Source organism: Streptomyces sp. NPDC091371, from assembly GCF_040684275.1.
Classification (GTDB): Bacteria; Actinomycetota; Actinomycetes; order Streptomycetales; family Streptomycetaceae; genus Streptomyces.
On the sequence record NZ_JBFBFP010000013.1, the window covers coordinates 1 to 53,269 of the forward strand.

The window sequence follows — 53,269 nt, forward strand, 5'->3', positions numbered from 1 at the left end:
CTGCCCAGGTTGCGGAGCATGTCCTCAAGGATCTCCGGCGGGCACTCGAAGCCGAAGGCCGCGGGGTTGCCGGTGTTGAGCTTGAGGATGCGATGACCTGCCGCTTCGAGCCGCATCGCCTCTTCGAGGACGGGTCCGCGGATCTCGTAGCAGACATTGGCGAGTTTCGTTGACTGGATCACCTGCATGACGGGAGCTTACGGGGCCGCGGCGTAGTTCCGCTGGGCCAATTCGGCGGAAGTGGACGGGGCGATATGTCCCGTTTCGCGCGATGGGCGGGTGGCGATGCCGCACGTCCTTGGAATCCGGGGCGCGCCCGCGTCCAGGCCTGCGGAATGGGTGCGGGCGGGCGGGGAGCAGGGTGGTGGTGTTGCGCTCGTCACCCCGGGTGGGATCGGGGCGGGTCTGAGTACGCGTGCTCATGCGCCCCGCCCCGGCCGGCGGGGAGGGTGGGGCCATGAACCAGCGTGAATGGAAGCCGGCGGACCACGGCAGGACCGCCGAGCGCGTGGGCACAGTGATCATGGTCGTGGCCGGGGGTCTTCTGCTGGCGGGAGCGCTGTGGATGGCCCTCATGCTCTGGGCCTACTCCTCGTGAGGTCGGCCGGAGGGGTGAGGGCGGTCAGAGGGTGTACGTGGCCTGAGTGAAGCCTGCCCCCAGGGGCTTGGTGGAGGCGAGGGTGAGCTTCACGTCCTGGCCGGCCAGCTCGCCGAACAGGGGGATGCCCGTGCCGAGGAGCACCGGCGCGGTGGTGATCGTCAGCTCGTCCAGCAGGCCCTCGCGGAGGAAGGTCTGCACGACCTTGCCGCCGTCCGCGTACACGCTCTTCGCCCCCGCGGCGGTCAGGCCGGCCAGGAGCTCGTCGAAGGAGCGGTAGACGGTGATCCGCTCGTCGTCCGTGACCAGGGTGGTGCTCAGGACCGCCACGCGCTTGCCCTCGTACGGCCAGAAGCCGAAGGTCAGCACCTTCTCGTAGGTGGCCCGGCCCATGGCGAGGGTGTCGATCCCGGCCATGAACTCCGTGTAACCGGTGTCCCCGACCTCCTCCGGGGAGTACGAGGTCAGCCACTCGATGTCACCGTCGGTACGGGCGATGAACCCGTCGAGGCTGACCCCGATGGTCACGGCGGTACGGAAGGCCCGCTCGCGCGGGGCCGGCGTCTGCGTGCTGCTGTTGCTGCTGCTCACTGGGGCTCCTTCTGTCGGCCGGGGGCCGTTCGATAGGGGTGCAGGGCGGCTTCGAGCGCGTCGAGCCCGCGCCCGGCGAGGGTGCCCTCCCGGTCCACCGCCCACAGCACCCCGGCCCCGATCGCGGCCTGCCGGACCGAACGGGCGAGCGAGGCGGTGTCGGTGTCCGCGCGCAGCTCCCCGGCCGCGACGGCCTCGTCGAGCAGGGCGCGTGCGGCGGCCTGCTGCGCCTGCTCGGCGGCGAGGGCGAGGCGGTGGAGCTCCGGGTCGGCGAGGTCGGCGCACAGGAACGCCAGGTGGTTGGCCAGCTCCTCCGGCGTCACCACCGCGCTCCAGGCCCCGGTCGTCAGCGCGGCGAGCGCGTCCAGCGGGGACGGGTGCTCCGCCCGGACGCGCGCATGGAGCCGCCCGACCTCCGCCACCCCCCGCTCGGCGACGGCCACCAGCATCCCCCGCTTCGACCCGAACCGCTGCGACAGGGTGGCCGGCACGAGCCCGACCTCCTCGGCGACGGCGGCCAGCGTCAGCCGCGCGGGGCCGGTGCGGCCCATGACGCCGACGAGGGCGTCCAGGATCGCGGCGTCGTCGACACCGCGGGGACGACCGGGCATGGGGTGCACCCCCTCTCTCCGCTTAATGAATGACTGTTCATTTATTAAAGCGGGCGCGCGCGGCGAGCGCAACAGGCGGGGGCGGGCCGGGACCCCGCGGGCTGCCGCGCGTCCCGTAAGGCCGCCGCGCCCCCAAGATCACGACTACCCTGCGCCTGTGCCGGCCTCCGCACACACGATCACCCGTAAAGACCTCCGCATGGGAGAACACATGGCTCGTCGCGTCCTGGAGGACGAGATCGCGCAGGCAGCTGTGAGCACCGCACTCGTGTCCTGGCGGCACGAGTCGGGGCGCGATGCCGTCTGCCTGGCACGGCTCATGCGGCCCTGCACCGGCACCGCGGCTGCCCTCGTGCTGTCGGAGATCGCCAAGAACCCCGACGACGCCGGTATCGCCTCCGACTTCCCCGGAGCCGCGTCGGCGGCCTGGAGCGCCCTGGGCCGGGCCGCCGACGCCGACCCCTCCCGCCTGTCCTGGTTCGCCCACCACGGACCGTTCTCCTCCCACGGCCCGACCGGACTGGATACCCTCACCGAAGTCACCCTCGTCTTCGACGGCGCGCGCTTCGAGGGCGACCTGGCCGGGCACACCCCGCTGGAGCCGAAAGCGGCCGCCGGGCTGCTCGACGGATGGCAGCTGGAGCCCGTCGAAGGCGCCCTCGTCCGGCTCGGCCGGGCATGAACCTCGACGATCACCTGTACATGTCGCTGTCCGCCGCCGGTGTCGCCGACCTGGTCAACCGGGGCGAGGCCACGGCCGTAGAAGTCGTCGACACCGCGCTGGCCGTGTGCGCCGAGCGCGATGGCGCCCTGCGGGCCTTCACCGCCCTGTGGGCGGAGTCGGCCCGGGCGCGGGCCGTCGAGGTCGACGCCGCGGTGGCCCGCGGGGTGCTCCTGCCCCTGGCCGGGGTGCCGGTCGCCGTCAAGGCGAGCGAAGGCGCCCAGTCCGTACAGAACCGGCGCCTGGTCGCCGCCGGGTGCGTGCCGATCGGAGCGACCTCCGTACCGCGCGCCGGCACCGGCTGGCAGACCTACGGCTCCACCGACCGCGGCCCCACCCTCAACCCGCTCAATCCGGCCTGGTCCCCGGGCGGATCATCGGCCGGGGCCGCGGCCGCGGTCGCGGCCGGGCTCGTTCCGCTCGCCACCGGATCCGATGGCGCCGGCTCGGTCCGGATCCCCGCCGCCTGGTGCGGCATCATCGGCTTCAAACCCACCAACGGCCTGCTGCCCGCGCGGGACCGAGCCGGTCTCAACAGTCCGGGCGTGCTGACCCGCACCCCGGCAGATGCCGCGACCTACCTTCGCGCAGTCGCCCCCGCCGGCGTCCCGGCCCCGGTGGCCGGGACGCCGAGGGTGGCCTGGACGCCGACGCTGGGGTACGCCGCCACCGACCCGGACGTCGCCGGTACAGCCCGGCACGCCTTGCACCGGATCGCAGATGCCGGGCTGTGCCGCCTCGTCGAGCGGCCCGTGGAGCTGCGCGATCCGGCTCCGGCCTGGACCGCTCTGCGGGCCGGTACCCCCGACCGGAACACCGAGGCGCTGATCGCGGCCAACGCGGAGGTCCTTCACGGGGCCTTCGAGGAGGTCGACGTCATCGCCACCCCCACCACGCCGCACCCCCCGCACGGCCACGACGGCCCCGGAGCCCGCATGAGCGTGGCGCTCACCTGGTCCTTCAACCTCTCCGGCCACCCGGCCCTCACCCTGCCCGCGGGAAGGACACCGAACGGCGAGCCCGTCGGCCTCCAGCTGGTCGCCCGCCACCACGCCGACACCACGCTCCTCACCGCCGCCGAAAGCTGGTACCGAACGGCAGCTCCATGAGGCTGCGGCTGAGATGGGGAGGGCCCGTTGTCAGTGGTCGCGCCTACCGTGGGGGCATGAAGCCGCTCAGGATCATCGCCGGGGACGCGACCAGTCCGCAGGCCGAAGGGCCCAAGGTCATCGCCCATGTGTGCAACGACCTCGGGGGGTGGGGGAAGGGCTTCGTGCTGGCCGTCTCGAAGCGGTGGCCCGAGCCCGAGGCGGCCTTCCGGGCGTGGCACCGGGGGCGCAGTGGGAACGACTTCGGGCTGGGGGCCGTGCAGGTGGTGCGGGTCAAGCCCGATGTGTGGGTCGCCAACATGGTCGGCCAGCGCGGGATACGGACCGGCAGCGGCGGCCCGCCGATACGTTACGAGGCCGTGGAGCGGTGCCTCGCCGCACTGGCCGGGCAGGCCGCCGAGCTGGGGGCCAGCGTGCACATGCCGCGCATCGGATGCGGGCTCGCCGGCGGCACCTGGTCGCGCATCGAGCCGCTGATCAGCGCCCAGTTGTGCGCGCGCGACATCGAGGTCACGGTCTACGACCACGGCCGGCGCGGCTAGGAAATCCGCTGCGGGCGGGGGCGTTCGCGGGTTTCATGGGGTTCATGGTGTCTACCTCTGATCTTGGCCAGTGCTCCGCCCTTCAGGGCGGGCGTGAGGGCCATCTTTGGCCCGGAGGCGCGGAGCGCCGGAGTGCTCTGCGTCTTCGGGGTGACTGTCAGACGGGACGCTGCTGGTTTTCGATGTACTGCTTGACGACGGTCAGGGGTGCGCCGCCGCATGAGCCGGCGAAATAGGAGCCGGACCAGAAGTGTCCGCGCCACAGGTGCCGGCGGACGTGACTGTCGTACTCCTGGCGCAGCCTGCGGGAGCTGACGCCCTTGAGGGAGTTGACCAGTTTGGAGAGCTGGACCTTGGGCGGGTAGTGCACGAGCAGGTGCACGTGGTCCTGTTCGCCGTTGAACTGTTTCAGCTCGGCTTCGAAGTCGGCGCAGACCTCCCGCATGATCTCTTCGGTGCGGGTCAGCATGACGTCGGTGAACGCATTCCGCCGGTACTTCGTGACAAAAACCAAATGAACATGCAGGTTGTGGACAACATGGCGGCCAGTTCTGACGTCGGGATTCGGGTCCCATCGGGGTGACATAAACCAATGCTATGGTCGGGATCGTGAGCGAACAGGCGTCAGTGAAGCGGCAGTTCGGGCATCGAGCCCGGCTCGCGCTGTCGCCTGCCGGGGTTCGCAAGGCGGATGATCAGGCGCACGCGGCCCGCACGATGTGGAATCTCCTGCATGCGTGGTGGCAGATGATGCCGAAGGAGAAGCGGACTCTCAAACACGCGGATGCCGCCATCCGACAGGCCCGCGAGGACATCGACTTTCTCGCTGTCCTTCCCGCGCAGGCCGCGCAAGCGGTGCTCAAGACGTACTTCCAGGCGTGGAGGAACTGCTGGGACAACCGCGCCGACGCGCCGAACTTCAAGGGCCGCATCCGCACCGTGATGTCCGTGGACATCCCGCAGGGCCGCGACCTGAACATCACCCGCGTGCACCGCCGCTGGGGCATGGCCAACCTGCCGAAGATCGGCCGGGTCCGCTTCCGGTGGACGAAAGACCTGCCCATCGGCAAGCGCGGCAACGAGGAGAACCGGATCACCGGCGCCCGGCTGATCAAGGACGCGCTCGGCTGGCACATCGCCTTCCGCGTCCAGACCCTGGAGACCGAGCCCGCACCCCATCAGGGGCCGCAGGTCGGCATCGACGTGGGCGTCACCGTGCCCATCGCCCTCTCGGACGGTGAGACGTACGAGCACGGCGAATGGCTGACGGAGAAGGAGCAGGCCAAACTCCTGCATCTGGAGCAGCGCGCCGCCCAGCGCAAGGCACACCGCAAGCCCGGCGAGCGCACCAGCCGCCGACTGCACCACACCTACGACCAGATCGCAGGACTTCGCGCGAAAGCCAAGCGCCGGGCACTCGACTGGCAGCACCAGACCACCACCGCCATCGCCGGCACATACGGCACGATCGTGGTCGAAGCACTCAGCATCACGAACATGGTCAAGTCCGCCAGGGGAACCATCGAGAAACCAGGGAAGAACGTCGCCCAGAAGTCCGGGCTGAACCGCTCCATCAGCGGGGAAGCGTGGGGCCGGACCGTCACCATGCTGACGTACAAGACCGCCCGGAACGGCGGCACCCTGCACAAGGTCCCCGCCCCCGGCACCTCCCAACGCTGCTCCGCGTGCGGCTTCACCACACCCGGCAGCAGGGAGTCCCAGGCCGTGTTCGTGTGCAAGAACCCGGACTGCGGCTGGTCGGGCAACGCCGACCACAACGCAGCCCGGAATGTCTTGCACCTGTACCGGATGGGCCTCTCGCTCATCCCGGCTGCCGGGAGGGCAGTCGTCAGGCGCGCGAAGCGCGTCAAGCCCGCTGCCGCAAGGTAAGCAGGAATCTCCCGGCTTCAGCCGGGAGAGCACTTCAAAGACCGGTTAGTGGCCTTCGCGGCCATGTCCTTCCTGCTGATCGTGATCCCCGGCCCCAGCGTGCTGTTCGTGATCGGACGCGCGCTGGCGCAAGGGCGCCGGGCCGCGCTGACCACCGTCGTGGGGAACACGCTCGGGGCCTACGTGCTCGTCGTGGCCGTGGCGCTCGGGGTCGGAGCCGTCGTGGAGCGCTCGGTGCTCGTCTTCACGGCGCTGAAGCTCGTGGGGGCCGCGTACCTCGTGTACCTCGGGGTCAAGGCCGTACGGCAGCGCGGCTCGCTGCATGCCGCGTTCGCCGGTGACGGGCCCGAGCACGGCACTCTGCGCACGTTGTGGGAGGGGTTCGCGGTCGGCGTGGCCAACCCGAAGACGATCGTGTTCTTCGCCGCCGTACTGCCCCAGTTCGTCGACCGCGCCCAGGGCCGCGTCGTACTGCAAATGCTGGTGCTCGGCCTGGTCTTCAACGTCATCGCGGTGGCGTCCGACAGCGTCTGGGGACTGGTCGCCGCCACCACGCGGAGCTGGTTCGCCCGCTCGCCGCGGCGACTCTCCCTGGTCGGCGGGGCCGGAGGGCTCGCGATGATCGGTCTCGGCGTCACCGTCGCCGTGACCGGCCGCAAGGAGTAGGCCGGGCCGGGCCGGGCAGGGCCGGGTCGGGCAGGGCCGGGTCGGGCAGGGCCTACCGCGGCGCCGTGTCGTCGGCCGGGAAGGCGGGGCCGTGGCCGGGGACGATCACGTCCGTCGCGGCCAGTACCCGCAGGCGGGAGGCGCGCAGGACGTCGTGGTCCGGGGCCACGGGGTCCTCGACCGGGCCGTTGGGCCGCCACCACAGGTCGCCCACGAAGGCGACGGTGCCCTCCTCCGTCCCGGCGAGGAGGGTGATGTCCTCGGGGCTGTGGCCCGGGGTGCGGATCAGGCGCAGGGAGGGGGTGAGTTCGTACCCCTCCGCGTCGCGGTCGGTCCACTGGTCGGCCTCGTAGATCGCCTTGTGGTCGTGGACCCGGGCCCGGCCGAAGAGGCCCACGTTCATGGTGTTGTCCGGGTGGTGGTGGCTGAGGACGACGTCCGTGATGTCGTCGGGGCCGAGGCCGAGTTCGGCGAGCGGGCCGAGGATGCGGTCGCGGCTCGCCACCATGCCCGGGTCGACGATCACGTGCCGGTCGCCGTCGGAGACGTACGAGACGGTGGCGGCGACCCCGGGGCCGGTGGACAGGGTGTAGCCGGTGGTCAGGACCGTGTACGTCGCGGTGCGGCCGGCAGGTGCGTCTGCCTGTGCGTTCATCTGCGTGTTCGTCATGCCCCAATCCTGGCCGTGGGGTTCGGGGTACACGAGTGGCACTGCTGCCAGTGATCGCGGGAATCGTGCCAGACTGCGATGCTTCCCCCATGGCCCCTTTCACCACCGTCGCCGCCTACGCCCCGCCCGGGGTCGGCATGCTCGCCGTCGGGATCGTCGCCGAGGTGTTCGGGGTGCGCGGGGCGGGGCTGCCGCGGTTCGACTTCGCCCTGTGCACCGAGCGGCCCGGCGCGGTGGCCACCGATGTCGGGGTGCCGGTCGCCGTCGGGCACGGGCTGGAGCGGCTGGCCGACGCCGAGCTGGTGATCGCGCTGCCGTGGGCCGGCTTCCGTACGCCGCCCCCGCCCGCCGTCCTCGACGCGCTGTCGGCCGCGCACGCGCGCGGCGCGCTGGTCGCCGCGCACTGCGTCGGGGCCTTCGCGCTCGCCGCCGCCGGGCTGCTCGACGGGCGGCGGGCCACCACCCACTGGCGGTTCGCCGGGCTGCTCGCCGACCGCCATCCGGAGGTGGCCGTGGAGGCCGACGCCCTCTACGTCGACGAGGGGCGCATCGCCACCGGCGCGGGCGCTGCCGCCGGCTTCGACCTGTGCCTGCACCTGCTGCGGCGCGAGCACGGGGCCGCGACGGCCAACGCCATCGCGCGGGACCTCGTACTGCCCTCGCACCGCGACGGCGGGCAGGCCCAGTACCTGGCCGCCCCCGTCCCCGCGGACTGCCAGGACGAGCGGCTGTCCGAGGTGCTGGCCTGGGCCCGCGAGCACCTCGACGAGCCGCTGCCCGTCGCGGAGCTGGCCCGGCGGGCCATGATGAGCAAGCGGTCCTTCGCCCGGCGCTTCGCCGCCGCGACGGGCACCACCCCGCACGCCTGGCTGCTGAACCTGCGCCTCAGCGGTGCCGAGGAGCTGCTGGAGACCACGGAGCTGCCGGTCGAGGAGATCGCCCGCCGGGTCGGCTTCGGCAGCGCGGCCGTGCTGCGGGAGCAGTTCGTCCGCCGCCGGGGCGTGCCGCCCCGCGCCTACCGCCGCTCCTTCACGCGCATCCCGTAGCCGCGTGCGACGATCGCGCCATGGAGTACGCCGTGGAGTACCGGTACGCCACCGCGGCCGACGCGCCCGCCATGGCCGCGCTCTTCGCCGCCAACCACCACGACGCCCTGACGGAGCTGGAGCGGGAGCGGCAGGGCTTCGTGCAGGGCGACTTCGGCGAGGACGCGCTGAGGGCATTGTCCGGGGCGGGCGGCCTCCTCGTCGCGGACGACGGGGGGCGGGTGGCCGGGCTCCTGGCCGTCTCCGCGCCCGAAACCCTCGCGGACCCGTCGCCACCGGTGCGCGCGCTGCTCGACGCGCAGGGCGCGCTGCGCTGGGAGGGACGGCCGCTCCGCGAGGTGCGCTGGCTGCTCTACGGCCCGGTGGTGGTCGACGCGGCCCACCGGGGCCACGGCGTGGCCCGCGGCCTGTTCGCCTTCGCGGCGGCGGAGGCCGCGGGGCGGGCGGAGGCGCTGGTGGCGTTCATCGAGGCCGCCAACCGGCCGTCCTGGCGGGTGCACGTCGACGGCTTCGGGATGCGGCCGCTGGGGGAGGTCACCGCGGGCGGCCGCACCTACGCGGTGGTCGCCGCCGCGGTCTGACGGGCCCCGGTCGGAGTTACGGCCTAGCGCTCCAGGATCACCAGCGGGATCTCGCGGGCCGTGCGCGCCTGGTCCTCCTCGTACGCGGGCCACAGGCCGGTCATCATCTCCCAGTACGTCTCCCGCTCCACCGGCGTGGCCGTGCGCGCCGTGGCGGTGGAGAGCGTCGCGCCCACCTGGAGGCGGACCTCCGGGTGGGCGGTGAGGTTGCGGTACCAGGCGGGGTGCTCCGGGGCTCCGTAGCCGGCGGCCAGCACGATCAGCCGGTCCTCGTCCCGGGCGTAGATCAGCGGGGTCCGCGCGGTGCGGCCGGTGGCGCGGTCGAGGGTGGTGAGCAGGAGTGTGGGGACCCCGTGCCAGAGGTGTCCGTCGGCGCCAGCCGTGGTCACGTACGCGCGGACGTGGTCGAGCCGCGGGCCGGGCGGCGGGTCCGAGGGGTGGTCCCAGTCGACGTCGATTGTCTGCATTTACCTGTCCTTAGGGTTTCGGCCCCCGGGCGGCTAACGAGCATTCATCGATTCTGGATGCGGCCGAAACGTTCCGCACGTCCGGGGGATCCCGCCCGAAGTGCGTTCATGGGGACCTGGCCGGAGTATGGGGCCAGGGGAAACCGTAGGAGGTACACGATGGTCAGTGAACCCGACGAGCAGCCCACACGGTCGGACCGGCTCCACACGGGCGGGGACCGGCCGTACGACCCCGAAGACCTCGTGATGGCGACAGGCCACGACCCGACTCCGGAGCGGGTCGAGATGGCGCGCCGGCTCATCGAGAAGGAGGGCCCGCAGGTCATCGAGCGGTACCTGCCGTAGCCGCAGCCGCTGCCGACAGCCCCGTCCCGGACCCCCGGGCACGGGGCCGCTGGGCGTGCGGCGCGGTGCCCCGGCTCAGCCCGTCAGCGTGGCCGCCGTGCCGAGGGCGATCAGCAGCCCGCAGATCCCCAGGTTCACGGCCTTGTGCTCCCAGAACACCGCGACGAACTCCCGGATGGTCGCGCTCGGCCAGTAGTACTTCGCCGTGGGGGAGCCCAGGACCTGCCCGTTCACCCCGGCCTTGCGGGCCATCATCGCGGCCCGGAAGGCGTGGAAGTTGTTGGTGACCACCACGCACCGGTAGTGCGGGTCGTCCGCCGCCATGATCGCCTGGCTGAACCGCATGTTCTCCTCGGTCGTCGTGGACCGGTCCTCCAGCGTGATGTGCTCCGCCGGCACGCCCTGCGCGATCAGCCAGTCCGCCATGGCCCGCGCCTCCGCGACCTTCTCGTCCGACCCCTTGCCGCCCGACGGCAGGAGGACCGGCGGCCGGCCGCCCCGGGCCAGCTGGGCCTCGTAGATGTCCTGGCCCTTGCGCAGCCGCGAGGCGAGCAGGGGCGGCACGCGGTCCCCGCCGATCAGGCCGGAGCCGAGCATGACCACGTGGTCGACGTCGCCGCGCACCTTGATCCGCCCGTAGAGGAAGGCGTACCCGAGGAAGCAGAGGAAGAGGAAGGAGACGTACGCGACGATCACCGCGAGCGTGGCCACGATGCCGTCGAGGACGCGCGAGCCGGCCATGCGGACGAACAGCAGCAGCGCGATCATCCCGAAGATCCCGAGCCCCGCGAGCATCGACAGCAGGTTGGCCGGGCGGCGTCCCTCCTTGCGGACCATGGTCACGCCGTTGCCTATGAGGAAGACGCCGAGCGCCAGGGTGCCGAGCACGGGCACGGCGAAGACGGTCATGACGACGAGGTACGCGAGCCAGTCCGGCAGCCGGTCCACCTGGAGGAGCAGGGCGAACGAGAGGGAGATGAAGGTCAGGCCGAACAGGACGGCGTTGCGGAAGCGGCGGCGGTCCTGTCGGGCGCTGAGGCCGAAGGCGAGGAGGAAGACGGCGGCGAGGGCGAAGGCGACCATCCGGCCATCGTAAATGTCAGATATGCGTACGGGTGTTACTCGCGCCGGGGCGTCCCGGCCGCCGCTCCGGCACCCCGCACAACCGCCCCGCGCACCGCCCCGCGCACCCCCTCGCACGCCGCCCGGCCCACCGCTAGGTGCGCCGCACCGAGCGGCCGGCCAGGACGTCCGTGCGGCGCCCGTCCCGCATCACGAACCGCCCGTCGACCAGTACGTGCGGGATGCCCGTCGGCAGCACCCGCGGGTTCTCGTACGTGGATCCGGCCGCGACCGTGTCCGGGTCGAAGAGGACGAGGTCCGCGCGGTGCCCCACCCGCACCAGCCCCCGGTCGGGCAGCCGCAGGCGCGCCGCCGGGCGGCCCGCGAGGTGCGCCACGCACTCCTCCAGGGAGAGCAGGCCCAACTCGCGGACGTAGCGGCCGAGGTAGTGCGGGAAGGTGCCGTAGGCGCGCGGGTGCGGTTTCGCGCCCTGGAGGATGCCGTCGGAGCCGCCCGTGTGGGCGGGGTGGCGCATGATCGCCCGGACGTTCTCCTCGTGGCCCACGTGCTGGAGGACCGTCGGCGCGAGCCGGTCGCCGAGCAGCAGCCGCCGGGCGGTGTCCCAGCCGTCCAGGCGCCTGCCCACGTACGGGGCGAAGGCCGGGTCGTTGACGCCCGAGACCTCGATCGTCGACCAGTCGACGGGCACCCCGTGGCAGCCGTCCGCGCCCTCGACCTCCAGCGCGTACCGGATCCGCTCCGCCGCGGCGTCGTCGCGCAGCCGGGCCAGGACCGCTTCCGGGCCGCCCTCGTTCGCCCAACTGGGCAGCAGCGCCGCGAGGGTGGTGCAGCCGGGGGTGTACGGATAGCTGTCGAGGGTGATGTCGGCGCCCTCGGCCAGGGCCGCGTCGAGCAGGGCCAGCAGCTCGCCGGCCCGGCCCTCGTTCTCGCCGAAGTTCATGGTGGCGTGCGCGAGGTGCAGGGCGCAGCCCGCCTCCCGGGTCAGCCCGACCATCTCGGCGTAGGCGGCCAGGGCGCCCCGGCCGTACGAGCGGTGGTGCGGGCAGTAGTAGCCGCCGTACCGCGCCACCACCCGGCACAGCTCGGTCAGTTCGGCGCCGGAGGCGTACATGCCGGGGGTGTAGGTGAGCCCGGAGGACATGCCGACGGCGCCCTGCTCCAGGCCCTCGGCGACGAGCTGCCGCATCCGGTCCAGCTCGGCCGCGGTCGCGGGGCGGTCGTCCCAGCCGAGGGCGTACGCGCGGACGGTGCCCTGCGGGACGAGGTACGCGGCGTTCACGGCCACGCCCTGACCGCCGTGGGCCCGGTCCAGCCGGTCGAGGTACTCGCCGACGGTCCGCCAGTCGAAGTCGACGTCGTCCCCCGGCCCGTTCCAGCCCGCGATGGCGGCCCGCACCTCGCCGAGCGTGCGGTCGTCGGCGGGCGCGTACGACAGCCCGTCCTGGCCGAGGACTTCGAGGGTCACGCCCTGCGCGGCCTTCGCGCTGTGGTCCGGGTCGCGGAGCAGCGCGAGGTCGCTGTGGGCGTGCATGTCGACGAAGCCGGGGGCGAGGGCCAGCCCGTACGCGTCGAGCGTGGTGCGGCCGCCGCCGGGCAGCGAGCCGATTTCGACGATCCGGCCCTCGTGCACGCCGACGTCCGCCGTGTACGAGGGCCCGCCCGTGCCGTCGACGACGCGGGCCCCCCGGATGACGAGGTCCACCTCAGAAGAAGGTGCGCACGTAGTCCGTGACCGTGCCGTCGGCCTCCACCAGCGGGATCAGCGGCCACTTCTCGAAGATGGTGCACGGGTGGGACATCCCGAGCGCCACCCAGTCGCCCACCTGCACGTCGTCTTCGGAATCCGTCTCCAGCCAGGCGTGCTGGTCGGACAGCTTCACCACCCGCACGCCCGTGGCGGGGCGCTCCTCGCCGGTGAGGGCGTCACGGACCAGCTCGGCCTCCGGCAGACCGAGGTCGTACGCGATGTCGCGCTTGCCGGCGTTGACGAAGGCCTGGGTGGGGGAGGGCCGGGAAACGACCTGGGTCCACAGCCGGAACGCGGGGCGCAGCCCGCCCTCTTCGGGGTGCCGGTTGAAGGGGGTCAGGCGGGTGTACCAGCCGTGGTCGTGGGAGACGTACGCGCCCGAGCGGAGCAGCTTCAGCACGGGCCGGGAGAGCTCCGGGAGCTCGGCGAAGACGTCGGCGACGGCGTCGAACCAGGCGGAGCCGCCGGCGCTGACGACGATCTCCTCCAGGGCGGGGTCGAAGCGGCCGGCCTTGTCGAACTCGACGGCGAGGGCGGTGAGCCGGCGCAGGTAGGCGTGCACGCGCGCCGGGTCGGCGTCGGGGACCTCGGCCTCGTAGCCGCCCATGCCGACCAGCCGCAGGGTCCCGGTCGCGGCGACCGCGTCGGCGACGGCCCGGCAGTCGTCGTCGGTACGGGCCCCGGTGCGGGCGCCCTCGCCGGCGCCGAGCTCTACGACGACGTCGATACGGGCGGTGTGGCCTTGGAGCGCCCGGTCCATGAGCTGGACCCCGCGCACGGAGTCGACGTAGCAGACGAACCGGAAGCCGGGGTCGGCCGCGAGCTCGTCGGCGACCCAGCGCAGGGCGGCAGGGTCGACGAGCTCGTTGGCGAGGAAGATCCGCTGGATACCGAAGGCGCGGTAGACGCGGGCCTGGTGCGGGACGGCGGCGGTGATGCCCCACGCGCCGTGCTCCAGCTGGCGGCGGAACAGCTGCGGGGACATGCAGGTCTTGCCGTGCGGCGCGAAGGCGAGGTCGTGCCGGGCGGCGTACGTGCCGAGGGCGGCGAGGTTGTGCTCCAGCGCGGCGGCGTCGAGGGTGAGCACGGGGGTGGTGAACCCGCCGGTGTGGATGTGGCGCCGCTGCTGCGCGAGCTGCCCGACGGTGAGGCGGGCCGCCTGGGCGTCCGGGGGGAGGCCCTTGAACCGGTGGTCGACCGGTTCGTCGGCGAGTTCCTTGACGGGGTCGCTGGCCATGCGGGTGCCTCCCGGGGGTTGCTGGGTTGCGCTGTGTGCAACGGTCGTTGCGTATGCCGCTGCCTGCTGTCTAACATCCCGGGTGACGGTGGGTCAACGTGCGCTGTCCGGTGCAGCCCGGCCTCCTGGGGCTCCGCCCCAGACCCCGCGCCTCAAACGCCGGCGGGGCTGGATTTTGGCCGGCGTCGGCCGCCAGGTGCGGCTGGATCGCCCACCAGGCAAATCCAGTGCCGCCGGGCGAAGATCCAGCCCCTTCGGCGTTTGAGGAGCGGGGTCCGGGGCGGAGCCCCGGCAGCGGCGCCGCACATGACCAGCGGGTCCGGGCGGAGCCCCAGGGGCGGGACGAGAGGGGACGAGGGATGAGTCAGTCCGTGGAGCGGGCGCTCGCGGTGCTGCCGCTGCTCGCGAAGGGCCCGGCCGGCCTCACGGCGGTCGCCGACGCGCTCGGCGTGCACAAGAGCACCGCCCTCCGCCTCCTCCGCACCCTGGACCAGAACGGCCTCGTGTACCGCCAGCCGGACGGCCGCTACCGCCTCGGCGCACGGCTCTTCGAGCTGGCGGCCGAGGCCATCGAGAACCTCGATGTCCGGGACATCGCCCACCCCCACCTCGTCGAGCTGAACAAGGCCACCGGCCACACCGTCCACCTCGCCCTCCACCAGGACGACGAGGTCGTGTACATCGACAAGGTCGACAGCCGCTACCCGGTCCGCATGTACTCCCGCATCGGCAGGCCCGTGCCCCTCACCGTCGCCGCCGTCGCGAAGCTGCTCCTCGCCGACCTCCCCGAACCGGAGCGCCGAGCCCTCGCCGACCGGATCGAGTACCCCCGCTACACCGCCCGCTCGACCCCGGACGCCGCCGCGTTCCTCCGCGAGCTGGACCTCGTACGGGAACAGGGCTGGGCCACCGACCTCGGCGGGCACGAGGAGTCCCTGAACTGCCTCGGCGCGCCCGTGCGCGGGCCGGACCGGAGGGTCGTCGCCGCGCTGTCGGTCTCCGCGCCCAGCGTGGTCGTCGGCGCCGAGGGGCTGCTGGAACTGCTGCCCCTGGTGCTCCGTACCGCCGAAGCCATCAGCCGCGACTACTCAGGAGCAGGAGAAGGAACGTGACCGAGAAGATCGCCGTCACCCCCGACACCCACACCACCCCGCCCGCGAAGTTCTCGCACGGGGTCCGCAAGGGCAACATCCTCCAGGTCGCCGGCCAGGTCGGCTTCCTCCCGCACGTGGACGGGCAGCCGCCCACCCCCGCCGGGCCCACGCTGCGCGAGCAGACGCTCCAGACGCTGGAGAACGTCCGGTCCGTGCTGGAGGCCGGCGGCTCGGGCTGGGACGACGTGCTGATGATCCGCGTCTACCTCACCGACACCGCGCACTTCGCCGAGATGAACGGCATCTACAACGCCTACTTCGAGGAGCAGGGGCTGAAGGAGGCTCCCGCCGCCCGCACCACCGTGTACGTCGGCCTGCCGGCCGGGCTGCTCATCGAGATCGACGCCCTCGCCGTGCTGGGGTAGCAGGGGAGAGGGGCGCCCCCCTGGCGGTGGGGCGCCCCGTGTGCCAAGTCAGGTCAGGCGGTGCAGTACTGGGCTTCCTTGCCGATCGAGCGGTACATGCAGTCCGCGTTCTCCAGCAGCTGGAGCACCGCGTCCTTGTTGCGCGCGGTCTCGCGGTCGATGACCTCGTCCGGCGGGTAGAAGCCGCCCCCGCCGCTCTCCGGGTACATCTCGAAGGTGTAGCCGAAGATCTTCTGGTCGCCCCACAGCCAGTCGTCGATCGTCCCGTCGGTGATGTACAGGTCGCTCGACTGCTCCGGCGTGTAGCCGTTGCTCGCCGCCATGCCCGTGCCGATCTTCTTGTAGACGGCGAGGTCGTCGGCGGTCAGCCCGGGGGCGGTGTCGTTGTAGGTGTAGCCGAAGGGCCACAGCACCAGTTCGCTGTACGTGTGGAAGTCGATCGCGGCCTTGATCTGCTGCTTGCCGCCGATCACCCGGCTGCGGACGAAGTCGGAGACGGCCTTCACCTCGGGCGCCGACTCCGCCGCCGGGCCCCGGTAGGTCTCCGAGCTCCTGCTGCCGCTGGAGCCGCCGCAGCAGCCCCACTTGTAGTTCCAGTTGCGGTTCTCGTCCGTGCCGACGTACGAGGATCCGGCGTTGGGCTGCCGGTTCTTGCGCCAGGACCGGTAGGAGCCGGTGGCGATGTCGTACTCGCCGCCGTCCGGGTTGAGGTCCGGGATGATCCAGATCTCGCGGCCGTTGACCGCGTTCGTGACGCGGGTGTCGGTCCCGTACTTGGAACCGAACTCGTTCAGCAGGTACAGGGCCATTTCCACGGTCAGGTGCTCACGGGCGTGCTGGTGGTGGGTGAAGAGCACCTCCGGCTCGGCCTCGTCCGTCGCGACGTTGTCGCTGATCTTGATGGCGACGAGGTCCCGGCCCTGGTACGACTTCCCGATCACCTTCTTGCTCATGATCGAGGGGTACTGCGCGACGCGCTGGTTGATCTCGGCGGTCGCCTCGGCGTAGTTGTGGTACTTCGAGTCCGCCGACGGGAAGTCCATCGGGCTCGCCGCGATCCCGGGCAGGGAGCGTTCCGGCGGTCCGGGCAGGGCCTCCAGCTTGTAGCCGAGCGCGCGCAGCTTCTTGGCCTGCATGGTGTCGGCGCTGACGACGACCGAGCGGGTGTCGACCTCGTCGATGGAGGCGCCGGTGGCGAGCAGGGCCGTGCGTTCGGCCGGGGTGGCCGGGCCCTTGATCTCGTACTGGACGATCGCCTCGTCCTGGGTGGCGGTGGACGGGGTGGGTGGTGGTGATGCCGTCGCGCTCATGCCGTAGGCGGGTGCGCCCAGCGCGAGCGCCAGCAGGGCCGCCGTGACGGCGGCCCTCCGGCGGGTGTGGAGGAGCCGCATGCGTTCTCCTGGGTGGGAGTGTGGGGGTTGCCGTGCGGATGCCGCACAGCGTGCGCTCATGACATGACCCGGTCAAGGACCAAAAACCGGCCATTCCCACACATGCCCGCTATCCGGAAGGCGCAGCGGTACTACGCCCGTGCGGGCGACCCCGGCTGACGGCGTGTCGGCCGCCGCCCGGGTCGCCCGCCGGTCACGGAACTACGGCAGGGACCGCACCTTAGGCCCCACCGCGTCCGACCAGGCGTGGCCGGCCTTGGCGTCCCAGTTGGTCGACCAGGTCATCGCGCCGCGCAGCCCCGGGTAGGTCTTCGACGGCTTGAAGGAGCCGCAGCTCGTGCCCCTGGCCAGGCAGTCCAGGGCGTTGTTCACGATGGTCGGGGAGACGTAGCCGCTGCCCGCGCCGCTCGGCGAGGCCGGGACGCCGATGCCCACCTGGGAGGGGTCGAGCCCGCCCTCCAGCTGGATGCAGGCCAGCGCGGTGAGGAAGTCCACCGAGCCCTGGGAGTAGACCTTGCCGTCGCAGCCGTTCATCGAGCCGCTGTTGTAGTACTGCATGTTGACGACGGTGAGGATGTCCTTGACGGCCAGCGCCGTCTTGAAGTAGCCGCCCTGGGTGGACTGCATGTCGATCGTCTGCGGGGCCATGGTGATGACCAGCGAGGAGCCGGCCTTCCCGGACAGCGCGCGCAGCGCCTGCGTCATGTAGGTCGGGTTCAGGCCGTTCTCCAGGTCGATGTCGATCCCGCTGAACCCGTACTCCTGCATCAGCGCCCACGCCGAGTTCGCGAGGTTGTTCGCGGAGGCGGAGTCGTTGACCGTGATGGTGCCCTTCTCGCCGCCGATGGAGAGGATGACCGACTTGCCGGCCGCCTTCTTCGCGGCGATGTCGGCCTTGAACTGCGCCACCGTGTAGCCGCCGAGGCCGGCCGAGTCGAGGTTGAAGGTGATGGCGCCGGGCGTGGTCGTGGCGTCGGCGAAGGAGACGGCGATGATGTCGTACTGCGCGGAGACGTCGGAGATCTTCTGGACGGTCGCGCCGTTGTTGAAGTTCTGCCAGTAGCCGGTCAGCGCGTGCTTGGGGACGGCGGGGTTCGGGTTGCCGCCACCGCCGGTCGTGGTGCCCGTCACGGCGGCGGACTTGGGGCCCTCGCCCGCCGCGTTGTAGGCGCTCACCTGGAAGGAGTACGAGGTCGAGGCGGCCAGCCCGGTGATCTGGGCCGAGGCTTCGGTCACCGTCTTGACCCGGGCGCCGTCCTGATACACGTGATAGCCGGCGGCCCCGCTGACCGCGCCCCACGAAAGGGTGAGCCCGCTGGAGCTCTGGCCGGAAACGGCGGTGCCGGCGGGGGCGCCGGGGACCGACGGGCCGGGGTCGGTGCCGCCGCCCCCGTCGGGGCCGAAGACGCTGAACTCGTCCACGACGTAGGCCGGCTGGCCGTACCAGCCGTGGGTGTAGACGGTGACCTGCGTGGTGCTAGGGCCGGTGGTGAAGGTGGTGGAGAGCTTCTGCCAGCCGCCGCCCGAGCCGGGGGTCCAGGTGGACACGTCCTGCGTGCCGGTGCCGGTCGCGCCGAGGTAGACGTAACTGCCCTGGACCTGCGTGGTCAGCGTGTACGTCGAGTTCGGCTTGACCGTGACGGTCTGGCTGCAGCGGGCGTTGTCCTGGCCCGCCGGGGTGGCCTTGAGGGCGCCCGCCCCGGCGAAGACGGGGGAGGAGACGGAGGCGCCGCTTCCGCCGGAGCAGGACCAGTTGGCGAGGCCGGACTCGAAGCCTCCGTTACGGGCGACGTTGACGTCCGCGGCTTGTGCCGTACCGGTCGCGAGGGCGCTGAGGCCGCCCGCGGCGAGGGCGAGGGCCGTGGGCAGGACGAGGGAGCGTATGCGGTTCACGTGGACTCCGTGGGGGGAGTGAAGGGATGTCAGGGTGAGTGGGGCACCCCGCTCACAAGTTGGTCCAGACCAATCCTCGTGTCAATAGTCTTTGCAATGTGGCCTGATCCGATCGGTCTTCTGACCGGTCGTCCGATCCGTGTTGTCCGGTTTTCCGGCCACCTGTGACATGTGCTGACGGCATGGGAATTACCAAGCCCCTGCCCTGCCGGGGGCGGCGCGGATATGGTGCTGGTTCCAGGGGGGCGCGCATCGCTCGTTTGCGGTCGCGCAGGGGTGAGTGCCGGGCAAGCACCGGGTGAGTACGGGGTGAACGGGGGGATTCGCGTGCCGACCGCCATCGCTGTCACCAGCGCAGATCTGGTGCTTCCGGCCCCTGACCGGCACACGCCCGGAGCCGCCGTACTGCATCCGCCCGGGCGGCTCGACCTCGACGGCGCGCTCGCCGAGACCAGCGCACTGCTGGAACGGCACGGGCACCTCGTGACCGTCGTGCCGCCCTGGCTGCCCGCCACGACCGTCCAGCGGCTGCACGCGGTACGGGCCATCCTGGAATCCGACCGGATCGCCCTCCTGGACGTCGACCTGCCGCCCCTGGGCACCGCCCTGCTGGTCCGTCAGCTGCGCCAGCTCACCGTGTGCGACTTCAGCCCCGGGGTCATCGCCTCCGCGGCCCGGCTCCTCTCCCACTACGTCTACGCGGGCGCGCTGCTCGGCTCGGTCGCCAAACTCGACCGGATTCCGGTCGGCCTGAAGGCGCACGCCCGGTCCTGGTCGCCGAGCGCGCAGTTCGCCGTACTCGCCCACCCGAAACCGCACCTCGCGAAACTGGGCGCCCCGGAAGGGGTCCTGCCGCCGGGACCCGAGTTCGCCACGCAGCTCACCTTCGCCCGCGGCCAGCTCGCCTCCGAGTGGGTCGCCTCCGAACTCGCCCCGGCCTGGCAGGTGCAGGGCGTCATGGAGAACCCGCTGCCCGCGGAGTCGCCCGGGTTCTGGGGCACCCCCAAGCTCGTCGAGTTCGCCGCCGGCATCCCGGACCTGTCCGTGCTCTACCAGCTCGTCGCCTCGGTCCGCCGCGAGCAGTGCCGCTGGTGCGGCCTCGAACTCATCGGCGACCGCTGCGGCTTCTGCTCCGCGCCGCTGGCCGCGCCGCCGCCCCGGGCCGCCGTCGGAACGGCCGGCACCGCCCGCTCCAGACCCTGATCACCCGAACGCCCAACGAACGAAGAACGGCGAGGTAGTAAGGCCGATGAACTCACGCCAGCGCCGCGGCGTCATCCTGCTGATCCTGTCGGTCCTGTGTGCCTTGGCCGCCTTCGCCGGGGTCCTCGTGGTGATCGGCGACGTCAACTCCAAAGTGGGCGCGGAGGTCGTCGCGTACCGGGCCAAGGGCGACATAGCCCCGTACAGCCCGCTCGCGGCCGGGCAGTTCGAGGAAGTGAAGATCCCCAAGCGCTGGCTCTCCGACACGGCCGTCACCGATCTCGGCGCGCTCAAGGACAAGATCGTGCTCACCACCCTGAAGAAGGGCTCGCTGCTCCAGAGCGACATGTTCGTCGACCGGCCGCAGCTCCAGCCCGGTGAGCAGGAGATCGCCATCATGATCGACGCGGCCACGGGCGTGGCGGGCAAGATCACCTCCGGCGCCAAGGTCAACATCATCGCCACCTTCAAGGGCGCCAAGGACACCGACCCCTCGCGCTCGGTGATCATCGTCGCCAACGCCCGGGTGCTGAACGTCGGCAAGCTCACCGCCCTCGAAAGCAAGGACGGCGACCGCAAGAGCGGCGCGGCCGAGGCCGTCCCGATCACCTTCGCCCTGAACACCAAGGACACCCAGCGCGTCGCGTACGCCGAGTCCTTCGCGGAACACGTACGCCTGGCCCTGGTGGCCCCCGGCACCGAGTCCGCACCGGGCGCGGGCGACCGCACGTACACCCTCGACGGGGACCGGTGAGGCCGCGATGACCACCCGAATCCTGCCCGCGGTCGGCGACCCGGACGCCGCACGCGCCATCGTCACCCTGCTGACCCAGCTCCCGTCCGCGGAACCCGCCACCCCCGTCCCCGACTCGACGTCCCTCCTGGACACCTTGGCCCGCCTCGCCGTCGACTCCATCGACGAACTCCCCGAGGTGGTCCTGGTCCACGAGCGGATCGGCCCGGTGCCCGCGCTGGAGCTCATCCGCGAAGTCGCCCTCCGCTTCCCGGCGGTGGGTGTCGTCCTGGTCTCCTCCGACGCCGGCCCCGGGCTGTTCTCGGCCGCGATGGACTCCGGCGCGCGCGGCCTGATCGGCCTCCCGCTCTCGTACGAGGAGCTCGCGGCCCGCGTCCAGGCCGCCGCCCAGTGGTCCGTGGGCGTACGCCGCCACCTCGGGCGGGGCGCGGGCGCCGACGTGTTCACCGGCCCGGGCGGCCGCGTCGTCACCGTCACCGGGGCGAAGGGCGGCGTCGGCACCACCTTCACCGCGGTCCAGTTCGCCCTGGCGGCGGCCGCGTCGGGGCGGCGCACGGCACTGGTGGACATGGACCTCCAGGCCGGAGACGTCGGTTCCTACCTCGACGTGCAGTTCCGCCGCTCCATCGCCGACCTCGCCGGGATCCAGGACATCTCGCCGCGGGTCCTCCAGGACGCGGTCTACGACGACCGCACGGGCCTGGCCCTGCTGCTGGCCCCGGCGGACGGCGAACGCGGCGAGGAGGTCGACGACCGGGCCGCCCGCCACATCGTGGGCGCGCTGCGGGCCCGCTACGAGCTGGTCGTCATCGACTGCGGAACCCAGGTGACGGGCGCCAACGCCGCCACGGTGGAGATGGCGGACGTGGCGGTGCTGGTCACCACCCCGGACGTGGTCGCGGTACGGGCGGCGAAGCGGATGGTGCGGATGTGGGAGCGGCTCCAGGTCAGGAAGGCGGAGGACACCTCGATGGTCGTCAACCGCTGGAGCAAGCACACCGAGATCCAGCCCGCCCTGATCGAGAAGATCACCAAGACCCGGGCGACGCGGACACCGGTCCCGGCCGCCTTCAAGGAACTGCAGGCGGTGGTGGACGCGGGCCGGGTCCAGGACCTGGACAACCGCTCGACGGTGAAGCAGGCGCTGTGGGCGCTGGCGGGGGAGCTGGGGCTGCTGGCGGGGGCGGAGGACGCGCCGTCGGCCAGTACCCCGGGAGCGGCGGTGGCGATACGCGCCTCGGGCCCGGTCTCCCGCCTGCGGCGGGGCAGGGAGGGCTGACACATGGCTGCCGGTAGAGCGGATCGGGATCGGGGCCAGGTGGCGATCGAGTTCGTCGGCATGGTCCCGCTGATCCTGCTGATCGTGGCGGCGGTGTGGGAGTGCGTGCTGATCGGCTACGCGTTCTCGCTGGCGGGTAACGCGGCGGACGAGGCGGCGCGGGCGGGGGCGGTGAAGGGGGCCGCTGCCTGTGATGCGGCGGCGAGGGAGCACATCGGGGAGGCCTGGAACCTCCAGGTGGTCTGCGAGGAGTCCGGGGACATCTACCGGGCCAGGGTCACCCTCGCCGTTCCCGTCTTCTACCCGGGACTCAACTTCGGAGCCATCGACGGCACGGGCGGCGCGTCGATGGAGAAGGAGGGGAAGTGACATGCGGAGTGGCATGAGGCGGCGCATTCGCTCCGACCGGGGTCAAGTAGCCCTGGAGTACATCGGCTTCATTCCGATCCTGCTGTTCGTCGCGCTGTGCGGGATCCAGCTGGGCTGGGTCGCGTACGTCCACGAGCAGGCGGACACCGCCGCCCGTACGGCGGCGCGCGTGGAAGCCCGTAAGGGCAGCGGCGGGGCGGCGGCGGGCGTGGCGGCGGTCAGGGAAGGGATCGGTGCCGAGGTGGACGTGAGCAAGGACGACGACGCGGTCACCGCCGTCGCCACCATCCCGATCAAGTCGATCATCCCCGGCCTCAATCTCGACCCGGCCAAGGCCACGGCGATCATGCCCAACGACGACCCGAAGGGCACCCTTCCATGAGCTTGCGTTCCCGGGTCAACACCCCCGACGACCGCCACAGCCCCCGCGAGGACGGCCGGCTGGTCTCCTCCTACCGGGCAAAGCTGCTGGAGGAGATCGACCTCGCCGAGATGTCCGCGCTCGCACCCGCCGAGCGCCGGGCCCGGCTGGAACGCGTACTGGGGCACATCATCAGCCGCGAGGGACCCGTCCTCTCCACCGTCGAGCGCGCCCAGCTGATCCGCCGCGTCGTGGACGAGGCCCTCGGGCTCGGCGTGCTCGAACCGCTCCTCGAAGACGCCTCGATCTCCGAGATCATGGTCAACGGGCCCGATCAGATCTTCGTGGAGCGCGCCGGCCGGGTCGAACAACTCCCCATCCGCTTCGCCTCGCACGACCAGCTGATGCAGACCATCGAGCGCATCGTCTCCACCGTCAACCGCCGTGTGGACGAGGCCAATCCGATGGTCGACGCCCGCCTGCCCAGCGGCGAGCGCGTCAACGTCATCATCCCGCCGCTCTCCCTGACCGGCGCCACCCTCACGATCCGCCGCTTCCCGCGCGCGTTCACGCTGCACGAGATGATCAGCCTGGGCTCGCTCGACGAGCAGATGCTCCTGCTCCTCTCCGGCCTCGTCGCCGCCAAGATGAACGTGATCGTCTCGGGCGCCACCGGCACCGGAAAGACCACCCTCCTCAACGCCCTCTCCGGCCTGATCCCGGAGGGCGAGCGCATCATCACCATCGAGGACTCGGCCGAGCTCCAGCTCCAGCAGGCGCACGTCATCCGTCTCGAATCCCGCCCGGCGAACGTCGAGGGCAAGGGCCAGATCACCATCCGCGACCTCGTACGGAACTCACTTCGTATGCGCCCCGACCGCATCATCGTCGGCGAGGTCCGAGGCGGCGAGACCCTCGACATGCTCCAGGCCATGTCCACGGGCCACGACGGCTCGCTCGCGACGGTTCACGCCAACAGTTCCTCGGACGCCCTGATGCGCCTCCAGACGCTCGCGTCGATGTCGGAGGTCGAGATCCCCTTCGAGGCGCTCCAGGACCAGATCAACAGCGCCGTGAACGTGATCGTCCAGCTCACCCGCTTCGGCGACGGCTCGCGCCGCATCACGGAGATCTCCATCCTCGACTCGCACGGCCGCGAGCCCTTCCGGATCACGACCATCTGCCGGTTCGTCGCCCAGCCCATGGGCCCGGACGGCCGGGTCCACGGCTTCTTCGAGTACTACCCGCTGCCGCGGCGCATCGCGGAACGCCTCTACATGAACAACCAGCCGATCCCGCAGGCCTTCGGGGTCGCGCCGCCGGACGACCCGCTCACCACCCCGCACATCACCCGGACCGCGCTATGAACCCACTCATCCTCCTCACCCTCGGCGCCACGCTGCTGGCCTGCCTGCTCGTCGTCCTCGGCATCCACGCCTACGCAGCAGGCCGCGCGCAGCGCGCCGCCCTGATCGAACGCCTCTCGGCGAGCGGCATGCCGGCGCCCTTGGGGCGGCGGCGCCGGTTCCCAGGGGTGGACCGGCGGCTGCGCAAGACGAAGCTGGGCCGCCGGATCGAGCTGAAGCTGGCGACCACCGGGCTCGACCTCACGCCGGGGGAGTTCTTCGTCTACATGCTGGGGTCGATCGCGGGCGTCTGGCTGATCGCGGCCGCTCTCCTCGCACCGTTCTTCGGCCCGGTGGCTGGCGCGATCGGCATCTGGGCGGCGAACGCCTTCCTCAACTGGCAGCGGTCGCGCCGTACGGAGCGGTTCATCAACCAGCTCCCCGACCTGGCCCGCATCCTCGCCAACGCCACCCAGGCCGGCCTGGCGCTGCGTACGGCCATTGGGATCGCGGCGGAGGAACTGGAGGCCCCGGCGGGTGAGGAACTCGGGCGCGTGGCGAACCGGCTTGCGGTGGGGCACTCCATCGAGGATTCGTTGGGCGAGCTGTCGGAACGCCTCCCCTCGCGGGAACTGGTTGTCCTGGTCTCGACCCTCGTCCTGTCCGCCCGTGCGGGCGGCGCGATCGTGGACAGCCTGCGAAACCTGACGGTGACGCTGGAGCAGCGCAAGGAGACCCGTCGCGAGATTCGGACGCAGCTGTCCCAGGTGACGGTGACGGCGTACCTTGTCCCGGCTATCGGGCTCGGGTCGCTACTGCTGGTCGACATGATGATGCCGGGGGCGCTGGACCGGATGACGGGCGCGTTCATCGGGCAGACGGCTGTGCTGATCTCTCTTGGCCTCTTCGCTCTGGGCTTCCTCCTTATCCGCCGACTGTCGAAGATCGACGTGTGAGGGGGACGCAACCGTGATCGGACTTCTGCTCGCACTGGCCGTGGCTCTGTCGGTCTTTGGCGCCTTCCAAGGCATCCGTCTCTACCGGTCGGACGTGAAACTGCCCACGGACCTCGTGCTCGCCTTGGAGGTGGGCGCGAGCCGTACGACGGCGGTGGGTTCGCTCGTCGACCGCATGGGCATCCGCTGGGCGCCGCTGGTACTGAGCGCGATGGGGCCGAATCGAGTGGCCCGCAAGCGCCGTCAGATCGACATGGCGGGCAACCCGGCCGGCCTGACGATCGACCGCTACGCGGCGCGGCGGGCGGTGTACGCCTTCCTGGGTGGGCTGGGCGCGTTTTCGATGCTGATCAACGGGCAGTTGGTCCTTGCCCTGCTGATGGTGGCCTTCGGCCTGTTCTGGATAGAGGTCGGCCTGTGGTCCGCGATTCGGATCCGCCGTGACCACATCGAGCGGACCTTGCCGGACTTCCTGGACGTGCTGGCAGTCGTCGTCAGTGCGGGGCTCGGTTTCCGGCAGGCGCTGGACCGGGTGGCCGACAAGTACGAGGGTCCGTGGGCGGACGAAATTCGCATCACGCTTCAGCAGATGGCCATGGGTGTCAGTCGCCGTCAGGCCTTCGATGAGCTGCGCCGACGAAACGACTCGGAGCAAGTTGCCCAGTTCGTCACGGCGCTCCAGCAGGGCGAGGAGCTGGGCTCCCCGATCGTGGACACGCTCATCGCGATTGCCGAGGACATGCGACGGACGGACGCACAGAACGCGCGCAGACGTGCTGCCAGGGCCGTTCCGAAGGCGACGTTCGCAGTGACCATGTTCATGCTGCCGGGGACGCTGATCCTGCTGGTGTGCGGATTCATTTACGGTGCGAACGTCGACTTCGGCGCGCTGTTCGGGGGTGGCTGAGGAGTGGCACGACTGAGCGTGCTCATCGCCGATGACGATCCGGTCATCAGGGCGGGCCTGACGGCGATCCTGTGCGAGGCCGAGGACATCGAGGTCATAGCTCAGGCCACTGACGGCCGAGAGGCGTTGAGCCTGACCCGCCGGCATGCTCCGGACGTGATCCTGCTGGACGTCCGGATGCCGGGTGTCGACGGGATCTCGGCGCTGCCGCACCTGGTGCAGTTGGCGCCGGTGCTGATGCTCACTTACAGCCAAGAGGCCGAAATCGTGCGGGAGGCCCTGCTGTTGGGGGCCGGTGGCTACTTCGTACACGGCGAGTTCACGGCCGAGGAGCTGCTGCGGGCGGTGCGGGACGTGCCTGCTGGGCGGCCGCACTTCACCCCGACGGCGGCGAGCGCGTTGCTGGCGGAACTGAGGGCCTCTTCGCAACCGCAACGAGATGTGGCACAGTCTTCTGAGCGTCTGCACAACTCTGTTGTCTTCGGGCTGAGTTCGCGGGAGGGGGAGATCATGGACTTGATCGCGTCCGGGATGAACAATCAGCAGATCGCCTCCACCTGCTTCATCACAGAGAAGACGGTCAAGAACCACATCAACCGGATCTTCGCGAAGCTTCAGAGCGCCACGCGCAGCGAGGCGATAGCGCGCTGGCTGGGAACTGCCCGTCCGGGAGTGACTGGTCATGAGTAGACGGAGTGCGCAGTGGGTCCGTATTTGGGTCCCGGGACCCTTGGTTACGAGAGGTAACTCGCCGTACCGTCCGCGGACAACCAGCGGCACCGGCCCAGGAGGGGACCCTCATGTTGCAGAACACCCTGGCGAGGATGCGGAAGCGGTACGCGAGCAAGGGCGGGCGGGATCGAGGCCAGACGGCGTTCGAATACCTGGGGATCATCCTGGTGGTGGTGGTCATCATTGGGGCGATCATCGGTACGGGCATTGGGCAGGCCATCACCACCAAGATCACTGCGGCAGTCGCGAGCATCACCGCGGGCAGGTGATCAGGCCGAGGCTGCGGGACGATCGCGGGCAGGCCTTCCCTATCTATGTCGTGGTGGTGGCAGGTCTGCTCTTCGCTGCGTTGGCGTTCTTCGCTGTCGGGCAGGCTTCGGTCGTGCGGAGCGACGCGCAAGGTGCTGCGGACGCTGCGGCACTAGCGGCGGCTCGTGATGCCAGGGACCATCTCGTGCCAGGGGTTGATCTGCTCACGCTCAAACCAGAGGACTGGAAGAAGGTTCTTGAGGGTGGCCTCTTGTACGCGGGGGGTGCCTGCGGGGCGGCACGGGACTTTGCCGCGAAGAACGATGCGACGGCCACTTGTGATCCTGATCCGCCACGATTCAAGGTCGAGGTGAAGACCGCGGGCACGGTCGGAGATTCTGTAGTCCCGGGGGTCAGTGGTCAGCACGGCATCGCTGATGCCACGGCAGTCATCGAACCACGCTGCCAGTTGAGCGCGCCCGTCGCCAATCCGTCACCGTCGCCTGGTGGTCAGGATAAGCCAGTCTCGGTTGAGATCACATGCAAGGGCGGTGGCGTCATCAAGTTTGATCCTGCGAAGTCCGAACCCTGGAGCACATTGGCGAGGACACTCTTTGCCGTGCGACTGGTCGACTGACAACGACGACAGAATGAGGAAGCGGCGTAAATGAGCATGCGGCACATGGCGAAGTTCCAGGGGGGAGCGGCCCTAGCGGTTGCGGCGGTACTGGCCCTCGCGTTGGCCGGATGCGGTGGGGGAGACGGCAACAAGCCCAAGGCCGAGTCGAAGCCGCAGGCGTCGCCTTCGCCGGTCGGCGGTACGCAGAGCGGTACTCCTTCCACGACACCCACCCCGACGCAGGTTATAGCGACGGTAAACGGGGAAGGAGGGATGGTTTTGACGATCAATTCGGCAGCACGTGAAGCCGGAGGCTTCCTGACTGTCAGCGGTCAGCTTAAGAACACGGGAACGGCTCCATTCGTGAACACTGCGCCGTGGCGGGGGAACGAACTCAACGCCAGCGGCGTATCGGTCGCTGGCGTGACCTTGGTCGACAAAGTGGGAAAGAAGCGCTACTACGTGCTTCGTGACACGGAAGGCCGGTGTCTGTGCACCACCGGTCTGGCCATCATCGAGCCCGGTCAAGTTGTCCCGTTCTTCGCTCAGTTTCCGGCACCTCCGACTACGACCACAGAGGTGGAGTTCAGCCTGCCCACCTTCGCCACGGCCACCGTCAAAATCTCTGGGTGACCCCATGACCACACGCCACCGCACCACCGCATCGACGGTCGTCGTCGGGCTCGTCATCGCCGGCGCCCACTTCATCGGCGCGACGAGCGCCCACGCCGACGACGTCAAGCCCTCCGTACCCCCCGGCACGGAGCCCTCCGCCTCCCCACCCGCGGCCATTGACTCCAACGCACCCGGTCTCAAGATGCCCCAGGGCGGCACCCTCGCACCCGTCAAGGTGCTCGACATCGCCGAAGTCGTCGAAGACCTCGGCGGCGAGCAGCGCCGCCAGGAGACGAACCAGACCGTCATGATGGCCCTGCAGTCCGAGGTCCTCTTCCCCGAGAACAGTGCCGTCTTCAACGCCCAGGCCGCAGCTCGGATCCAGGCCATCGCCAACGAGATCAACACCCAAAAGGCGACCCGCATCCGCGTCTTCGGCTTCACCGACGACCAGGGCAGCTACGAACACGGCAAGGAGCTTTCCAAGCAGCGCGCCGACGCCGTTCAGGCCGAGCTGGCCAAGACCGTGACCAACCCCAGCGTCGTCTTCGACGTCCGGGGTTACAGCGAGGACTACCCCATCGCCGACAACAGCACCGAGGAAGGCCGCAAGAAGAACCGCCGCGTCGAGATCACCTTCCCCCGCGGCGCCGGCGGCTGACAGTCGGTGGAACTCGACGACGACGAGCCTCCCGAGCACCAGCGATACGCCGACTACCTCCGTGCCCTGGAGGCCGTCACCGAGGCGGACGAAGCCGGCCTGGTCGAAGAAGTGCTGCGCGACGAGGACCCAGCCATGGCGGACAGCGCCGTGGCGCTCCACATGGAACGGCGGGCCGCCGACCTGCTGACCGATCCCCGGTTCGACCGGTGGGCCCGCACCATGACCCCGTTGATCGCCGACCGCGGATTCCTCACGCGCCGCCTGCACGAGTGGACCCTGCTCAGAGCGGTTGCCCTGGGCGAGCCGTGGGTCGCGGACGCGCTCCTCGGGGCGACCGACTGGTTCCAGCGCATGGCCTCGACCACGCAGATCGTGACCTCCTCTGATGCCCTCACGCTGCTCGCCGAGCGCGGCCGGACCCGCCGGGTCCGTAACGCGGCGGGTCGGCGGCTGCTTGAGCTGGAGCGGTCGGCCTGACCCGTCACCGGCAGGGCCTTACCGGCGGGCATACCCGCCCGAGGAAGGTCCTGCATCTGTACCGGATGGGCCTCGCGCTCATCCGGCTGCCGGGAGGGCAGTCGTCAGGCGCGCCCAGCGCGCCAAGCCCGTTGCCGCAGGGTAAGCAAGGCAGGCATCTCCCGGCTTCAGCCGGGAGAGCACTTCAAGCCGGTGCCCTGGCCGCCGCGGCCGGCGCCACCCATCAGGAAATGCTCCTCGGGCCTGTCCTGCCGATCAGGCCGGGCTCGCCTAGATCCGGTGCAACCGGTCCAGCCGGACGAGGTCGGCCATCGCCTCGCGCAGGCGAGGAGCGAGGTCGGCCTCGCCCACCTCGTGATGGGCGACGGGGAAGGACAGCGCGGGCGGCCTCTGGTCCCAGCTGCCGAACCTGTCCAGGTCATGACGGCGTACGAGGACGAGGGCGCCGACCTGACTGTTGAGGACAGAGACCTCGATCTCCGCGAAGGCGTCGGTCTTCCGGCTCGGGTCCTCCAGGCAGTACGTCTGGAGGTAGGACTGGCGCTGGGCGACGTTCGGGATTCTGTCGTCCGTCAGCCGGGCCTCGACCCGGCTGTACCCCTCGGCGAAGAAGGCGTCCATCACCGCCTCGTGCAGCGGCGGCGCGGCCACGTGCAGGAAGTCGATGTCCTTCACCACGTCGCTGCCGCGGGATCGGACCGTGGTGACCACGGAGAGGTCGACGCCCGTGGACCGGCCGCCGAGCTCGGTGACCGGACACTCCCAGGGCAGCCGTCCGCCGAACCGGATCCGGTGCTCCCCGCCGGGCGCCACCTCGGCCGAGATCTCGTAGCCGGCGGGCAGGAGCGGGGCGACCTCGACCTCGCGGGAGACGCCCTGCCAGGTCAGGCACTTGGCCATGACCCGCACGTCGAAGCGGTCGATGTCGAGCCCCGTACCGCCGCCCCGGAAGACGACCTCGCCCCTCACCCACGCGTCGATCGTCCGTTTCGACGTCCCGGGCGGCACAGAGCGGCAGGTGCCGTTCACCGGGCGGCTGCCCTGGTACACGCCGTTCACCGACTTCGACGGCCGGGCCCTCGGCGTCGACTTCTCACTCCGCACGAGAATCGTCCTGAACGACGGCGCCGACACCGTCCTCACCGACACCGACTTCTCCACGTCGACCCGCTGCCGCCCGTCGAGGCCGCGCTCGACGCCTTCGGCGAACTCGGTTACCTGGAGCGGTACTCCCACCTGGTCAAGGACCAGATCAAGAACTCGGAGTCGATCGCGGAGGAGTACCAGCCGGTCTTCCTCAGCGACCCCAGCGGTGGCCAGGCGGACTTCCCCGAGCTCGAACTCGCCTTCGACACCAACGCGGTGGGCACGATCTGCCACCTCCGCGCGTCCGCGCCGGATGTCTCCGCCTGGGACGACAAGCCCGGCACGGTCTGGTTCCCGGTCGCCCACCACGAGGCCGGCAAGCCCGACGTGACCGCCCGCGCGGCCCGGGCCCTGGAGGAGCTCGCGGCCTTCTACCGCCGTCACCCGAAGAAGGCCCGCAGGGGAGGCAGGGGCAGCGGCAGGGCAACGCAGAACCCGTGGCCGTACGACAGAATCGCCACCTAGGCGGGGTGCTCGCGAAGCTGGTCACAGCCGGGCGGGATCGGCGATGATGCGGCGGTAGGCACGGAACGCCGAAGCCCGGGGGAGGCTGACGCACGTGGAGCCCCAGATCATCGTGAGTCTGGCGTCTACAGGGGTCGCAGGGCTGGCGGTCGCCGCGAGCCTGGTGACGACGCTGCTCTCCCTGCGCGCGCAGCGGGAGAACACACGCGACACGCTCGACACGCAAGAGCGGCTGTCCGCCGCGCAAGAACGCGCGCTGCACGAGCGATCACATGCGCAGGACCTGCGCGACAAGAGAGCCGAGCCGTATCTCGCCCTGATCAAGTGGGCCGACCGACTTCTCGAAGCGCTCGACGAACTGGACGAAGTCGCCAAGCCCTACTTGTCGGTCGAGGAATGGAACATCGACCCTGACGTCGACAACCTTCTCGATCTGTACGCCTCCGACCTCATCCACGTGCGGTACGCGGCCCTCCGCGGGAAGCTCATCGGGCTCGTCGCCGCGGACGGCCCGCGGCTTCCGCAGCTGGTGACCTGGACGGAGTCGGAAGGCGAGGTCGGCAACTTCACCATCGAAGCCGGGCCGCCATGGAGTGCCTGGCCGGCACGAGCGGAGGCCCGCGCCCGGCTGATGGACGACGCCATAGCTCTCATCGCGCAGGTCCGTGCCGAATTGCAGGGGAGAACGAGTCGCGGATACTTCATCATCTGGCGGTTGTCCTGATACGCCGAGAGCCAACGCCTCGGCCGAGCCGAAGCGGTGGGCGTTAGCCGCGATGGGGGACAGGAGGCTGCGCGAGGCCCCGCCGGGCCGCCGTCCGCGCCCGCGCTAGTCGGCCAGGAGGTGGTCGGCCTTGCCGGCCTTGATGTCCCGGATCAGTTGACGGAGGGCCGCTGTGGTGTCGGTGAGGTACGTGTCCTCGCGGCCGGCGATGGCGATGTAGCTGTTGCCGTCCCCGTCCGTACCTATCCGGTAGCAGGCGCTGCCTTCGGCGCAGTACGGCTCTTCCCAGGTGATGTCCGGCATGGCTGCTCCCTCAGAGTTCTTGCGCGATGGAGTGGATGAGGTCCCGCGTGCCTTGCGCGGGCAGCGCGATCTGCTTCATCCAGTCCAGGTGCGCCCGATACTTGGCCAACTGTGCCTCAGCGTGCACGTATTCGGGCCCGTGCGTGCTGTCGACCTGGACGGTGTCCAGCTGGGGGACGGGCCCCTCGGCGTAGGTCAGGGTCTGTCCCGAGCCGGGGAAGGCGCCCGCGCTGAACGGGATGGCGAGCAGGGTGATGTTGTCCTGTTCGGACTTGTGCAGCAGGTGTTCCAGTTGCGCCTTTGCCACTTGCGGTCCGCCGAACTGCATCCGCAAGGCCGCTTCGTGCACGATGCCGGTGTACCGAGCCGGGGTGGCGCCGTCGAGTACCTGCTGGCGTTGCAGCCGGAACTCCAGCCGCAGCGCGAGCTCCTGCTCCGGTAGCTGTGGCACGGCGACGCCGAAGACGGCAAGGGCGTGGTCGAAGGTCTGGAGCAGCCCGGGGATGTGCACCGCGAGGGCGGTGCGCAAGTGGGGTGAGTGCCCCTCCAGCTCGGCGATGTCGAGGAGTTGGGCGGGCAGGCTGCCCCGATAGCGGTCCCACCAAGCCCGCTGGCTGGGCTCGGCCATTGCCACGAGGGCCTCGATGTACGCCTCGTCTGCGCAGTCGCAGTTGCAGGCCAAGGTGCGTAGACGCTCGGCGCTTATGGCGCGGTAGCCCTGCTCGATCTGCGAGAGGCGGGACCGGTCGACTCTGAGCAGCCCGATCGCAGTCTCCGTGGAGACGCCCGCAGCCGTTCGCATCCGCTTGAGCTCTGCACCCAGTCGGCGCTGCCGCTCGGTCGGCGAAGTTCTGGCCCCCACGTCATCCTCCCTCTCGCTGTGCGTTCGCAGTCTGCCCCGCCGGGCACTGCTGTGGCCACCGAGCCCGGATATCCGGAGTGAGGTGTAAAAATGTGCACCGCCACGCTACATTAGGTAACGCACCGCTCACGCAGGGGAGTTGAAGTGCATCGCCGCAGCATGCCTCGGGCCTCGGCGACGAGCCACGCTCCCCGCACCGCGTCAGCCACCCGTGCGCGTCGAACTCGCCGTAGTCCACTCAGACCTCAGGGAGTCCGCGTTGTCCACCTACCCCTTCACCGCCTGCCCCTCCTCCCCGCCCGCGCCCGCCGCAGGCGAACCCGCGCTCGATACGCTCACGTGCAGCCTCACCATCCCCGGCGAACCGCTCAGCGCCCAGATCGCGCGGGCAGCCGTCCGCTCCGTGCTCCACGCCTACGACCTCGACCCGCTCGCGCCCGCCGCCGAGCAGGTGACCGGCGAACTGGTCGCCGCTGGCTGGCACTTGGACCCGGGGCGGAGTCTGTACCTCTCCGTCCGCTACCGCGACGACGCCCTCCGCCTCACCGTCTACGACGGCCACGTCACCCACGCCCACCCCCGCCTCGCCGCCCACTGCGAGGCCCGCCGCCGGGCCGCCCTGCGCGTCATGGGCGCGGTCGTCCGGGAGTGCGGTGGGGCCTGGGGGTTCGGGGAGTCGCGGGAGCCCGGCGGCGGGACCCGGACCTGGGCGAACCTGCCGCGCGCGGGCGCGCTCGAGTACCTCTCCGTCTGAGGGCCTCCTCCGTCCGGCCCCGGCCTGTCAGATGTCGGTGCGCAGGACGGGGATGGCTGGGCCGGTGACTGCGACCCGGGGCCTGCCGTCCGGTCCTCGGCCAGGAATTCCGTTGCCCAGGCGTGGTGCACGTGGCCGGGTCGTCGGCACGCGGCCGGCGCCCGGACCGATCCCTCGTCACATGGATCCGAACGTGATCGCCCGGACAGGTTCGAGGTCAGTTCAGGCGGCGCCGCTGGCGTCCGGGGCGATGAAGCGCCGGTAGAGGGGGGCGAACGCCACCTGGGGCTCGGTCGTGATGCCCAGTTCCCCCTTGACCACGGGTGCGACCTTGTCGGCGATGAACCGCGTGAAGTGATCCTCCGTCTCCCAGACGTCGGCCACGTGGAGGCCGTCGTCGGCGAACCAGCCCATGTGCATCACGAACCCGTCCGGAGCGTCGTCTTCCCAGCCCACCCGGTCACGCGTCGCGTTGTACACCTCTGGCGTGATCTCGGGCCACACAAAGGTCATCACGACTGCCATGGGAGTTCCTCTCACTTGCCTCGGTGCGCCGCAGCCTGTGCGGCACGGCAGTACGACGCTAAGCAGGTCGGGCCGGCCGGGCACACCGGAGCAGCCATTCGGAGCAGGCCGCCTCGCGGCAGGGAGGGCTGCCGCGCCGCCATGCGGAGGCGTACGCCTCGAACCTGATCGCCAGGACAGACGCCTAGCAGGCGTCTGCCGCGGCCTTGAGGGCTTCTTCGAAGGCCTGGTCCGCCGGGGCCTGGACGTCGCGGGTACGACGCCCACGCCCTCCCAGTTGGTGCCGGTGACGGCGTTGATGGCGCGCGCCGTCGGCACCGTCACGACGACGTGCTCGGCGACCGTGTGCCGGGCCGTCGGGTGGGCGCCGCCCCGGGTGGTCTCGCCGACGACGACGGCCCGGCCGTGCGCCTTCGGTGTACGCGACGTCCTCGCAGCCGGAGAACGTGGTCGCGCTCGTGAGTGCGTAGACCGGGCGGTCCGACGCGATGCGCCGGATGTCGATGAGGCCTACGTTTCCTTCGAGGTGTTCGACGCGGCGGATTTCTCGGGGTCTCGCGTCGCCATCCTGGAAGGAACCCTTCCGCGTCGCGGTGCGTCCAGCCTCGTACAGGAGCACGACAGGCAATCGAAGCCAAGGGGGACCCATGGCAGAGAACGTGCCCGAGGAAGCGGCAGCCGAGAACGTCCAGCACGCGGACGACCACGGCCCGTTCGCCGCACCGGCTGATCCGGAGACGGTGTGGATCGGGCCGGGAGCCGCGCCGGAGGATGCCGGGCAGGACTGGCTTGGCCCGACCGCCACCCCGTCGGAGACCGGCGACGAGAGCACCGAGGGCTGGGTCGGGCCCAGCTGACCACGTGAATCGTGAATGCGGAGGCCGCCCGCAGGATGCGGGCGGCCTCTGTGTATTCGGTATCAGCGCGGATCAGCGGAGCTGCGGAGCAGCTAGGCGTCGGCTCCGTGGTGCGGAGGCCAAGCAGGCCCGGCGGCGCGGCCCGCGGGCTCAGTCCGAGGTGATGTCGACCACGACCGAGCCGTACGCGCTGGTGTGCCGCGCGTCGCCGTAGTACTGGACGGTGTACTGGACGTGGCCCTTGGCCTTCGGGCGGTCCGTGTAGCTGAACGTGCCGTCCGCAGCGACGGTCGCGGATCCGATGAGTATGCCCTCACCGGCGGTGGGGTCGTCGAGCCGCCAGATGTCGACGGTGCTCCCCGCAGCGAAGCCCACGGGCGCCTTCAGTCGTCCGGTCAGAGCCAGGTCCTGGTTCCGGGGCGACGAGGCGGGCGCCTGCACGGTGACGCTTGTGGCCACCTGCGGGTGGTCCAGGACACGCAGCCCCACGGACGAAGAGCTGCCGGTTTCGGTGACCGCGAAGATCCGGCTGCCGTCCGGCGCCCAGGCCAGGCCGGCGGACCGGAGGGTGTCCGCCTTGTACTGCGTGTCGGAGGACGGCGGGAAGTCCCAGCTCTTGAAGGCCGTGGAGTCCCCCTGTGCGAACAGGTGCAGGTCGGGCGAATAGGCGCCGTCGATGCCGGCCGCGATCGTGCCGTCCGGGGAGACGGCCACCGAGTTGGGGTACGAGGAGGTCGCGTAGCGGCCGTCGTCCGCCAGGTCGGCGGTGCGGAACGCCTGGTGGTAGTAAGGCGCGGCGCAGGCGACGACCACCCGCTCCGCGTCCGGTGTCACGGCGAGGTCCTGCAGGCTCGCGCACCCGTTCGGCCCCGGATCGACGCGCTGCGCCCGTACCTCCGCCCGGCCGGTACTCACGTCGTACACCGCGACGGTGGCGTCGTTGCCGTCCGACTCGGCGGCGACCAGGAGGTCCGGCTTCCCCGGCGTGGAGGCCAGGCGGGGCGAGCCCCGGAAGGTGCCGGGGCGCTGGCCCAGCGTGACGGCCGGTTCGGTGCCGTTCAGGTCCAGGGACCCGAGAGCGCCGTTCCACGTGTCCGTGCTGTACCCGAACCAGATCTTCCCCCCGGCCGGCGCCAGCGAGGTCGGGCCGGCATAGGCGCCCGCGCCGGTGCCGGTGTCATAGCGTGCGGTCTCCCGGAGTGTGACCGTGTCGATGGCGGCGATCGCGCCGGCGTCCCGCAGCGCCACGTACAGCGTGCCGGAGTCTCCCGACAGGGCGAGGCCCCATGCTCCGGCCGCGCCGCTGATCCGCTGCACGACCTGCCCCTCGTAGTCGGTCACCAGTACGCTGCCGCCGATCGGATCGCTGAGGAACACCCGCTGGTGGACCCCGTCGACAGCGATGTCCCTGTACGAGGTGATCGGCAGGGCGGCGCTGGTGTCCGCGCCGGCCGTGGAGGTGCCGAGGCCGAGGAGCGACAGGCCCAGGGTCGCGGCGAGTGCTGCTCTGCCCGCGAGTTGTCTCGTGCGCAAGTGAGTTCATCCCCTCCGGTTGGGCTTCCGCGGATCGGCTCCGCGGAAGGCATGACGGACAGGGCGGTTCGATGTCGCGCACCGCCGCCGTCGTGATCGACACGCTAGGAGACACCTGTGACAATGCGGCCGTCGCGAGCGGCGGGGCCGGCGTTGTCGGGCGGGGCGAACCACCCTTGGCACCATGCGGGTTGGGGTGGCGCTTCTGTCCCGCGGGCGGGCGACAGCACACTGCGGTGCGTGCCGCCGGGTGACTGCAGGTATCCGCCAGTTCGCTCACCCACTGCGAGGCACGCCGCCGGGCCGCCCTGCGCGTCATGGGCGCGGTCGTCCGGGAGTGCGGTGGGGCCTGGGGGTTCGGGGAGTCGCGGGAGCCGGGGGGTGGGACGCGGACCTGGGCGAACCTGCCGCGGGCCGGGGCGGCCGAGTACATCGGCGGGGGTGGCGGGGGTGGTGCGCGGTGAGCCGGGCGAGCGGTAGATTGAACGTGTTCAGATGACGGGCGGGCCTCGTGTGGGTCCCGTCTGTCGGGCTTGCGTGGCAAGGGGGGCGCAATATGACGAGGTTTTCCCGCGCGGCAGCACTTTCCGGCAGGCGCCGATGGGCACTGCCTCTGGCCGTACTCCTTCTCGCGGGGCCGAGCCTGACCTCGTGCTGGGTGTCCGACCCTTATGTGATGTGCGCGGGCTGGGCGCTGAAGGACGTCACCGCGGCCGACCTGGTCGGGTCCTACACCGGTGATCCAAGGGGCTCGCTGACCCTCGCAGCGGACGGGACCCTCTCGGTCACCGACTGGACGGACGACATGCACCGGCCGGGGGCGGGCGATACCTTCCCCATCCTTGCGACGACCGGCAAGGGGACGTGGAGCCTGGAGCCGAACCCGTCCGACGAGCTGATGGAAGTCGACGTGGCACTGGACACGCAGCACGGGGGTAGGCACGGAGTGTCACTGGGGATCACCGGCACCAGGCAGGGGCCGAAGCTGCACCACGTCCTGGGAGATCCCGACAACTGCGACGTCGTCACCCTGACCAAGAGAGCATGAAGGCCCTGACGGTGCGGCGGGGCGTCACTTCCACTCGTAGACCTTGGCGGTGATCCTGCCGCTCTCGTCAGTCTCGAACTCGTAGACGGCCGCGATGCTGTTGAGCTGCGCGAACCGCTCCGCGGTGGTCTCGTAGTAGATGGCCCCGCGCCAGCTCACCCCGCCGGATTCGGTGAAGTGACCGACCCCGTCGCCGTGCCAGCTGAGCGTTTCTCCGTCCGCGGTCATGGTGATTCCCTGGCCCTGGCCGAAGAGCGTGCCGTCGGCTCGTGTCACCGACTCGTACGTGCCCATGTCCTTGGCGGACGCACCCAGGAGCGTGCCGGTCGCCTGGAACGAGGCCTCCAGCACCGCGTGACCGCCGTCCGTGGAGAGCACCCGGATTCCCGTGGTCTCTCCCTGTTCCTCGCCGATCAGTTCGCCGAGCATGACGAGAACCCCTCTCTGCTCCCACCCGAGATCGCCGGATGTCCTCCTCTTCCGGACTACGCCCGTCGGTGGGCGCCGTCAAATGGGGAGGGCCCTGAAAGGGGCGTGCCCCCTGGGAGTGCTTCAGTTCCAGGGGGCACGTGGGTGAGGTGGATCTGGTCAGGTGAGGCAGCCGTTGCCGCTGGACGGATTGGTGCAGGTGTTCCTGCCGGGGCCGCCGTCGTTGGTGTTGGTGCCGGGGCCGCCGTCGAGGGTGTCGTTGCCCTCTTCGCCGAAGAGGGCGTCGTTGCCGGCGTTGCCGTTCATCGTGTCGTTGTTGGCGCCGCCGAGGAGGGTGTCGTTGTCTTCGTTGCCGCTGATGACGTCGTTGCCGTCACCGCCCTCGACGCGGTCGTTGCCGAGGCCGCCGGACAGGGTGTCCTTGCCCGGTCCGCCGCAGATGAGGTCGTTGCCGCCGAGGCCGTTGACGATGTCGTTGCCGCGCAGCGCGAAGATCACGTCGTCGCCGGGGGTGCCGAGGATGTTGTCGGCTCGGTCGGTGCCGGTGATCGTGGCGGTGGCGTTGGCGCAGGTCAGAGGGATGACGACCTGGTTGACGATGTCGCTGACGGAGGGCGCGTAGGTGTCGTCCCCGCCGTATTCGGCGGTGATGGGGTGGGTGCCGGGGGTGAGGGCGTTGGTGGGGAAGGTGGCCGTGCCTTCGGCGTCGAGGGTGTCGGTGCCGAGGGTGGTGGCGCCGTCCTTGAAGGTGACCGTGCCGGTCGGGGTGCCCTCGTCGCCGGTGACCGTGGCGGTGAAGGCCACCGACTGGCCGGCGTTGGACGGGTTGAGTGACGAGGTCAGCGTCGTGGCCGAGGTGGCCGGGGCGCCCAGCAGCACCGACACGTTGCTGCTGATGGCGTTCGCGGTGGCCAGGTCGGGGCGGGTGTCGCCGTTGAAGTTCGCCACCACCACCGATCTCGGCTCATTGGCCGCCACGCTGAAGGGTGTGGCCGTGCCGAACGTGCCGTCCCCGTTGCCCTTCAGCACCGAGACGTCATCGGTGCCTGCGTTCGCGGTGACGAGGTCGACTCGGGTGTCGCTGTCGAGGTCGCCCATCGCCACCGAGAACGGCTCGGTGCCCACGGTGAAGGGTGTGGCCGTGCCGAACGAACCGTTCCCGTCGCCCAACAGCACCGAGACACTGTTGGCGGAGCGGTCTGCGGTGGCGAGGTCGAGTCGGGCGTCGCCGTTGAGGTCGCCCACCGCCACCGAGATGGGGGAGTTGCCCACGCCGAAGGCCGTGGCCATGCCGAACGTGCCGTCCCCGTTGCCCAGCAGGACCGACACGTTGTTGCCGGCTGAGTTCGCGGTGACGAGGTCGAGTCGGTTGTCGCCGTCGAGGTCGCCCATTGCCACCGAGAGGGGTTCGCTGCCCACGGTGAAGGCTGTGGCCATGCCGAACGAACCGGTTCCGTTGCCCAACAGCACGGATACGCTGGCGCCCCCTGTGTTCGCGGTGACCACGTCGGGATTGCCGTCGGCGTTGAGATCACCCACCGCCACCGACTCCGGTAGAACGCCCACGGAGAAGGGTGTGGCCGTGCCGAACGTGCCGTCCCCGTTGCCCAACAGGACCGACACGGTGTTGCTTCCGGCATTCGCGGTGACGAGGTCGGGACGGTCATCGCCGTTGAAGTCGCCCACCGCCACCGAGAGCGGAGCCGAGCCCACGCCGAAGGTCGTGGCCGTGCCGAAGGTACCGCCCGGGTTGCCCAGCAGCACCGACAGGTTGTTGCTGATTGAGTTCGCCGTGATGAGGTCGGGCCGGCCATCGCCGTTGAGGTCGCCCACCGCCACCTGCTGCGGCAGGTTGGCGCCGATGGAGTAGTTCGCGGCAGGCTCGAAATTCTGGGCGTGAGCCGCCGGCGCGCCGAGCAGGGCGGCGAGGAACATCGCCCCGGTCACACCGGCCAGGACACGCTTCCGGCGTAGCCGGGCGGCAGGGCCCGCACCCCGTACGCGGGACACCCCGCCCCTCGTTCTTCCGCAGCAGACCGACAGTTTCGTCACGTGCAGCACCCTTTCGTTCACGGGGGACAGGGACACGCCCTGGCGGTGCCGACGCCAGGGCGTGGGTGGTGTTACGAGCAGCTGGTGGTGATGTCGCCGGGGTCGGTGGTGCAGGTGTCGGGGCCGGGGCCGCCGTGGGCCTCGTCGTTGCCGGAGATGCTGTCGACGGTGTCGAGGGTGTCGTTGCCGCTGCGGCCGTTCAGGATGTCGCTTCCGGTGCCTCCGATGAGGGTGTCGGCGCCGGGGCCGCCGTCGACCGCGTCGCTTCCGGAACCGGCGTAGACGGTGTCACTGCCGCTGCGCGCGTTGATGGTGTCGTTGCCGCCCAGGGCGCAGATCACGTCCCTGGCGTTGGTGCCGGTGATGTCGTCGGGGTTGTTGGTGCCGGTGATCGTGCAGCCGTGGGCGTTGTCCACGGTGGTGGTGGCCGTGGCGGTGTTGTCGGACGGTTCGAGGCCGTGATCGCCACTGACGCTGACGGTGGCGGTGTTGGTCAGGGTGCCGGTGGCCGAGGGTTCCGCGAGGAGGTTCACCGTGGCCGTGGCGCCAGGGGCGAGGGTGGCCACGGAGCATGTGACGGTGTCCGGCCCGAAGGTGCAGCGGATGCCCGGGCTGGGCCTCCTGCCCGCGAGCAGCTGTCCGGGTCCGGTGAGCGTGTCGCTCACCGTGACTCCGGTGGCCGTGGTGGTGCCCCGGTTGGTGACGGTCAGGGTGTACGAGGCCGTGTCGCCCAGGCTGACGGTGTCCGGGCCGGCCTTGGTGACCGCCAAGTCCACGTCGATGCCGAAGTCGGTGGTCACGGTGCCGTCGGTGTCGAAGTCGGTGTCCAGGCCGCCGTTGGTGTTGTAGCGGGCCAGCGCGAAGTCGGCGCCGTTGGTTCCCGCGGCGACGATCTTGTCATCGGCCTGCACGACCACCCCACGAGCAATGACGCCCCCGCTGAAGCCGCCGAGGTCGGTGGTCACCTTGCCGTCGGTGCCGAAGATGGCGTCCGGGGTGCCGTCGGTGTTGTAGCGGGCCACCGCGAACCTTTGGTGGAGGGCGGTGCCGACAGCGACGATCTTGTCGTCGTCCTGCACCGCCACCGCCTGGGCCCCGTCGAAGCCGTCGGTGAAGTCGGTGGTCACTCTGCCTTCGATGCCGAAATCGGTGTCCAGGCTGCCGTTGGTGTTGTAGCGGGTCAACGCGAAGCGGGTGCCGAAGCTGGTGTCGTTCGAGTTGACGAAGCCTGCGGCGACGATCTTGCCGTCGTTCTGCAGTGCCACCCCGGACGCCTGGTCGCCGCTCGCGAATTCGGAGCTGCCGAAGTCGGTGGACAGTTTGCCCGTCCCGTCGGTGCCGAAGTCGGTGTCCAGGCTGCCGTCGGTGTTGTAGCGCATCACCACGAAATCGCTGTCGTTCCCCCCGGCGCCTGCGGCGATGATCTTGCCGTCGGCCTGCACCGCCACCCCATGGGCCTGGTCGGGGTTGTTGCTGCCGGCGTCGGTGCTCACCCTGCCGTCGGTGTCGAAGGTGGCATCCGGGCTACCGTCGGTGTTGTAGCGGGCCACCGCGAAATCGCCGCCGCCCGAGGTGGTGCGACCTGCGGCGATGATCTTGCCGTCGGAGTGCACCGCCACCGCGTGCGCCGTGTCGAAGTTGCCGCCACCGAAGTCGGTGATGACCTTGCCGTTGGTGCCGAAGGTATCGCCCGGGGTGGAATCGAGCGGGCCGCCGTCGTCCAGGCTGCCGTCGGTGTTGTAGCGAGCCAACGCGAAATCGACGCCGTCAACCTGGCTGTCACCGGCGGCGATGATCTTGCCGTCGGCCTGCAGCGCCACCGCGCGAGCCGCGTCGTAGCCGCCGAGGTCGGTGATCACCTTGCCGCCCGTCCCGAAGGTCGCGTCCAGGCTGCCGTCCGTGTTGTAGCGGGCCAGCGCGAAGTCGCCGGACGCGCCGCTCGTGTGGCCGACGCTGACGATCTTGCCGTCCGCCTGTAGCGCCACCCCGAAGGCGTCCTCCGAGGTGTGGGAGAAGCTGCCGGCCGCCCTGCCGCCCGAGCCCGGGTCGCCCGGAGCGGCCGGAGCGGCCGGCGCGGGGCCCGGGCAGAGCAGCGCGAGCGCGAGGCCCATGGCCGCGGCCGCCGCAGCCCGGCCCGCCCATGGTCCTCGCGGTCCTCGCGGTACTTTCGGTCTGCGCCCGGAGGCGGGGCGCGGGTCCGGGTCGGGGCTTGAGGGAAGCGCGGGGATGGTCACGCAACGTTCCTTTCGTCCTCACTCCGCTGGCGCGACCTCCCGTGGGCGGTCGCCGGGTCCAGCTTGTCCCTCCGTGAGTGACGATGCGTCAGGGCTCGTCGGAGCTCTGTGCGGGAGGCCTCCGTATGGGTGCACGCCCGCACCCGCGCACGGCCTGCCTCCCGCCCGCGAGGCGGCGGAGTGTTAGGGGCGTACGGCCTTCAGGGCCGCGTCCAGGGCCTGGTCCGCCGGGACCGCGATGTCCGGGACGACGCCCACGCCCTCCCAGTTGGTGCCGGTGACGGTGCTGATGCTGCGCGCCGTCGGGACGGTCACGAGGACGTGTTCGGCGACCGCGTGCCGGGCCGTCGGATGGGCGCCGCCGCGCGTGGCCTCGCCGACGACGACGGCGCGGCCGTGCGCCTGCAGGGTGTACGCGACGTCCTCGCCGCCGGAGAAGGTGGTCGCGCTCGTGAGGACGTAGACCGGGCGGTCCTCGTAGCGCGGCCCGGGCAGGTGCGCGGAGGTCCAGTACTGGCGGGTCGAGTCGGTGGCGCGGCTGTAGATGTCGTGCAGGTGGACCTGGTCGTCGCCGAAGAAGTGGCTGTTCCACAGGGCCGCGCCTTCCGGCGACCCGCCGAGGCAGGCCCGCAGGTCCAGGACGAGCGCGGTGCTGTGGGCGACCAGCTGCATGGCCGCCCCGATCGCGCTCGCGCCGTCGATGGCGGTCGCGATCCGCCGGAGCTCGATGAGCCCGACGTTCCCTTCGAGGCGCTCGACGCGGTGGATCCCCTGGTTCTCCGCCATGAGCAGCGCGCGGAACGCGGCCTCTCCGCCGTCGTCGTCGACCGGCTCCAGCGACTGGGGCTCGTCCGTCCAGAGCAGCCGCAGGTGCTTGTCCGGGCACGCCTCCTGGAGGTGCGCCGTCACGGTCTCGCACAGCTCAGGGCCTTCCAGGCCCTCGTACGCGCCGGCCGTGATGCGGGCCCGGATCGCCGCGACGACGACCGTGGCCTTCTCGGGGAAGACGTAGCCCGCGGTGATCCGCTCCAGGGCCTGTTCGACTATGTGTTCGTTGGTCAGCATGGCGGATCACGCTATGCGGTCAACTACCGGACAGCCAGCGGTTTTCAGTGCCGCGCCGCGAAGCGGCCCTGGCCGCCCGCGCCGCCGAGGCGGCGGTGGGGCGGCCCGAGCGGATCCCCCGCACCGCCCTGACCCGCACCGGCTACGTGGTGGGCACCAGGTCGAAGTGGTCCTGCTGGTACTGGAAGAGGAGGCAGTCCTCCCCCTTCTCGCAGCCGCTCAGGTGCGGCTTGTCGGCCGGGAGGCTGTAGTAGGAGCCGGCCGGGTACTGGACGCGCTTGCCGTCGATGTCCGCGTAGAACGTGCCCTTGAGCACGACGGTGGGCAGGTCCTGCGTGTGGACGTGCTTGGGGTTGTCCTTGCCGGCGGGGAAGGAGACGAAGGCCTCGTAACTCCCGCTCCCGGCGAGATCGCCCCGCACGTTCGCGTATTTCACTCCGCCCGAATTCGGGAGTTCCTTCCAGGTGAGGCCGGACGCGGGGAAGGAGAGGAACGCGGACGGGGCGGGCTTCCCCGCCGCGGTGGCCTTGGTGTCCTTGCCCGCCCCGGTCTCCTTGGCCTCCGCGCCGGAGGAGCAGGACGCCAGCAGGGAAACCGAAGCCATGGCGGCCACCACCGCGGATATCTTCCTCGCCTTGCTGCGCATGGTTCTCCTCGTGTTCCGGGTCGTCAGGGCGCACGCCGCGCAGAAGGCGACGGCGTGCGCTGGGCACGCCTCTCATCGTTCCTTCCGCGGCGGCCGTCGGCCATGACGACTTCCTGGCGCATCCGGCCACCGCCCGCGGCCACCGCCCGCGGCCACCGCCCGCGGCCACCGCCCGCGGCCACCGCCCGCGGCCACCGCCCGCGGCCACCGCCCGAGGCCACCGCCGGGGTCAGCCCTGTCCGGTCTCCGTCCACGGGCGGAGCTTCTCCGGGTTGCGGACCGCCCAGATGCGGCTGACGCGGTCCCCGGCGTCGGTGAGCTCGAACGCGGCCACGGTCACCGCGATGCCGCTGTGCTCGGCGACCAGGCCGGGCCGGCCGTTGACCGTCCGCTCCACGAGCTTGAGCCCGGGCGCCTTGTCGGCGATGTGGATCAGGTACTGGGCGATGCTCTTGCCGCCCTCGACCGGGCGCAGGGTGGTGCCGACCATGCCTCCGCCGTCGGCGGTCATCGTGGCCTCGGGGTCGAGGAGTCCGATGAGGGCCTCGATGTCCTTGGACTCCCACGCCTGCTTGAAGTCCCGTACGACTCCGGCCTGACGGGCGGCCGGAGCCATCGGTGTCCCCTCGGCGCGGATCCGGCGTCGGCCCGAGGAGGCCAGCTGCCGGCAGGCCGCGGGTGTGCGGCCGACGATCTCGGCGATCTCGCCGAAGGGGTAGCGGAAGACGTCGTGCAGGATGAACGCCACGCGTTCGGCCGGCGTCATCGACTCCAGCACGACGAGGAAGGCCATGTTGACCGACTCGTCCAGGGTGATCCGGTCGGCGGGGTCGGACGGCTCGGTGCTGCCGTCGCCGCCCGGCTGCCCGCTGAACCACTCCGTACGGTCGGGCAGCGGCTCGGGTATCCATTCGCCGACGTAGCGCTCGCGCCGGGCCCGCGCCGAGCCGAGCACGTCCAGGCAGATGCGGCTGGCCACCGTCGTCAGCCAGGCGCCGGGCGACTCGATGGCCTCCTGCTGCTTCCGCGACATCGCGTACCAGCGGGTGTAGGTCTCCTGCACGGCGTCCTCGGCCTCGGCCAGCGAACCGAGCAGCCGGTAGGAGAGGTTGATCAGCTGGCGCCGCTCGCTGACGACCGCGCTCAGGTCGGGCTCGGACCGGTCGTGTCCCGACTCGGATGGGGTGCTCATGATCGCGACCGCTCCTGGTTGTTCTCGTCCGTCTGCGTACTCGTCCCTCCGACGAAACACCGCTCCGGAGTGTGAGGTTGGCACCTCACCTCACATTTCGCGGGGCTGCGTCGTCGGACCGTCGAGACAGTACTGATCCACCGCCGTCAGGCAGAAGAGGGGCCCACATCATGGCCGTAGCCGTAGAGCCGACGACCACGACGACCGCGACGACCGCGACGACCTCCCCGCGCGGAACCGTGTTCCTGAACGTCTCGATCGCCTTGCAGACCGTGGCCCTCCTCTTCCAGGCGGTCACCGCCGGACTCCTGCTGTCCACGTCGTACGGCCATACGCTGCACGACGTCGGATCGCGCGTGATCTACGGCGCGACGATGCTGTACGTGATCGCCGCGGTCCTGGCGTGGCGCCCGGGCGGCGGGTCGCCGCGCCCGATCCTGTACTCGACCGGCTTCCTCGTACTCGCTTCGGTGCAGGTGGTCCTGGGCATCGCGCACATGCCGGCGCTCCATGTCCCGCTGGGCGTCGTGATGTTCGGCCTGAGCGTGCTGGCGCTGGGCCACGCGTTCACCACCGCGCGACGCCGGTCATAGTGATCACGGACATCGCACCGTACGACGGGGGGAATCGCCGTGGGGACCTACCGGCAGACCGTGGTGGACCTGGACGCCCCGGCGCAGGAGGCGGTCGCGTGGGGCGAGCGCGGCAGGGGGTGGCTGGAGGCGGAAGGGTTCATCCGCCCGGTGCCGTGGCGGGGCGAGGTGGTGCACCTGGCCGGTCCGCGCTGGCGGGAGGTCGTCGACCTGGTCGCCTGGGACTGGCGTGCGCGGATCAAGGAGCTGGAGGAGGAGCCCGGCGACGAGGTACGGGTCGTCGCGGGCCGTGCGGTGTTCTTCGCCGGCGCGGGCGATTCCACGTCCCCGGTCTGTCCGCACTGCCGGAACACCACGTCCGACTGGTCCAGCGCGGCCATCAACACCTGGTACGCCACGGGCGCCGCGGATCTCGACTGCCCGGCCTGCGGCCGCCGCGCGCCGCTGCCGGACTGGGACTGGACGGGCGACTACTTCGCCTTCGCCCACCTCGGCTTCGAGTTCGACGACTGGCCGACCCTGCGCCCGGACTTCACCGCCGCCCTCGGACGGGCCCTGGGCCACCGCATCCGGGTGCTCAGGGGAAAGATCTGAGGACTCAGTGGCCCGGGCCGCTCAGCCGGGGAGGACGTTCTTGTTGTGGTGGAAGGCGTTGTCACGGTCGTACGCGGTCTTGACCCGGGCCAGCCGCCGGTAGGCCGCGTCGCCGTAGGCCTCGCGGACGCGGCCGGTGCCGTCGTCGGAGTCGAGGAAGTTGACGTAGACGCCGTCGGCGCGGTGCGGCCGGAGGGCCTGGAGGAACCGGCGGGCCCACGCCGTCTCGGTCGCGGCGTGTTCGGCGGACTCGTGGGGGAGCCACACCGCGTCGATGACGATGTTGTGGGCCACCTCGCGGCCGGAGTAGGCGGTGGCGTCGCGGGGGATCCGGGCGACCGCGCCGCCCATGTGGAACATCGCCGCGTACGACCGGGGCGAGCGGGCGCCGTAGGCGTGGTCGGCGACGACGGCGATGGTGTCGTCCGACAGGCCGGTGAGGTTGGCGGCCTTCCAGTAGTAGTGCCACCCGTGGCGGACGGTGTCGTCGAGGCCGCTCTGGAAGTCCGCGTAGGGCGTGGGCGAGACCAGGTCCACCAGCGGCGTCCCGAACCGGCGCAGGGCCCGCACCGCGCGCTCGCCGTCCTCGACGGCGCCCGCGTGGCAGCAGGCCACCGCGATGGCCGGCCGCCCGTGCAGGTGCTCCGGGACGGCCGGCAGCGGGGGGACGGTGCCGAGCCGTACGACGGTGCCGAGCTCGTCGGGGGCTGCGGCGGCGAAGTCCCGGTAGAAGCGCAGTACGTCGGCGGTGTCCTCGGCCGCCCAGAAGACCGGGCCCGCCAGCACGGTCGGGCCGACCGGGTGCAGGGTGAAGCGGAACTCGGTGACGACGCCGAAGTTCCCGCCGCCGCCCCGCAGCGCCCAGAACAGATCGGGATGCTCCTCGGCTGAGGCCCGTACGATGCCGCCCTCGGCCGTGACCACCTCGGCGGCCAGCAGGTTGTCGACGGCGAGCCCGTGCTTGCGCATGAGGAACCCGATGCCGCCGCCGAGGGTGAGCCCGGCGACGCCGGTGTGGCTCACGATGCCGCCGGTGGTGGCCAGGCCGTGGGCCTGCGTCGCCCGGTCGACGTCGCCCCACAGCGCGCCGCCCTGGACCCGGGCCGTACGGCCGGCGGGGTCGACCCGGGCGGCCCGCATCGCCGAGAGGTCGATGACGATCCCGTCGTCGCACACCGCCGTGCCGGCCACGTTGTGGCCGCCGCCCCGGACGGCGATGGCCAGGCCGTGGTCGCGGGCGAAGCGCACGGCGGCGACCACGTCGGCGGTCCCGCCGCAGCGGGCGATCAGCTTGGGGTGCCGGTCGACGGCGCCGTTCCACACGGCGCGGGCGGTGTCGTAGTCGGCGTGGTCGGCGCTGATCAGCCGGCCCCGGAACCCGTCGATCTCCATGACGGTCGCCTCCTCGGTCCCCCTCGGTCCTCCTCGGTCCCCCTCGCCCCCCAGGGCCCCATCGCACCACCGGGGACCGCCGCCGTGAAGTCAAGAATCTGGACTTACCGGACAAGGGGAAGGGCGGGATACTGGCGTCGTGCGGACCTACGGCCAGTACTGTCCCATCGCCCGCGGCGCCGAGATCTTCGCCGAGCGCTGGACGCCGGTGATCATCCGCAACCTGTACCTCGGCTGCGGAAGCTTCGGCGAGATCCTGGAGGGCGCCCCCGGGCTCTCCCGCACCCTGCTCTCGCAGCGGCTCAAGCAGCTCGAACGCCTCGGCATCGTCCGGTCCACGCCCAAAGCCGACGGGCACGGACGCCACTACGAGCTCACGCCCGCCGGTTACGACCTCTTCAAGGTCTGCGTGTCGCTCGGCGAATGGGGCGCGGCCTGGCTGGAGATCGCGCCCGAGCACCTCGACCCCTTCGTGGCGCTGTGGTCGATGTGCAACATGCTCCGCCGGGACCGGCTCCCGGACCGCCGCGTCGTCATCCGCTTCGACTTCACCGGGCGCCGGAGCCCGGAGCGGTACTGGCTGCTGATCGAGCACGCCGAGACCGAGATCTGCAAGACGTACCCCGGCGTCGACGAGGACCTCTTCGTCACCGCGGAAGCGGAAGCCTTCGTGAAATGGCACGCGGGCCAGCTCCCCTGGGCCGAGGCCACCGGCACCGGCCGCATCCTGCTCCACGGCCCGTCGTGGCTCGTACGGGCCTTCCCGGCCTGGAACGCCAAGAGCGCGTTCGCCCACATCAAGCCCGTCTCCCGGGCCGGGGCGGGCCCGGCGGCCTGACGCACCCGCTGGCCTGCTGCGCAGCGTCCACTCCGTCCCTCGGCGGCGCGGACGGTCACGGTGCGGCTCGACTCGGTGGCCCCGTCGATCACCATCACCAGTCCGACGGCGAGCACGTACCTGCTCAACCAGCCGGTCAACGCGGCCTACTCGTGCTCCGACGCCACCTCCGGTGTGGCGACCTGCGCCGGGCCGGTCGCCGGCGGAAGCCCCGTCAACACCTCGACGTTCGGCACGCACACCTTCACGGTCAACGCGACGGATGTGGCCGCGAACCCGTCGAGCAGGAGCGTCTCGTACAGCGTCGCCTACCGGATCTGCCTGCTCTACGACCCGCTGAACCCGCCCCGCGGCGGGAACAGCACGATCCCGATCAGGCTGCGGATCTGCGATGCGAACGGTGCCAACCTGTCCAGCCCGAACATCACGCTGACTCCGAGCGCGATCACCGGTCCGGCCACGGTGCCGTTCACGACCCCGTTCCGGTACGACCCCAGGCTCGCCGGCTACATCGTCAACGTCCCGACCAGGGGACTGACGGCCGGTAACTACAACCTCCGGTTCACCATCAGCGGGGCGGACACCACCACCCACGTCGCACCGTTCACCGTGCGCTGACACCCGTCGGCGCGCACCGGCCCGGACCCGGCCTCGGGTCCGGGCCCTCCCTACGCCGTCTGCCGCAACGCCCGCGCCCCTCGGTGGCCGCCGCCCGCGGGGCCTGCCCAAGATGGCCGTACGACAGAGCATCGGCACAACGGGAGGCACGCCATGCCGGTGACCGAGGGGACCGTTCCGTACCGCGGCCACCGCACCTGGTACCAGCGGGTGGACGGCCCCGGCAGCGCGGGGAAGGTGCCGCTGCTGGTCCTGCACGGCGGGCCGGGGTTCCCCCACGACTACCTGGAGGACCTGGCGCGGCTCGCGGACGGCGACGACGGCCGCCCGGTGGTCTTTTACGACCAGCTCGGCTGCGGGAAGTCCGACCGCCCGGCCGACGACCCCGCCCTGTGGACCCTGGCCACCTTCGTCGGGGAGCTGGCGGCCGTACGGGAGGCCCTCGGGCTGGAGCGGGTCCACCTGTTCGGGCACTCCTGGGGCGCGATGCTGGCCCTGCAGTACGCCCTCGACCGCCCCGCCCCCGGCCTGGCGAGCCTCACCCTCGCGGGCGGCTGCGCGAGCGCCCCGCTCTACGCGGCCGAGGCACGGAGGCTGTACGACTCCCTCCCGGCCGGGGTGCGCGGCACCATCGAGCGGCACGAGGCGCAGGGCACCACGGACTCCGAGGAGTACACCGGGGCCACGACGGAGTTCTACTCGCGCTGGCTGTGCCGGCTGGACCCGTACCCGGACCACCTGATGCGCAGCTTCACGCGGCTGAGCGAGGACGTGTACGGGACGATGCTGGGCACGGAATGGAACGTCAGCGGGAACCTGAAGGACTGGGACGTCACCGCCCGGCTGGGCGAGCTCGACCTGCCGGTCCTCGTCACCTCCGGCCGCCACGACGAGATGACCCCGGCGGCGGTCCGGCCCCTGGCCGACGGGATCGCCGGCGCCGAGTGGGTGGTGTTCGAGGAGAGCGCCCACTTCACCACGGCGGAGGAACCGGAGCACTACCGGCAGGTCCTGGCGGCCTTCCTCGCCCGCGCCGAGGGATCCGCCTAGTGCTGTGACCGCATGTGTTCGCCGGGTTGCTCGTTGTACTGGGTGGAACCGCAGCACCGCTTCAGGAGCCGCGTGCCACGGCTCGGCTCTTGGTGCAAGTGAACGACGCGGCCAGTCGCGAACTCCCCCTGTGGACCTTCATCTGCAACGGCACCAGGCACTATGTTGCGGCTGTGATCAATGACGCGGTTCCGCAGCAGGAAGCTCGGTGGGTCGTCCTCATAGAGGCCGAGACCTGCCCCGGTTACCAGGACCACCGCTGGCAGCTCGCCGCAACGCATGCTGTCTCGGAAGGAGGTCGTGCGGCGGCCGACGAGCTCGCCCAGAAGCTGGCCATGGAGTACGTCCCCAGAAAGCTCAACGTCAGCGTAGGCAAGGGAGACACAGCCGCGCGCAAGGTGTTCCGAGTCACCGACGGCTCGTGGCTCGTCGAGGTCCGCGGGTTCGACCAAGAAAGGAGCCTGTGCCGGATCACCATTGCCGAGCTGGTGCATGAGCAGAGGTACGTGCATGCCCCGTACGAGCCCGAGCCCGAGCCGCGAGTCGCCACCGCGCCCTCCCGCAAACGTCGACTGTGGGGCAGGACCTGACAGCCCGATACACAACCGGCCGACCCGGTGAACGGTGCATCCGGGCATGATCACGCCGCGACAGCGGGGCGGCCGCCCCAGCGCAGGCCCTTCTCGCCGCGAATGCGGGCGCGCTCCTTGCGGTGGGCGGCCGGGACGTCGGGATGGCGCGCATTGGCGTTGCGCCACCGCAGGTAGCGATGCAGGGCCCTTGTCTGGACCATGTGGTGGGGTGGTTCGAGTTTGAACAAGGCCCCCGGGCCTTTCACCGGGCTGTCGTCCCGCCTCGTGACGGCGACCTGCCCGGCCGGCACGGTCCTGATCGGCGGCGGCGCCCGCACCACCCCGGCGAGCGTCGGCAGCCTCAAGCCCGTCGCCGGCTTCCCGACCTTCAACGACGCCGAGCACCACTTCGGCGCGATCGCCGCGGGTGACGGCGAGCGCGACCCCGACTCCTGGACGGCCGTCGGCGGGATCGGCGGCGGACGCGGCCAGGACAACATGACCTACGCGTACGCGATCTGCGGCGCGGGTGGCATCAACCTCAAGCACGTCTCCACGACGGTCCGCTTCCAGGAGGTCAGCGGCCCGAACACGGCCTCCACGGGACAGACGGCGACCGTCGGCTGCTCCCGCGAGGACGGGCTTCTGGTCAGCGGGGGCGCCGCCATCAGCGGGGGCAACGTGACCACGACCGAGTTCAGCAAGGCGACGTCGGGCGGCCCCCACCTCAACGGCAGCTTCCCCAGCGATGCCGACGGCACCCCGGCCGGTGACGGGAGCTCCAACCCGTCGCACTGGACGGCGGCCACCCCCTAGGGCCTGTCCGGGCCCGCGCTCAGCCCGACGCGCGAACGAGCCGCTCCGCCACCTCCCGCGCGCGGTGGGCCGGGTCCGGGCCCGGGTCCAGGGCGGCCACCACCGTCGCGCCCTCGACCAGGATCAGGAGCTGGTCCGCGAGGGCCGGGTGCTCGGGGCCCGCGAGGCCGGCCAGCAGGGAGCGGAGCTCCGCCTTGTGCCGGCGTACGGCGTCCAGGACCGGGGCCGGGCCCGCGCCGAGTTCTCCGTACGCGTTGAGGAACGCGCAGCCCCGGAAGTCCGGCTCCGAGAACCAGCCGGCCAGCCAGTCGAAGACGGCGAGGACCGGCTCGGGGGCTCCGGTCACGGCCTCGCGCAGGCCGCGCATCCAGCGCTGGTCGCGGCGCTCCAGGTAGGCCGTGGTCAGGGCTTCCTTGGCCGGGAAGAGACGGTAGAGCCGCTTGAGGGGGACCCCCGACTCGGTGCGGATGCGGTCCATGCCGACGGCCTGGACGCCCTCCGCGTAGAACAGCTTCTCCGCCGCGTCCAGCAGCCGGGTGCGGGCCTCTTCGTCGTCCATGGGGGAAGGGTAATCCAGTTTCCCTTGCGACGAGAACGCTCGTTCTCTAGGGTGTGAGAACGAGCGTTCTCGACGAGAGGGATGGATCGCCATGACCAGCGTCAGCAGCAGTGCCGGAGCCGCCGCCGTACGCCCGCCCCTGCCGCCCTTCACCGAGGAGTCCGCCCGCGCCAAGGTCCAGGCCGCCGAGGACGCCTGGAACAGCCGCGACCCCGAGCGCGTCTCGCTCGCGTACACCGAGGACTCGGTCTGGCGGAACCGCGACCGCTTCCTCACCGGCCGCGCCGAGATCCGCGCCTTCCTCGCCGGGAAGTGGGAGCGCGAGCTCGACTACCGGCTGCGCAAGGAGCTGTGGGCGTACACCGGCAACCGCATCTCCGTGCGCTTCGAGTACGAGTGGCACGACGCGGACGGCCAGTGGTGGCGCAGCCACGGCAACGAGCAGTGGGAGTTCGCCCCCGACGGCCTGATGAGCCGCCGGGAGGCCAGCATCAACGACGTCCCGATCGAGGCCGGGGACCGCCGGCTCACTCCCTAGAACTGCCTAGCGGCGGCGCGCGATGACCTCCATGCAGACCCGGTAGCGCTCGCTGACCGCGTAGTGCAGGGGCTCGAAGCCGTACTCCTCCAGCAGTGCGTAGAGGCGGGGGCGGCTGAAGTTGTGGAAGTGTTCCAGCTCCCCCCAGTAGGGGTTGGCGTCGCCCGCATCGAGCAGGCGCCAGGCCGCGCAGTCGTAGTTGGGCATCGACGCGAAGACCACGCCGTCCTCCCGCAGCAGCCGGTGCGCGGCGACCAGGCCCTCGCCGGGGTACGGCATGTGCTCCAGTACGTCGGCCAGGCTGATCACGGAGTAACGGCCGGGCGCGTCGAGGGTGGTGAGGTCGGCGCACTGCGCGTCGACGCCGAGGGCGCGCAGGCCCGCGGCCGTGGAGGGGCGCAGGTCGAGGCCCTGGGGCTCGAAACCCCACTCCTCGGCGGTGAAGAGCAGTGACCCGTTGCCGAAACCGACGTCGAGCCAGCGGCCGTCCGCGACGTAGCGTGCGACGCGCTCCACGATGCGCGCCGAGACGTAGCGGTTCTGCTCGAAGGCCGCGCCCGGCTGCTGGTTCGGGTTGGTCGAGGAGAAGATCTCCGCGCAGGCCGCGTCCGTGAAGTAGCCGTCGG

At 71.0% G+C, this 53,269-nt stretch carries 62 protein-coding genes and 3 pseudogenes (1 of these 65 cut by a window edge); 39 read left to right on the forward strand and 26 right to left on the reverse strand.

The window, feature by feature from the left end; translation table 11 throughout:
* Window positions 1–188 (reverse strand): annotated as a pseudogene (locus AB0O21_RS16680) (aminotransferase); the annotation flags it as partial.
* A 269-nt stretch (window positions 189–457) separates the two neighbouring features.
* On the opposite strand from AB0O21_RS16680, the gene AB0O21_RS16685 reads away from it, so the two are divergent.
* A complete protein-coding gene (locus AB0O21_RS16685; protein WP_365171702.1) occupies window positions 458–598 on the forward strand; it encodes a hypothetical protein in 141 nt (46 codons plus the stop codon).
* A 24-nt stretch (window positions 599–622) separates the two neighbouring features.
* Here AB0O21_RS16685 and AB0O21_RS16690 read toward each other — a convergent pair whose 3' ends face one another.
* Window positions 623–1,189, reverse strand: coding sequence for a dihydrofolate reductase family protein (locus tag AB0O21_RS16690; protein ID WP_365171704.1), 567 nt, complete (start codon window positions 1,187–1,189; stop codon window positions 623–625).
* Window positions 1,186–1,800 (reverse strand): helix-turn-helix domain-containing protein, encoded by a 615-nt coding sequence (locus tag AB0O21_RS16695; RefSeq protein ID WP_365171706.1) that lies wholly within the window; start codon window positions 1,798–1,800, stop codon window positions 1,186–1,188. The genes AB0O21_RS16690 and AB0O21_RS16695 overlap by 4 nt, the downstream gene beginning before the upstream one ends.
* Window positions 1,801–2,011: 211 nt before the next feature.
* Here AB0O21_RS16695 and AB0O21_RS16700 point away from each other — a divergent pair, with 211 nt between their 5' ends.
* The 3 genes from AB0O21_RS16700 to AB0O21_RS16710 are packed head-to-tail and all read left to right on the forward strand — an operon-like array spanning window position 2,012 to window position 4,172.
* Window positions 2,012–2,482, forward strand: coding sequence for a hypothetical protein (locus AB0O21_RS16700; protein WP_365171708.1), 471 nt, complete (start codon window positions 2,012–2,014; stop codon window positions 2,480–2,482).
* Entirely contained in the window at window positions 2,479–3,630 is a 1,152-nt protein-coding gene (locus tag AB0O21_RS16705; RefSeq protein WP_365171710.1) for an amidase, read from the forward strand. The genes AB0O21_RS16700 and AB0O21_RS16705 overlap by 4 nt, the downstream gene beginning before the upstream one ends.
* Before the next feature lie 56 nt (window positions 3,631–3,686).
* The gene (locus AB0O21_RS16710) at window positions 3,687–4,172 is read left to right on the forward strand and encodes a macro domain-containing protein (RefSeq protein WP_365171712.1); all 486 of its coding nucleotides are present in this window, start codon (window positions 3,687–3,689) and stop codon (window positions 4,170–4,172) included.
* Window positions 4,173–4,329: 157 nt separating this feature from the next.
* On the opposite strand, the gene tnpA is transcribed toward AB0O21_RS16710, so the two are convergent.
* Window positions 4,330–4,758: an IS200/IS605 family transposase gene (tnpA, locus tag AB0O21_RS16715; protein WP_365171714.1), complete on the reverse strand. Its 429-nt coding sequence runs from the start codon at window positions 4,756–4,758 to the stop codon at window positions 4,330–4,332.
* Between the two features lie 23 nt (window positions 4,759–4,781).
* On the opposite strand from tnpA, the gene AB0O21_RS16720 reads away from it, so the two are divergent.
* The gene (locus AB0O21_RS16720; protein WP_365171716.1) at window positions 4,782–6,062 is read left to right on the forward strand and encodes a transposase; all 1,281 of its coding nucleotides are present in this window, start codon (window positions 4,782–4,784) and stop codon (window positions 6,060–6,062) included.
* Window positions 6,063–6,125: 63 nt separating this feature from the next.
* Window positions 6,126–6,728 carry a LysE family translocator gene (locus AB0O21_RS16725; RefSeq protein ID WP_365172023.1) on the forward strand — a complete coding sequence of 201 codons (603 nt, stop codon included), beginning with the start codon at window positions 6,126–6,128 and terminating at the stop codon, window positions 6,726–6,728.
* A 52-nt stretch (window positions 6,729–6,780) separates the two neighbouring features.
* Here the strand turns inward: AB0O21_RS16725 and AB0O21_RS16730 are convergent, their stop codons facing one another.
* Window positions 6,781–7,398 (reverse strand): MBL fold metallo-hydrolase, encoded by a 618-nt coding sequence (locus AB0O21_RS16730; protein WP_365171718.1) that lies wholly within the window; start codon window positions 7,396–7,398, stop codon window positions 6,781–6,783.
* A gap of 89 nt (window positions 7,399–7,487) precedes the next feature.
* On the opposite strand from AB0O21_RS16730, the gene AB0O21_RS16735 reads away from it, so the two are divergent.
* On the forward strand, window positions 7,488–8,444 hold the full coding sequence (locus tag AB0O21_RS16735; RefSeq protein ID WP_365171720.1) for a helix-turn-helix domain-containing protein: 957 nt from the start codon (window positions 7,488–7,490) through the stop codon (window positions 8,442–8,444).
* Window positions 8,445–8,464: 20 nt separating this feature from the next.
* A complete protein-coding gene (locus AB0O21_RS16740; RefSeq protein WP_365171722.1) occupies window positions 8,465–9,025 on the forward strand; it encodes a GNAT family N-acetyltransferase in 561 nt (186 codons plus the stop codon).
* Between the two features lie 23 nt (window positions 9,026–9,048).
* Here AB0O21_RS16740 and AB0O21_RS16745 read toward each other — a convergent pair whose 3' ends face one another.
* A complete protein-coding gene (locus tag AB0O21_RS16745) occupies window positions 9,049–9,492 on the reverse strand; it encodes a nitroreductase family deazaflavin-dependent oxidoreductase (RefSeq protein WP_365171724.1) in 444 nt (147 codons plus the stop codon).
* A gap of 159 nt (window positions 9,493–9,651) precedes the next feature.
* Between AB0O21_RS16745 and AB0O21_RS16750 the strand changes: the two genes are divergently transcribed.
* Complete coding sequence (locus AB0O21_RS16750) at window positions 9,652–9,837, forward strand: hypothetical protein (RefSeq protein ID WP_365171726.1); 186 nt, start codon at window positions 9,652–9,654, stop codon at window positions 9,835–9,837.
* A 75-nt stretch (window positions 9,838–9,912) separates the two neighbouring features.
* Here the strand turns inward: AB0O21_RS16750 and AB0O21_RS16755 are convergent, their stop codons facing one another.
* The 3 genes from AB0O21_RS16755 to AB0O21_RS16765 form a co-directional block, all read right to left on the reverse strand.
* Window positions 9,913–10,920, reverse strand: a complete 1,008-nt coding sequence (locus tag AB0O21_RS16755) for a YdcF family protein (RefSeq protein WP_365171728.1) — start codon at window positions 10,918–10,920, stop codon at window positions 9,913–9,915.
* Window positions 10,921–11,053: 133 nt separating this feature from the next.
* Window positions 11,054–12,622: a D-aminoacylase gene (locus AB0O21_RS16760; RefSeq protein ID WP_365171730.1), complete on the reverse strand. Its 1,569-nt coding sequence runs from the start codon at window positions 12,620–12,622 to the stop codon at window positions 11,054–11,056.
* A 1-nt stretch (window position 12,623) separates the two neighbouring features.
* The gene (locus AB0O21_RS16765) at window positions 12,624–13,904 is read right to left on the reverse strand and encodes an amino acid deaminase (protein WP_365171732.1); all 1,281 of its coding nucleotides are present in this window, start codon (window positions 13,902–13,904) and stop codon (window positions 12,624–12,626) included.
* Window positions 13,905–14,263: 359 nt separating this feature from the next.
* Between AB0O21_RS16765 and AB0O21_RS16770 the strand changes: the two genes are divergently transcribed.
* Window positions 14,264–15,016 carry an IclR family transcriptional regulator gene (locus AB0O21_RS16770; RefSeq protein WP_365171734.1) on the forward strand — a complete coding sequence of 251 codons (753 nt, stop codon included), beginning with the start codon at window positions 14,264–14,266 and terminating at the stop codon, window positions 15,014–15,016.
* Window positions 15,013–15,423, forward strand: a complete 411-nt coding sequence (locus AB0O21_RS16775; RefSeq protein ID WP_365171735.1) for a RidA family protein — start codon at window positions 15,013–15,015, stop codon at window positions 15,421–15,423. The genes AB0O21_RS16770 and AB0O21_RS16775 overlap by 4 nt, the downstream gene beginning before the upstream one ends.
* A gap of 53 nt (window positions 15,424–15,476) precedes the next feature.
* On the opposite strand, the gene AB0O21_RS16780 is transcribed toward AB0O21_RS16775, so the two are convergent.
* Entirely contained in the window at window positions 15,477–16,814 is a 1,338-nt protein-coding gene (locus AB0O21_RS16780; protein WP_365171737.1) for a M14 family metallopeptidase, read from the reverse strand.
* A 201-nt stretch (window positions 16,815–17,015) separates the two neighbouring features.
* A complete protein-coding gene (locus tag AB0O21_RS16785; protein ID WP_365171739.1) occupies window positions 17,016–18,707 on the reverse strand; it encodes a glycosyl hydrolase family 18 protein in 1,692 nt (563 codons plus the stop codon).
* A gap of 327 nt (window positions 18,708–19,034) precedes the next feature.
* Here AB0O21_RS16785 and AB0O21_RS16790 point away from each other — a divergent pair, with 327 nt between their 5' ends.
* From AB0O21_RS16790 to AB0O21_RS16855, 14 genes are all read left to right on the forward strand, one after another.
* A complete protein-coding gene (locus tag AB0O21_RS16790; protein WP_365171741.1) occupies window positions 19,035–19,910 on the forward strand; it encodes a hypothetical protein in 876 nt (291 codons plus the stop codon).
* 46 nt (window positions 19,911–19,956) lie between these two features.
* A complete protein-coding gene (cpaB, locus tag AB0O21_RS16795) occupies window positions 19,957–20,664 on the forward strand; it encodes a Flp pilus assembly protein CpaB (RefSeq protein ID WP_365171743.1) in 708 nt (235 codons plus the stop codon).
* A 7-nt stretch (window positions 20,665–20,671) separates the two neighbouring features.
* On the forward strand, window positions 20,672–21,943 hold the full coding sequence (locus AB0O21_RS16800) for an AAA family ATPase (protein ID WP_365171745.1): 1,272 nt from the start codon (window positions 20,672–20,674) through the stop codon (window positions 21,941–21,943).
* A gap of 3 nt (window positions 21,944–21,946) precedes the next feature.
* Window positions 21,947–22,312 carry a TadE/TadG family type IV pilus assembly protein gene (locus AB0O21_RS16805; protein ID WP_365171747.1) on the forward strand — a complete coding sequence of 122 codons (366 nt, stop codon included), beginning with the start codon at window positions 21,947–21,949 and terminating at the stop codon, window positions 22,310–22,312.
* Between the two features lie 13 nt (window positions 22,313–22,325).
* Window positions 22,326–22,694: a TadE/TadG family type IV pilus assembly protein gene (locus tag AB0O21_RS16810; RefSeq protein ID WP_365171749.1), complete on the forward strand. Its 369-nt coding sequence runs from the start codon at window positions 22,326–22,328 to the stop codon at window positions 22,692–22,694.
* Window positions 22,691–24,040, forward strand: coding sequence for a CpaF family protein (locus tag AB0O21_RS16815; RefSeq protein WP_365171751.1), 1,350 nt, complete (start codon window positions 22,691–22,693; stop codon window positions 24,038–24,040). Before AB0O21_RS16810 ends, AB0O21_RS16815 begins: the two co-directional genes overlap by 4 nt.
* Window positions 24,037–24,975, forward strand: a complete 939-nt coding sequence (locus AB0O21_RS16820) for a type II secretion system F family protein (RefSeq protein WP_365171753.1) — start codon at window positions 24,037–24,039, stop codon at window positions 24,973–24,975. The genes AB0O21_RS16815 and AB0O21_RS16820 overlap by 4 nt, the downstream gene beginning before the upstream one ends.
* 16 nt (window positions 24,976–24,991) lie before the next feature.
* Window positions 24,992–25,882 carry a DUF5936 domain-containing protein gene (locus AB0O21_RS16825; protein WP_365172024.1) on the forward strand — a complete coding sequence of 297 codons (891 nt, stop codon included), beginning with the start codon at window positions 24,992–24,994 and terminating at the stop codon, window positions 25,880–25,882.
* Between the two features lie 3 nt (window positions 25,883–25,885).
* The gene (locus AB0O21_RS16830; protein WP_365171755.1) at window positions 25,886–26,572 is read left to right on the forward strand and encodes a response regulator transcription factor; all 687 of its coding nucleotides are present in this window, start codon (window positions 25,886–25,888) and stop codon (window positions 26,570–26,572) included.
* A 110-nt stretch (window positions 26,573–26,682) separates the two neighbouring features.
* On the forward strand, window positions 26,683–26,883 hold the full coding sequence (locus tag AB0O21_RS16835; RefSeq protein ID WP_365171757.1) for a hypothetical protein: 201 nt from the start codon (window positions 26,683–26,685) through the stop codon (window positions 26,881–26,883).
* Window positions 26,880–27,500: a pilus assembly protein TadG-related protein gene (locus AB0O21_RS16840; RefSeq protein ID WP_365171759.1), complete on the forward strand. Its 621-nt coding sequence runs from the start codon at window positions 26,880–26,882 to the stop codon at window positions 27,498–27,500. The genes AB0O21_RS16835 and AB0O21_RS16840 overlap by 4 nt, the downstream gene beginning before the upstream one ends.
* A gap of 45 nt (window positions 27,501–27,545) precedes the next feature.
* On the forward strand, window positions 27,546–28,115 hold the full coding sequence (locus tag AB0O21_RS16845) for a hypothetical protein (protein ID WP_365171761.1): 570 nt from the start codon (window positions 27,546–27,548) through the stop codon (window positions 28,113–28,115).
* Window positions 28,116–28,119: 4 nt separating this feature from the next.
* Window positions 28,120–28,758: an OmpA family protein gene (locus tag AB0O21_RS16850; RefSeq protein ID WP_365171762.1), complete on the forward strand. Its 639-nt coding sequence runs from the start codon at window positions 28,120–28,122 to the stop codon at window positions 28,756–28,758.
* Window positions 28,759–28,764: 6 nt separating this feature from the next.
* Window positions 28,765–29,238, forward strand: a complete 474-nt coding sequence (locus tag AB0O21_RS16855) for a hypothetical protein (protein WP_365171764.1) — start codon at window positions 28,765–28,767, stop codon at window positions 29,236–29,238.
* Between the two features lie 270 nt (window positions 29,239–29,508).
* On the opposite strand, the gene AB0O21_RS16860 is transcribed toward AB0O21_RS16855, so the two are convergent.
* Window positions 29,509–30,474, reverse strand: coding sequence for a sporulation protein (locus tag AB0O21_RS16860; protein ID WP_365171766.1), 966 nt, complete (start codon window positions 30,472–30,474; stop codon window positions 29,509–29,511).
* Window positions 30,475–30,600: 126 nt separating this feature from the next.
* Between AB0O21_RS16860 and AB0O21_RS16865 the strand changes: the two genes are divergently transcribed.
* Window positions 30,601–30,849: a hypothetical protein gene (locus AB0O21_RS16865; protein WP_365171768.1), complete on the forward strand. Its 249-nt coding sequence runs from the start codon at window positions 30,601–30,603 to the stop codon at window positions 30,847–30,849.
* Between the two features lie 94 nt (window positions 30,850–30,943).
* Window positions 30,944–31,573, forward strand: a complete 630-nt coding sequence (locus AB0O21_RS16870) for a hypothetical protein (protein ID WP_365171770.1) — start codon at window positions 30,944–30,946, stop codon at window positions 31,571–31,573.
* Window positions 31,574–31,678: 105 nt separating this feature from the next.
* Here the strand turns inward: AB0O21_RS16870 and AB0O21_RS16875 are convergent, their stop codons facing one another.
* Together AB0O21_RS16875 and AB0O21_RS16880 are read right to left on the reverse strand one after the other, a co-directional pair.
* The gene (locus AB0O21_RS16875; protein ID WP_365171772.1) at window positions 31,679–31,876 is read right to left on the reverse strand and encodes a hypothetical protein; all 198 of its coding nucleotides are present in this window, start codon (window positions 31,874–31,876) and stop codon (window positions 31,679–31,681) included.
* Between the two features lie 10 nt (window positions 31,877–31,886).
* On the reverse strand, window positions 31,887–32,738 hold the full coding sequence (locus AB0O21_RS16880; RefSeq protein ID WP_365171774.1) for a helix-turn-helix transcriptional regulator: 852 nt from the start codon (window positions 32,736–32,738) through the stop codon (window positions 31,887–31,889).
* 259 nt (window positions 32,739–32,997) lie between these two features.
* Between AB0O21_RS16880 and AB0O21_RS16885 the strand changes: the two genes are divergently transcribed.
* Window positions 32,998–33,492, forward strand: a complete 495-nt coding sequence (locus AB0O21_RS16885; protein WP_365171776.1) for an ATP-binding protein — start codon at window positions 32,998–33,000, stop codon at window positions 33,490–33,492.
* A 222-nt stretch (window positions 33,493–33,714) separates the two neighbouring features.
* Here the strand turns inward: AB0O21_RS16885 and AB0O21_RS16890 are convergent, their stop codons facing one another.
* Window positions 33,715–34,017 (reverse strand): hypothetical protein, encoded by a 303-nt coding sequence (locus tag AB0O21_RS16890; RefSeq protein ID WP_365171778.1) that lies wholly within the window; start codon window positions 34,015–34,017, stop codon window positions 33,715–33,717.
* A gap of 647 nt (window positions 34,018–34,664) precedes the next feature.
* Between AB0O21_RS16890 and AB0O21_RS16895 the strand changes: the two genes are divergently transcribed.
* Window positions 34,665–34,874: a hypothetical protein gene (locus AB0O21_RS16895; RefSeq protein ID WP_365171780.1), complete on the forward strand. Its 210-nt coding sequence runs from the start codon at window positions 34,665–34,667 to the stop codon at window positions 34,872–34,874.
* A gap of 150 nt (window positions 34,875–35,024) precedes the next feature.
* Here the strand turns inward: AB0O21_RS16895 and AB0O21_RS16900 are convergent, their stop codons facing one another.
* Window positions 35,025–36,407, reverse strand: a complete 1,383-nt coding sequence (locus AB0O21_RS16900; protein WP_365171782.1) for a hypothetical protein — start codon at window positions 36,405–36,407, stop codon at window positions 35,025–35,027.
* 284 nt (window positions 36,408–36,691) lie between these two features.
* Between AB0O21_RS16900 and AB0O21_RS16905 the strand changes: the two are divergent.
* Both AB0O21_RS16905 and AB0O21_RS16910 read left to right on the forward strand, forming a co-directional pair.
* Window positions 36,692–36,871, forward strand: a pseudogene (locus tag AB0O21_RS16905) (ATP-binding protein); the annotation flags it as partial.
* Between the two features lie 194 nt (window positions 36,872–37,065).
* Window positions 37,066–37,455 (forward strand): hypothetical protein, encoded by a 390-nt coding sequence (locus AB0O21_RS16910; protein ID WP_365171784.1) that lies wholly within the window; start codon window positions 37,066–37,068, stop codon window positions 37,453–37,455.
* 24 nt (window positions 37,456–37,479) lie between these two features.
* Here AB0O21_RS16910 and AB0O21_RS16915 read toward each other — a convergent pair whose 3' ends face one another.
* The 6 genes from AB0O21_RS16915 to sigJ all read right to left on the reverse strand — a co-directional run bounded on the left by AB0O21_RS16915 (window position 37,480) and on the right by sigJ (window position 45,073).
* Window positions 37,480–37,884 carry a hypothetical protein gene (locus AB0O21_RS16915; RefSeq protein WP_365171786.1) on the reverse strand — a complete coding sequence of 135 codons (405 nt, stop codon included), beginning with the start codon at window positions 37,882–37,884 and terminating at the stop codon, window positions 37,480–37,482.
* A 159-nt stretch (window positions 37,885–38,043) separates the two neighbouring features.
* Entirely contained in the window at window positions 38,044–39,831 is a 1,788-nt protein-coding gene (locus AB0O21_RS16920; RefSeq protein ID WP_365171788.1) for an FG-GAP-like repeat-containing protein, read from the reverse strand.
* A gap of 176 nt (window positions 39,832–40,007) precedes the next feature.
* Window positions 40,008–42,047 carry a calcium-binding protein gene (locus AB0O21_RS16925; RefSeq protein ID WP_365171790.1) on the reverse strand — a complete coding sequence of 680 codons (2,040 nt, stop codon included), beginning with the start codon at window positions 42,045–42,047 and terminating at the stop codon, window positions 40,008–40,010.
* Window positions 42,048–42,353: 306 nt separating this feature from the next.
* Complete coding sequence (locus AB0O21_RS16930) at window positions 42,354–43,235, reverse strand: S41 family peptidase (RefSeq protein ID WP_365171792.1); 882 nt, start codon at window positions 43,233–43,235, stop codon at window positions 42,354–42,356.
* Between the two features lie 142 nt (window positions 43,236–43,377).
* On the reverse strand, window positions 43,378–43,881 hold the full coding sequence (locus tag AB0O21_RS16935) for a cupin domain-containing protein (RefSeq protein ID WP_365171794.1): 504 nt from the start codon (window positions 43,879–43,881) through the stop codon (window positions 43,378–43,380).
* A 229-nt stretch (window positions 43,882–44,110) separates the two neighbouring features.
* Window positions 44,111–45,073 (reverse strand): RNA polymerase sigma factor SigJ, encoded by a 963-nt coding sequence (sigJ, locus tag AB0O21_RS16940; RefSeq protein WP_365171795.1) that lies wholly within the window; start codon window positions 45,071–45,073, stop codon window positions 44,111–44,113.
* Between the two features lie 170 nt (window positions 45,074–45,243).
* Here sigJ and AB0O21_RS16945 point away from each other — a divergent pair, with 170 nt between their 5' ends.
* Window positions 45,244–45,666, forward strand: coding sequence for a hypothetical protein (locus AB0O21_RS16945; RefSeq protein WP_365171797.1), 423 nt, complete (start codon window positions 45,244–45,246; stop codon window positions 45,664–45,666).
* A gap of 39 nt (window positions 45,667–45,705) precedes the next feature.
* Window positions 45,706–46,260: a hypothetical protein gene (locus AB0O21_RS16950; protein WP_365171799.1), complete on the forward strand. Its 555-nt coding sequence runs from the start codon at window positions 45,706–45,708 to the stop codon at window positions 46,258–46,260.
* A gap of 21 nt (window positions 46,261–46,281) precedes the next feature.
* Here the strand turns inward: AB0O21_RS16950 and AB0O21_RS16955 are convergent, their stop codons facing one another.
* Window positions 46,282–47,652, reverse strand: a complete 1,371-nt coding sequence (locus AB0O21_RS16955) for an FAD-binding oxidoreductase (protein ID WP_365171801.1) — start codon at window positions 47,650–47,652, stop codon at window positions 46,282–46,284.
* A gap of 139 nt (window positions 47,653–47,791) precedes the next feature.
* On the opposite strand from AB0O21_RS16955, the gene AB0O21_RS16960 reads away from it, so the two are divergent.
* The 4 genes from AB0O21_RS16960 (at window position 47,792) to AB0O21_RS16975 (ending at window position 50,748) form a co-directional block, all read left to right on the forward strand.
* On the forward strand, window positions 47,792–48,490 hold the full coding sequence (locus AB0O21_RS16960) for a helix-turn-helix domain-containing protein (RefSeq protein ID WP_365171803.1): 699 nt from the start codon (window positions 47,792–47,794) through the stop codon (window positions 48,488–48,490).
* A 60-nt stretch (window positions 48,491–48,550) separates the two neighbouring features.
* On the forward strand, window positions 48,551–49,108 hold the full coding sequence (locus AB0O21_RS16965) for a hypothetical protein (RefSeq protein ID WP_365171805.1): 558 nt from the start codon (window positions 48,551–48,553) through the stop codon (window positions 49,106–49,108).
* 153 nt (window positions 49,109–49,261) lie between these two features.
* Window positions 49,262–50,158: a proline iminopeptidase-family hydrolase gene (locus AB0O21_RS16970; protein WP_365171807.1), complete on the forward strand. Its 897-nt coding sequence runs from the start codon at window positions 49,262–49,264 to the stop codon at window positions 50,156–50,158.
* A 173-nt stretch (window positions 50,159–50,331) separates the two neighbouring features.
* Window positions 50,332–50,748 carry a hypothetical protein gene (locus AB0O21_RS16975; protein WP_365171809.1) on the forward strand — a complete coding sequence of 139 codons (417 nt, stop codon included), beginning with the start codon at window positions 50,332–50,334 and terminating at the stop codon, window positions 50,746–50,748.
* Between the two features lie 50 nt (window positions 50,749–50,798).
* On the opposite strand, the pseudogene AB0O21_RS16980 reads toward AB0O21_RS16975, so the two are convergent.
* Window positions 50,799–50,960, reverse strand: a pseudogene (locus AB0O21_RS16980) (IS630 family transposase); the annotation flags it as partial.
* 10 nt (window positions 50,961–50,970) lie between these two features.
* Here AB0O21_RS16980 and AB0O21_RS16985 point away from each other — a divergent pair.
* A complete protein-coding gene (locus tag AB0O21_RS16985) occupies window positions 50,971–51,546 on the forward strand; it encodes a hypothetical protein (protein ID WP_365172035.1) in 576 nt (191 codons plus the stop codon).
* A 19-nt stretch (window positions 51,547–51,565) separates the two neighbouring features.
* Here AB0O21_RS16985 and AB0O21_RS16990 read toward each other — a convergent pair whose 3' ends face one another.
* Window positions 51,566–52,105, reverse strand: a complete 540-nt coding sequence (locus AB0O21_RS16990) for a TetR/AcrR family transcriptional regulator (protein WP_365171811.1) — start codon at window positions 52,103–52,105, stop codon at window positions 51,566–51,568.
* Window positions 52,106–52,196: 91 nt separating this feature from the next.
* On the opposite strand from AB0O21_RS16990, the gene AB0O21_RS16995 reads away from it, so the two are divergent.
* Window positions 52,197–52,643 (forward strand): nuclear transport factor 2 family protein, encoded by a 447-nt coding sequence (locus tag AB0O21_RS16995; RefSeq protein WP_365171813.1) that lies wholly within the window; start codon window positions 52,197–52,199, stop codon window positions 52,641–52,643.
* Between the two features lie 6 nt (window positions 52,644–52,649).
* Here AB0O21_RS16995 and AB0O21_RS17000 read toward each other — a convergent pair whose 3' ends face one another.
* Window positions 52,650–53,269: the 3' portion of a class I SAM-dependent methyltransferase gene (locus AB0O21_RS17000; protein ID WP_365171815.1), read on the reverse strand. Its footprint extends 214 nt past the window's final position; only the last 620 of its 834 coding nucleotides appear in the window; its start codon lies off the right edge, out of view — the gene reads right to left on this strand; it ends in the stop codon at window positions 52,650–52,652.

What these genes read in the sequence shown, in the direction of transcription:
- AB0O21_RS16685 (WP_365171702.1), top strand. Translation starts at nt 458, where the DNA reads ATGAACCAGCGTGAATGGAAGCCGGCGGACCACGGCAGGACCGCCGAG.
- AB0O21_RS16695 (WP_365171706.1), bottom strand. Translation starts at nt 1,800, where the DNA reads ATGCCCGGTCGTCCCCGCGGTGTCGACGACGCCGCGATCCTGGACGCC.
- AB0O21_RS16700 (WP_365171708.1), top strand. Translation starts at nt 2,012, where the DNA reads ATGGCTCGTCGCGTCCTGGAGGACGAGATCGCGCAGGCAGCTGTGAGC.
- AB0O21_RS16705 (WP_365171710.1), top strand. Translation starts at nt 2,479, where the DNA reads ATGAACCTCGACGATCACCTGTACATGTCGCTGTCCGCCGCCGGTGTC.
- AB0O21_RS16710 (WP_365171712.1), top strand. Translation starts at nt 3,687, where the DNA reads ATGAAGCCGCTCAGGATCATCGCCGGGGACGCGACCAGTCCGCAGGCC.
- tnpA (WP_365171714.1), bottom strand. Translation starts at nt 4,758, where the DNA reads ATGTCACCCCGATGGGACCCGAATCCCGACGTCAGAACTGGCCGCCAT.
- AB0O21_RS16725 (WP_365172023.1), top strand. Translation starts at nt 6,126, where the DNA reads ATGTCCTTCCTGCTGATCGTGATCCCCGGCCCCAGCGTGCTGTTCGTG.
- AB0O21_RS16730 (WP_365171718.1), bottom strand. Translation starts at nt 7,398, where the DNA reads ATGACGAACACGCAGATGAACGCACAGGCAGACGCACCTGCCGGCCGC.
- AB0O21_RS16735 (WP_365171720.1), top strand. Translation starts at nt 7,488, where the DNA reads ATGGCCCCTTTCACCACCGTCGCCGCCTACGCCCCGCCCGGGGTCGGC.
- AB0O21_RS16740 (WP_365171722.1), top strand. Translation starts at nt 8,465, where the DNA reads ATGGAGTACGCCGTGGAGTACCGGTACGCCACCGCGGCCGACGCGCCC.
- AB0O21_RS16745 (WP_365171724.1), bottom strand. Translation starts at nt 9,492, where the DNA reads ATGCAGACAATCGACGTCGACTGGGACCACCCCTCGGACCCGCCGCCC.
- AB0O21_RS16750 (WP_365171726.1), top strand. Translation starts at nt 9,652, where the DNA reads ATGGTCAGTGAACCCGACGAGCAGCCCACACGGTCGGACCGGCTCCAC.
- AB0O21_RS16755 (WP_365171728.1), bottom strand. Translation starts at nt 10,920, where the DNA reads ATGGTCGCCTTCGCCCTCGCCGCCGTCTTCCTCCTCGCCTTCGGCCTC.
- AB0O21_RS16765 (WP_365171732.1), bottom strand. Translation starts at nt 13,904, where the DNA reads ATGGCCAGCGACCCCGTCAAGGAACTCGCCGACGAACCGGTCGACCAC.
- AB0O21_RS16770 (WP_365171734.1), top strand. Translation starts at nt 14,264, where the DNA reads ATGAGTCAGTCCGTGGAGCGGGCGCTCGCGGTGCTGCCGCTGCTCGCG.
- AB0O21_RS16780 (WP_365171737.1), bottom strand. Translation starts at nt 16,814, where the DNA reads ATGCGGCTCCTCCACACCCGCCGGAGGGCCGCCGTCACGGCGGCCCTG.
- cpaB (WP_365171743.1), top strand. Translation starts at nt 19,957, where the DNA reads ATGAACTCACGCCAGCGCCGCGGCGTCATCCTGCTGATCCTGTCGGTC.
- AB0O21_RS16800 (WP_365171745.1), top strand. Translation starts at nt 20,672, where the DNA reads ATGACCACCCGAATCCTGCCCGCGGTCGGCGACCCGGACGCCGCACGC.
- AB0O21_RS16805 (WP_365171747.1), top strand. Translation starts at nt 21,947, where the DNA reads ATGGCTGCCGGTAGAGCGGATCGGGATCGGGGCCAGGTGGCGATCGAG.
- AB0O21_RS16810 (WP_365171749.1), top strand. Translation starts at nt 22,326, where the DNA reads ATGAGGCGGCGCATTCGCTCCGACCGGGGTCAAGTAGCCCTGGAGTAC.
- AB0O21_RS16815 (WP_365171751.1), top strand. Translation starts at nt 22,691, where the DNA reads ATGAGCTTGCGTTCCCGGGTCAACACCCCCGACGACCGCCACAGCCCC.
- AB0O21_RS16820 (WP_365171753.1), top strand. Translation starts at nt 24,037, where the DNA reads ATGAACCCACTCATCCTCCTCACCCTCGGCGCCACGCTGCTGGCCTGC.
- AB0O21_RS16835 (WP_365171757.1), top strand. Translation starts at nt 26,683, where the DNA reads ATGTTGCAGAACACCCTGGCGAGGATGCGGAAGCGGTACGCGAGCAAG.
- AB0O21_RS16845 (WP_365171761.1), top strand. Translation starts at nt 27,546, where the DNA reads ATGGCGAAGTTCCAGGGGGGAGCGGCCCTAGCGGTTGCGGCGGTACTG.
- AB0O21_RS16850 (WP_365171762.1), top strand. Translation starts at nt 28,120, where the DNA reads ATGACCACACGCCACCGCACCACCGCATCGACGGTCGTCGTCGGGCTC.
- AB0O21_RS16875 (WP_365171772.1), bottom strand. Translation starts at nt 31,876, where the DNA reads ATGCCGGACATCACCTGGGAAGAGCCGTACTGCGCCGAAGGCAGCGCC.
- AB0O21_RS16890 (WP_365171778.1), bottom strand. Translation starts at nt 34,017, where the DNA reads ATGGCAGTCGTGATGACCTTTGTGTGGCCCGAGATCACGCCAGAGGTG.
- AB0O21_RS16895 (WP_365171780.1), top strand. Translation starts at nt 34,665, where the DNA reads ATGGCAGAGAACGTGCCCGAGGAAGCGGCAGCCGAGAACGTCCAGCAC.
- AB0O21_RS16915 (WP_365171786.1), bottom strand. Translation starts at nt 37,884, where the DNA reads ATGCTCGGCGAACTGATCGGCGAGGAACAGGGAGAGACCACGGGAATC.
- AB0O21_RS16925 (WP_365171790.1), bottom strand. Translation starts at nt 42,047, where the DNA reads ATGGGCCTCGCGCTCGCGCTGCTCTGCCCGGGCCCCGCGCCGGCCGCT.
- AB0O21_RS16930 (WP_365171792.1), bottom strand. Translation starts at nt 43,235, where the DNA reads ATGCTGACCAACGAACACATAGTCGAACAGGCCCTGGAGCGGATCACC.
- AB0O21_RS16935 (WP_365171794.1), bottom strand. Translation starts at nt 43,881, where the DNA reads ATGCGCAGCAAGGCGAGGAAGATATCCGCGGTGGTGGCCGCCATGGCT.
- sigJ (WP_365171795.1), bottom strand. Translation starts at nt 45,073, where the DNA reads ATGAGCACCCCATCCGAGTCGGGACACGACCGGTCCGAGCCCGACCTG.
- AB0O21_RS16945 (WP_365171797.1), top strand. Translation starts at nt 45,244, where the DNA reads ATGGCCGTAGCCGTAGAGCCGACGACCACGACGACCGCGACGACCGCG.
- AB0O21_RS16955 (WP_365171801.1), bottom strand. Translation starts at nt 47,652, where the DNA reads ATGGAGATCGACGGGTTCCGGGGCCGGCTGATCAGCGCCGACCACGCC.
- AB0O21_RS16970 (WP_365171807.1), top strand. Translation starts at nt 49,262, where the DNA reads ATGCCGGTGACCGAGGGGACCGTTCCGTACCGCGGCCACCGCACCTGG.
- AB0O21_RS16990 (WP_365171811.1), bottom strand. Translation starts at nt 52,105, where the DNA reads ATGGACGACGAAGAGGCCCGCACCCGGCTGCTGGACGCGGCGGAGAAG.
- AB0O21_RS16995 (WP_365171813.1), top strand. Translation starts at nt 52,197, where the DNA reads ATGACCAGCGTCAGCAGCAGTGCCGGAGCCGCCGCCGTACGCCCGCCC.